The following is a 56166-nucleotide window of genomic DNA, read 5'->3' as shown; positions in this document are numbered from 1 at the left end:
ACGACGAGCCCTTTCGCTCGCCGACGCGTCCTCAGAGGGCGTCGGGGAGTCGTGGAGCCGCGCCCAGATGATTGCAGCCGGGCTCCCTCTTCCCCGTCTCCAGCACACGTTCCAGACATCACAGGGCGAGGCGCGGGCGGACTTCGACTGGGAGGGTCGGCTCGTCGGTGAGTTCGACGGGATGCAGAAATACGGTCTGCGCCCCGGAGAAACCCCGCGCGAGGCATTGATCCGCGAGAAGCGGCGCGAGGATGCCCTCCGGGCCATGGGCATCATGGTGGTCCGCTGGACGTGGGCCGAACTCGAACGCGAAGAGCTGGTCGGCCTCCTCAGACCCTGGCTCATGAAGTTGGGGCTCACTGCCGCCTGAGCGCTCGACTCCCAGACTTCATTTCGACGTTGCGACTTCGATCGAGGTCGCAACGTCGAAATGAAGTCTGGGAGTCAGGCCAACACAGCAACGAGCCCGGGACAGCAATGCTGTCCCGGGCTCGTGAGTCGCGTAAGAAGAGTCTTACTTGACGGAGACCTTGGCGCCGGCCTCTTCGAGCTTGGCCTTGGCAGCCTCGGCGGCGTCCTTGTCGACCTTCTCCAGGAGAGCCTTCGGAGCACCCTCGACGAGGTCCTTGGCTTCCTTCAGGCCCAGACCCGAGACGACCTCGCGGACGACCTTGATGACCTGGATCTTCTTGTCGCCGGCACCCTCGAGGATGACGTCGAACTCGTCCTGCTCGGCAGCAGCCTCGGCGCCACCGGCAGCCGGTGCACCGGCAGCGGCAACGGCGACCGGAGCGGCCGCGGTGACCTCGAAGACCTCTTCGAACTTCTTCACGAAATCGCTGAGCTCCAGCAGGGTCAGTTCCTTGAACTGATCGATGAGCTCGTCAGCGGTGAGCTTCGCCATGGTGGCGTCCTTCCTGTAAGTCCCCGTACGGGGTTGGTGTGCATCCCCGTACGGTTCGGGGATCGGCTTGGTGCGGCGAGTTATTCGCCGGCTTCGTTCTTCTTCTCCTGCAGGGCCGCTGCGAGACGCGCGACCTGCGATGCCGGCTGGTTGAACAGGCCGGCTGCCTTAGCCAAGTTGCCCTTCATGGCACCGGCGAGCTTGGCCAGCAAGACCTCACGGGTCTCAAGGTCGGCGATCTGCTCGATCTCGGCAATGGACAGCGCGCGGCCGTCCATGTACCCGCCCTTGATGACCAGAGCCTTGTTGTCCTTGGCGAACGTCTTGATCGCCTTCGCGGCCACAACCGGCTCACCTTCGATGAAGGCAATCGCGGTCGGACCGGTGAACAGCTCGTCGAGCCCTTCCACGCCCGCTTCAGCAGCGGCACGCTTCACCAGGGTGTTCTTGGCGACGGAGTAGGTTGCACCCTCACCGAGGGAACGTCGCAGCTGGGAGATCTGGGTGACGGTGAGTCCACGGTATTCCGTGACCACTGCCGCCGTGGAGCCCTTGAACTGCTCTGCGATCTCCGCAACAGCGGCGACCTTTTCGGACTTGGCCATACTTCGCCTCCTCTCCTCGTCACTTGAGTTGGTCGGGTTCAACTGAGCGACGGGCCGTGGAGGCGATCGACGGCGGAAATGACAAACGCCCCGGCACGCAGGCACGGGGCGTGAAGACGCACACTGATGTGTGGGACCACATTCCTCGTTCATCCTGCGTGGGCCGGCGACTCTGTCGCGCCTTCGTTCGGGAGTTCCCGACGACCAACGGTCTCTGGTTGAACCGATACGACGCACGGTTGTGCATCACACCGACGACTAGGCTACGTCCTTGTGGGGGAACAAACCAAATCGACCGACGTGCACGACCCCAACGAGCGGGCGCAGGCCGCCATGGACGCTGTCACGGCGCGGCACCTGCAGCGGGCCTTCTGGTTGCCGGCGACGCGCACGGCGGCGGTCGCGTGGCCGATCGGGTTCGTCGCGGCGCATCTCGGATCCTGGCATTACTGGTGGCATGCGCATCTCGTCGACCTGCTCGTCGACGCCGCGATCCACCGACCGGTGCCGAACAGGGCCCGCTCGCTACGCTCCCGGCGCCCGGTGGGCTCGGGGTACGGCGACCGTTCCTTCGATCCCGATGTCGCCGACGACGCGAATCGGGTGGTGCGCGGGATCAAGGTCCGCAACCTCGGACGGTGGACGAACAACTACTACGACGACATGGCCTGGTTGGGGTTGGCGATCGAACGCGCCGACCGTCACCTCGACCTCGACCACCGGCGGGGCCTGGAGGTCTTGACGCGACGGATGCTCGACGCGTGGGTCCCCGAGGACGGCGGCGGCATCCCCTGGCGCACGACCGACCAGTTCTTCAACGCCCCGGCGAACGGCCCCGCCGCGATCCTCCTCGCCCGTACCGGTCACGTCGAACGTGCTGTGGCGATGTGCGATTGGATGGACGCCAACCTCATCGACCCGAAGACGCACCTGGTCATCGACGGCCTGAAGAAGCAGCCCGACGGTTCACTGAAGGCCGAGACCGGTACCTATACCTACTGTCAGGGCGTCGTTCTCGGCGCCGAGCTGGAAGCCTTCCGCGCAACCGGTGACCAGCGACATCTGGACCGTCTGGCCCGTCTGCTCGGTGCCGTCGAGAAGCATTCGTGCACCGACGGGGTGATCCACGGCGGAGGTGGTGGCGACGGCGGTCTGTTCCACGGGGTGCTCGCCCGTTATCTCGGGCTCATCGCCACCGACCTCCCGGATGTCGACGGTTCGGATGAACTGCGTGCCCGGGCAGCCCGGATCGTGATCTCGAGCGCCGATGCGGCGTGGTCGAACCGCACCGAGGTCCGCGGCCGCGTCGTATTTCCCAGCGACTGGCGCAGCCAGGCCGTCGTACCCACCGCCGCGGGCAAGAAAGCCCAGCTCGTGGCGGGTGCGGTGATGCCCTCGGAGGTCCCCGAACGCGACCTGTCGGTGCAACTGTCGGCGTGGATGGTTCTCGAGGCGGCCGCCGCGATCGACCTGTCGCTACCGGAATGTGACCGGCCGTAGACCTCCGATGGCCAAACCGAGGCCACCTGGTTAGCCATCCGATACCGGAGCTGAGCTATTCTTCAGCGAACGCGTGAGGTGACCTGGAACACACTGATTTCCGCAGCCAGCGGAGCCGGCCCGGCGCTCACGACCGACACGAAGGGGTGTCGGTGTCCACCCGGCCATCTCGACCAGCAGCACTCCCGGTGCGACACCTCTCACCCCAGGCAGGGTGGTGCACCATGACGTATCAACTGGATCCCGCGGAACGCCGTGCGCGGCCGGTTCCTTCACCGTCGCGACGCCCCACGGAAGCACCCCATTTCGGCACCCTCCCCCTCGGCGACCCGACCGGAGGTGCCGACGGCATCCGCTGGCGCGAGCAGGTCGACGGCAAGCAGTTGTACCCGCGCGTGGCCATCGACCGCGACGTCTCGATCACCATGAGCGACGGGGTGATTCTGCGCGCCACCGTGATCCGCCCCGCCAACCGGTTCGGGCAGACGGTCCTCACCCCCTACCCCGCGATCGTCAACATCAACCCGTACAACCGGGCGGCCATCGACTTCATCGACCAGGCGCTGCACGCGCCCGTGCTCGGCAAGGCGCTGCACACCGCGTCGGCGTCGATCGATGCGACCGGCACCGCACTCGAGGGCCTCACCACCCTCACCCAGACGCTGTCGGGCGGCGTCTTCGACGTCTTCGGCATCAACCGCAATCTCGTACGCAGCGGCTACGTCCAGGTGGTCGTCGACGTCCGCGGTACCGGTGCGAGCCACGGCAAGTGGCAGATTCTCGGCCCGCGCGAGCAGGAGGATTCGGTCGAGATCATCGACTGGGTCAGTGAGCAGGAATGGTGCGACGGTACCGTCGGCCTGGCCGGCTGGTCGTACTCGGCGATCAACTCGCTGCAGGCCGCCGACAAGCGCCCGCCGCAACTGAAAGCCGTGTTCGCCGTGGAGGGTTGCGACGACATCGTGCGCGACATCTACATCACCGGCGGCATGCCGTCGGCGTTCATCCCCGTATGGCTGTCGGCGGTGAACATGCTCAAATGGGTTCCCAACCCCGCCAACATCATTCGGGACATCGCCAGGGGTCACGCACTGAAATGGGCCGTCGACCGGGTGAAGTCGCCGGCCACCGAGATCCCCTCGCTCCTCTGGGGTTTCCTCACCGCCCGCGATCCACGCATCTTCGACGACCCGTACTTCGACGAGCGCGACCCGATCGTCGACCGTATCGAGGCTCCCACGTTCACCGTCGGCGCCTGGCACGATCTGTTCGGACGCAGCGCAACCGGCGTATACGAGCGGTTGAACATGGAACCCGGCCGCAAGCAGATGATCGTCGGCGACGGTTATCACCTCGACGTCGGTTCGGGGTATGGCGGCAAGTTCGCGCCGCCGCGTCTTGACGTCCTCGAACGCGCCTGGTTCGACCGCTGGCTCAAGGGACACCGCAACGGCATCGAGTTCTACGGGCCGGTCACCATGCTGCAGCAGGGCGGTGCCTGGACCGCCGGACAGAACTTCCCGCGCCCGGGCGTCGCGCCGAAGCGGCTGTACCTGACGCCCGACACGTCGTCGACCGCAGACCACGCCGTACACGACGGAACGTTGGGTTCGACTCCCGCACAGGGTGTCTCGTCCCTCCACGTCCGACCAGACACCCGCGGACTCCGATCCCGCGACATGACCCAGGTGACCGCCGGCGCCACCATGATCCTCGGCGCCGACTACGCGAAGGACGCCCGTTTCCAGGAGCGTGGTGCGCTGTCCTTCACCACCGCCCCGGTGCTCGAGGCCACCCCGATCAGCGGCGCGATGAACCTGCGACTCAACGTGGCCACCACCGCCCACGAGGCGATCTGGGCGGTGACCGTGAACGACGTCGCGCCCGACGGCACGTCGACGGTGCTCACCAACGGCGCCCTCTCGGCGTCGAATCGCGCACTGGACCGCAGCAAGTCGACCTACGCGGCCGACGGCAGCCTGCTCTCGGCGCACCACTACCTGTCCCGCAAGCGCAAGCTGCCCGTGCCCGCCGACGAGCCGGTCCGCATCGACGTCGACCTGGTCCCGACCGATGCGGTGCTGCAGCCGGGGCACCGCCTACGCGTCGACGTCTACGCGGCAAGCCTGCCCCGCTACCTCACCGTGGTGCCCGACCTGATCAAGGCGCGAGGTCGCAGGCAGCGCCTGGTCCTCGACCCCGATCATCCGAGTTACCTCACGTTGCTCGCGGGCGAGGGATTGTGCCCCGACACGTCCGAGGCGGCAAGGGTCTAGCCGGCCACCGCCCCAACCAGCACTTTGGGACGATTCTTTTCGATCGTCCCGTTGACACCGTCGCACCGCCGACCTAGGTTCTCAAAGGACAGCCCGTCACCCAGAACCTCCGATCGGAGTGCACGTCCGATGACCACCGCACGGGTCGCCACGACGACGCCGCAGGCGCCCCCGAGCACCGCACCGACCTCCCTCGCGCCGACGATCCCCTCGCGCCACCCGGACGGTCCGTGCAAGATCCCGATCGGCCTGCGTCTCGTCGCGCCCATGCTGGGCCTGCGCAAACCCGACCGCGAACTGTTCCATCATCTCGGTGAACTCCTCACGGTCGGTGACGAACCGGCGGATCGTCTGGTCGAGTGGATGCACACGGCCGGGATGGCGCAGGCACGCCCGCTGTTCGAGCGAGCGTTGGTCAAAGGGATCGACTCGATCGACGACGCACCGGTGCCGCTGCGCGAGTTCTTCGTCGAGGTGGAGGCCGTTCCCGACTGGGTCGACCGGGACCTGATCGAGAAGGGCGCGCGCGTGATGCGCAGCGGTGGCGCCGACGGCCTGTACGTCGCACGTGACGTCGCCCTGCTGGGCGGCTACCAATTCGCCGGCTTCAACCAGACCCTGCTGCGCACCGGCGCCCTCGAAAAGGGTTCCAACACAAGGTTTGCCGAGACCACGCAGTGGGCGACCGACGTCATCACCGAGAACGGTCTGCTACCACAGGGAGTCGGTTACCAGTCGACGCTGCGCGTCCGCCTGATCCATGCGATGGTCCGACGCCACGTAGCCGCGCTCCCCGACTGGGATGCCGACGCCTGGGGACTGCCCATCAACCAGACGGACATGGCTGCGACACTCGTCGGAGCGCTTGTGTCGCCGAGTCTCGGCGTGGTCATGATGGGACTCGTCAACCGCCCCAGCGAATACGACGCCGTCGCACACCTCACGCGGTACGCCGGATGGTTGCTCGGCGTCCGGGACGAGTTCCTACCCACGAGCTTTCGCGACGCGATCCGTGTGCTGCTCCAGACCTCCTACGTTCTCTCCACGCCTGACGAGACGACCAGGCAGCTCTCGGTGCCGATGGCCGACGATCCGTTGCAGTGGAACTACTCGAGGTTTCCGAAGGTGCGTCGCAAGATCGCACGCGCACAGCACCTCTCGGTGACGAGCGGGTTCCTGGGTCCGGCCGCGATGCGCACGCTCGGACTGCCGTTCGTCCCACCGTGGTATCCGGTCATCCGGTTCCCGGTGAACATCATCCGATCGATTCAGGCGCAACGCCCGGGCGGACGCGAACGCGCGGCGATCCGCGGCGCCGCCGAACAGCGCGAGTTCATGAGGATCATGACCGGCGGCGAGGCCACGATCGGGCACTCGGCGAGGAAGATCACCGGGCACTGAAGTCGGCCGGCCCTGGAGATGTTGTCAGCCGATCCCGGAATCGGCGAGCACCACGCGGAACACGAACGCCGCCTCCGGTCCGAGGACGAGGCCCACGAGCTCGATGAACGTGAGCACGAAGCCGCGTCCGTGACCCGGCCCCTTGGAGTCGTCGAGGTGGTGGGCCAGCTCGTGGAGCACCACGAGTTCTCGGAGCGCCCACCGGCCCTCCGCCGACGACGGGATCGCGATCTCCGCGCTGAGCAACCTGTCGTCGGCGGCGGTCGTCGACCGGGCGTAGTGCGCCGAACTCTGGCCGCGTCGCTCACGCACCGACACCGGCTCGGATGCGCGCGGGAACCGCGACCGCACACTCGGCAGCTCCAGCACCCGTCCCACGTAGTCGCGCACCGCGTCGATCGAGGCGAACCGGGCCTCGGCGGGCAGCGTGAGTTCGGTCCCGGCCAGCTGCACGGTGCGCGAGGAGGACGCGGTGTCGAAGAGCCGGAAGACGAGACGCTCGGCGTCGTAGTACCGGGCACGCCCGGTGTCACGCGGACTCACGGCATCACCAATGATGATGGGGGTCCGCTGTAGCCGATGGGAGTCTTGATGCGCCGTCCCGACCTGCACGCGTTCGGCGAACGTGTGCTGCGACTGCCCGGCGCGACGCTGAGCCTGCGCATCCTCATCGACATCGCGCGCGGTGACATCACCGACCGTGCGATGACCCTCGCCGCGCAGGCCTTCACCTCGATCCTGCCCATCGTCATCCTGCTGCTCACGCTCCCGGGCAGCGACTTCGTCGACGACGCCCTGAGCGGACTCGGCATCCCGGTCAGCAAGCTCGACCACAACTCGGTGGACAACCCACAGTCGTTCGCCACCTTCGGGATCATCGGCGCACTCATGACCATCGCCGGCGCCACCTCCCTGTCACGTGCTCTCGGCCGAATGTATGTCGCGATCTGGGGCGTCACCAAACTGCCGTGGCGAGCCTTCTGGCGCTGGCTGATAGTGCTGTTCCTCATCCCGGCCGCGGTCACCGCGCAGGGGCTGTCGACCGGCCTGCACGCCGAGACGCTGTTCGGCATCTACCTCGGCGGCAGCGGACTCCTCGGGATCGTGCTGGTCTTTCTCGTGACCGTCACGATCTGGTCGGCCGCCTTCACCGCGATTCCCCGACTGCTGGTGTCCACCCAGGTCCCGCTGCGGCTCCTCGTGTTGAACGGGGTGGTCACGGGCCTGCTGATCACCGCACTGCTGGCGGGCAGCCGGATCGCGCTGCCCACGCTGGCGTCGGGAACCATCCGCTATTTCGGCACGCTCGGCATCGTGTTCGTCGCGATCAGCTGGCTGTTCGTGTTCGCCGCGATCCTGGTGGTCACGGCCATCGTCGTGCACGGTGTCGCCACCGACCCCGGACGTGTCGGCAGCCGGGTTCGGCGGTGGGCGGGGACCCCGACCCCGTTCACCCCGTCCCCGTCGGTCGCCTGGTACGACCGGCCTGACTGAGCACAGCGACTGACCGCGCCTCAGGCCTCGAGAGTGCCTCGGGCACCGCCGAATTCACGGTCGGCGCCGATCTTGGCCCGACGCCCCGCCCGGTCCCCCGCCTTGCGGGCGGCCTCCGAGTAACCGGCCGACGCACTCGACGCCCGCCACGTACCGCGAGCGGTGGACTCGGTCTTGTAGAAGTCGGTGACCTCGAGTTCCTTGTTGCGCAGCGCGAGCGCGGTCGAGCGTTCCGGTTCACCCGAGCGCCGTTCGGCGGCGAGTGCGTCCTCGCGGGCGGCGTCGCGGGCCTCGGCGAGACGTTTGCCGATGCGTTCGGCGAAGGCCGACTGGAAGTTGAGTCGGGCGGTGATCGGCGAGAGCGGCTTCTCCTCGATCACGCGTCGGGCCCGCCAGCCGCTGCCCCTGGTGACGACCCGGGCGAAGGTCTCGCCCTTGTACGCCCCCGACCGCAGGTAGGCATCGCTGGCGGCGACCATCTGGATGATCAGCGACGTGTAGAGCGCCTCGCAGGCGTCGATGTCGGCTTCGTATCCGTAGGCGAGGACGAAGGTCGAGTTGCTCGCGACGTCGACCGTCACGTCGTTGGCCATGGTGATCGCCACGAACAGCTGCACGTAGGTCCGCAGGCCGCGCTTGCCCGGCTCGCCGATCTTGATCTGCCGCGAGATCGGGGTGACCTTCTTCCGGGCGGCCGGATCGTGCGCGCGGGCGACGGCGAGATCGATCGACGACGCCGTCGCGAGGCGTTGTGCGGCCTGCATGAACGTCTCGGCCTCATGCTCGTTGTCGGTGTTCTCCGCCTGTCGCAGGAGGGCGGAGATCCGGGTGAGCAGCTTGTCGTCGCGCATGTAGTTCAGACTATCGGCGCGCCCGATCGGTTCCATCGGACTGTAAACGCGCCGGGAAGTCCAGGTCGGAGCACGTCAGCTGCCCGGCGCCCAGCGGGCGATGTCGTCGTCGTTCACGATCCGCTCCTGGGCGCCACGCTGGGTTGTCCGGAGGTTGTTTCCGAACGGATCACGGAGGGCGCAGTCGATGCCGTAGGGCTGTTCCTCGGGGTCCTGGGTGAACTCGACACCCTTCGCGACGAGGGCGGCGTGCGTGCCGCGGCAGTCGTCGGTCGAGAGGATCGTGACCGGCATTGCGCCCTGCGTAACCAGGTCGCGGATCTTGACCACGGCGTCGTCGGAAAGCGATGGCCGCCCGGGCTTCTCGAGCAGGATGAGGCGGCCCGGTTGTCCGGGCGGCGCGACCGTCAGCCACCGCATGAACCCCAGGTCGAAGTCGGTGTCCACGGCGAACCCGAGCTTGCCGACGTAGAAGTCGAGCGCGACGTCCTGGTCGAGGACGTAGATGGAGTGGATGTCGATGCCGGTGATCATGTGCCCGACGATACGACCGCCGCGTCGGCCGGCGCTTCTCCGAAATTGCTCGACACCGGGAGCGAATCAAGCGGGTCGAATCCAGGCGGGTTCACCGGTCTCGTCCAGCGCCGCACGAAGCATCCCGGCACGGGTACCGGGGAAACGCGCCGGCGGTATGCGGTCGGACTGCAGCCGATGATCGCGGTGAAGGTCCGACCGAAGGTGCCCAGGCTCTCGTAACCGACGCTACGTGCGATGTCGGTCACCGGTGTCGTCGTGGTGCGCAGCGCGGCGCAGGCACGTTCGACGCGGCGTCGTTGCAGGTAATGGCGCGGGGTCTCGCCGAAGACTGCGCGGAATCGCCGGATGAAATGCGACGAGGACATGTGGGCGACGCGGGCGAGCGACGCGGTGTCCAGCGGTTCGGCGTACGACCGGTCGATCAGATCCCGGGCGCGCAGGAGTCGGCGATTCTCGTCCTCGCGCGGGGTGAACACGTCACCCAGTGTGACTCGCCGTCAGTGCTTCTCGCAGGCGATGCCGTCCTTGTCGCGGTCGCTCTTGGTGTTGGCGTCGTAGAGGTCCTGGTCGACGGTGAAGTTCGTAACCGGCGTGCCGGAGGTCGAGTCGACGGCGCCGGGCTCGCCGACGCCGTGCGGGTAGTCAGCGTTGAGTGCCGCGCAGTTGGCGTAGTCGGTCGCCGCCGATGCAGGTGCCGCCACCATCAGCGGCGCGAACGCCATCGACGCCGCAGCGACAAAACCCACAACCGTCTTCCGCGAACCACTCATCGTCGAACCTTCTCTTCCACCGATGTGACCAGGTGAAACTACCCCGGCGAGGATGCCGCACCGGCATCGAGCACCGAGATTGGTCCACCCGATGGACAGTGCCTGCCCCTACAACCCGAAGCGCGCCTGCATCCCGCGCAACGTGTCCGCCGACGCGAGTAGCCCCGCCTCTTCGTCCGGCGACAGCGGCACCTCCAGCCGCGTCTGGGCGCCCCCGCGGTCGACGACGGTCGGCAGCGACAGGCACACGTCGTCGAGTCCGGGGAATCCGGAGGCGACCGTCGAGACCGGGAGCACCCGGTGTTCGTCGTTCAGCACTGCTTCGACGATGCGGGTGGCGGCGAGACCGATGGCGTAGTTCGTGGCTCCCTTCCCCTCGATGATCGCGTAGGCGGCGTGCACGACCTCGTGCCGGATACGTTCCCGCGCAAGGGCATCCATCTCCGGGCGCCCCGGGAGCGGTTTCCACGACGTCAGCGGCACCCCGCCGATCGTCGCCGACGACCACAGCGGGATCTCGCTGTCGCCGTGTTCACCGACGACATACGAGTGCACGCTCTGCACCGCGACCCCGCAGTGTTGTGCGACGAGGAACCGAAGCCGCGACGAGTCGAGCACGGTTCCCGACCCGAACAGCTGATTCGACGGCAGGCCGGTGATCCTCTGTGCCGCATGGGTGACGACGTCGACCGGATTGGTCACCATGAGGTAGATCGCGTACGGCGCGACCTCGAGCACTCTCGGCAGAATGGTGCGCGTCAAACCGATTGTGGCCTCGGCCAATTCGAGTCTCGACTGGCCCGGCTTCTGCTTGGCGCCGGCGGTGAACACGACGACGTCGGCGTCGGCGCACACCGAGACGTCGTCGGACCCGATGATGTCGGCGCGTGGCACGAACTCCAGCCCGTGGGAGAGGTCGAGCACCTCGGCGGTGACCTTGGCGGCCTTGATGTCCAGCAATGCCACCGTGCGGGCGACCCCGCGGATCAGCGCCGAGTACGCGATCGCGGTGCCAACCGCGCCCGCCCCGATGATGGCCAGTTTCGTGGGTCGTCCGTCCATCGGATCACCGTCCGCCTCGGTTCGATTCGCACCTGCCCGTTGCCTGTCAGCGCCCAGCCTAAGACCTCCGGGCATCCCTCGCCCGCCGATGCGCGGGCGGGATGGCGGTCCTCGATGTCCGTATTGCTAACCTCACCGATGAAAGCGGTCGCACCTGCACAGGCGGGTGCCAGGGAACCTGGTGCGAATCCAGGACTGGCGCGCAGCGGTATGGGGGACGGACCCGACATCAGGCCACTGGGGCAACCCGGGAAGGCGTCGGGTTCGAACGAACCCGAGTCCGAATACCTGCCGTTCTCGTCGAGTCCACCCGGCGTCTCGCGCACAGATGCCCAGACCAAAGGCAGTTCCACACGTGTCCCGTCCTCCCGACGGCACGACGACGCTCGCCACCGCCATGTCGGTACGGCGACTGCCGTCGTTGCCTCTTGCCCTGATCCTTCTCGCGCTCACCCTGGTGAGCATCGCGATCGCCACGGCTTTCGGTGCCGAGACCATCCCCATCGGCGACGTCTGGCGAACCGTCGCGGGCCGTCTGCGCGGCGATGAGCTCGACGCCGCTCACTCGGTGATCATCTGGGATCTCCGTTTGCCGCGTTCGGTTCTCGCGGCCTTCGTCGGCGCCGGCCTGGCCCTCGCCGGCGCCGTCATGCAGGCCCTCGTCCGCAACCCGCTCGCCGAGCCGTACCTGTTGGGGGTGTCGGCCGGGGCGGCGGTGGGTGCGACCGCTGTGATCACACTCGGTTCCTTTGCCGCACTCGGCGTCTGGGCGTTGTCCGGCGGCGCCCTGATCGGCGCCCTCGCAGCCTCGGTCACCGTGTACGCGGTCGCCCGGGCGCAGGGCGGACTGACCGCCCTGCGTCTGATCCTCTCGGGGGTGGTCCTGTCCTCGGCATTCATGGCGCTGTCCTCACTACTGGTGTTCACCGCCGCGGACCCACATGCCGCCGACAACGTGATGTTCTGGATGCTGGGCAGCGTCGCCGGCGCAACCTGGGCGAAAGTGCAGATCGCGGGGGTCGTCGTCGTGGTCACGGTGTTCGCCATGCTCGCGATCCACTCCTGGCTGGACGCCTATGCAGCCGGCACCGACACCGCGACGTCCCTCGGGGTTCCGGTGCGCGCCATGCGAAACGCGTTGTTCGCGGTCCAGGGTCTCCTGGTCGGCGTCTTGGTCGCGGTCGCGGGCGGAATCGGATTCGTGGGATTGATCGTGCCGCACGCCGCGCGCTTGCTGGTCGGCGCGACACACCGGGCGATGATCCCCGTCGCGGTCTGCGGCGGCGCGTTGTTCCTCGTCTGGGTCGATGTCATCTCACGAGTGGCCGCGTCACCCCGCGAGATGCCGCTGGGCATCGTCACCGGACTGATCGGCGCACCGATCTTCCTGTTCCTGATGGGACGCCGCCAGTACGTGTTCGGCGGTGGGTCCTGATGGGTGCCACCAGACGTTCGATGTCGTTGCGCGCGAACGCGGTCGGCTGTCGTCGAGGTGGACGGGCGATCCTGCGCGACGTCGATCTCGACGTCCCGGCCGGAACCCGGGTCGCCATCGTGGGCCCCAACGGTGCGGGTAAGACCACGTTGCTCCGAACCCTGTGCGGCCTCGAGCAACCGACAGACGGGCGTATCCGGTTGGGCGACGACGATCTCGGTCGACTTCCGGCGCGGCGTCGTGCGCTGTCGATCGCCGTGGTCGGCCAGGATGAACACCCGTCGGCCGAACTCACGGTCGCAGAAGCGGTGGGCCTGGGGCGCACGCCGTACCGATCTGCCTGGGCCACCCGCAATTCCGACGACGACGCGATCATCCGGTCGGCCCTGGAGCAGGTGGGACTGGGCGGCTGGGAACACCGCTCGTGCACGCACTTGTCCGGCGGTGAGCGCCACCGGGTCGTCCTCGCACGCGCGATCGCCCAGCGGACCCCGATTCTCGTGCTCGACGAGCCGACGAATCACCTCGATGCGGCCTGGCGACTGCGGCTGATGCAGATCCTCGACGACCTCGAGGCGACGGTCATCGCCGCGATGCACGACCTCGACCTCGTCCTCCGCCACTTCGACGCCGTCGCCGTCGTCTCCGACGGCGGAATCACCGCGCACGGCCCGCCGGTCGAGGTGCTGACCCCCGATCTGCTGGCGTCGGTCTTCGACGTGTCCGGCACCGTCGTGCCACATCCCGAGACCGGTCTCCCGCATCTACTGCTCGACTCCCCCACCTCACCTGCACCGCAGGTCTTCACCACCAAGGAAAACCGATGAGACACACCATCACCCGATACGCCACACTCGCTCTCGTCCTGGGCATCGCAGCGGGCTGCGGCACCGAATCCGACGCGGTCGCAACCGACAGCGTCACCGTCACCAACTGCGGTGCCGAGGTCACCTTCGATCAGCCTCTCGACCGGCTGTTCGTCAACGACGGCGGGATGATCGCGATCGCGCTGGCAGCCGGCGCACGCGACAAGATGGTCGCGGTCAGCTCGCTCGCCCGTGACAAGGACGTCCTCCGACTCGAATTCGGCGCGCAGGTGGACACGTTGAACGAGGTCGCCACCGAGCAGCCGACGCTCGAGAACATCGTCGGGGCCAAGCCTCAGGTTCTCTATGCCGGCTACAACTACGGCATGAGCGAGTCCCGCGGGATCACTCCCGAGATCCTGGCCTCCCACGGGATCGACGTCTACCAGCTGTCCGAGGCCTGCCGTCAGGTCGACGGAGAAGCACAGCGCGGCACGATGGATCCCTGGGTCGCGCTCGACACCGACCTCCGCAACATCGGCACCATCACCGGTGATCCCGAGCAGGGCGCGGCGGTCGCCGACGACATCTCCGATCGCCTCGGAAAGCTCCGTGCTGCACCGCAACCGGCAACAAAGCCGACCGTCTTCGTGTTCGACAGCGTCTCCGACACGATCTTCTCGTCGGGCTCGTTCGGTGGCCCACAGGGCATCATCGACGCCGCCGGTGCACGCAACGCGACCGAAGACGTCCAGGACACCTGGACCGCGGTCAGCTGGGAGCGGATCACCACCGCCGACCCGGATCTGATCGTGTTCGTCGACTACCCCGGGCAGTCGGTTGAGCAGAAGATCGACGCACTGCGCGCCAACCCGGCCAGCCGCAACCTCAAGGCCGTGCGCGAGAACCGCTTCGTGAACCTTCCGTATGCGATGTGGGTGTCGAGTCCGCTCAACATCGATGCGGCGGAGACGCTGCGGTCGGTCCTCGAGGCACACGACCTCGCGCCTGCATCAGGGATCAGGCCCACCCTCGATGTCCGACAGCTGGGCCTCGCCGGTAACGACTGGCTGAACTGAGCCACCCTCGACGCCTGGTCAGCGGACGGTGATGGCCTGCCCGGCGACCATGAACACGACCTCGTCGGCGAGTTCGGCGATCGCCGCGTTGAGACGGCCGAGTTCGTCGCGGAACATCCGTCCCGACGCGGTCGCCGGGACGACGCCGCTGCCGACCTCGTTGCTCACCGCGACGACCGGCACGGCGCAGCTCCGCCAGGCGTCGAGCAGGTCCTCGACATCCGCCCTCACTGCATCGAGTTCGCTGTTCCCCCAGGCATCGTGGTGGTCGAGCCGCGAGGCGAGCCAGGTGCCGAGACAGTCGACGAGGACCGGCCGGCGCGCCGAGCGAAGTACTCCGGCGACGTCGGTGTCCTCGACCGTCGTCCACGACGCAGGGCGACGGTCGCGATGGACTTCGACGCGCCGGTCCCAGTCGGGATCTCCGGTTCGCGGACCGCCCGCGGCTACGTAGACGACGTCGTCGATACCGGCCAGAACGCCTTCGGCGTACCGCGACTTCCCCGACCTCGCGCCGCCGGTGACGAACACCCGACGCTGCGCAGGTCTGCCCATGTCGAGGACCTCCCCGTCTCGTCCCGGTCGCGCGCCCAGCTCCTGAAGCCGCCTACGCAGTTTGCCGATCGGCGGATTGTGGTGTCCCAGATGCACAGCGACAACATCGGTGGCGCCGGTGATCGCGCCGACCCCGCGCATCCCCTCGACCATCGTCCCGAAACCACTCAACCCGAGATGACCGTCGGACAGATCTTCCCTGTCGCCGAAGGTCTCTTCGAGGAAGACCGCGTCGAACCCGGCGTCTGCCACCCCCTCGTACCAATCAGACCGCCACACACCGGTGTCCGTCGCCCACAGCAGTCTCGTGCCGTCGGGGCCGGTGACGTCGTACAGCACGGCGTCACCGTCGCGAAAGACCTTGTGCTGCGCGGGAAGAATTCGCACGTCGTAGCTGCCCACATGCAACGATTCATCCGCGACGACCGGCCTGAACCGCACCTCGGCATCGGGACCGACCCACGGCCGACAGACGTCGAGCGCGTCGGCCGGTCCGATCAGTTCCAGGTCACCGGCCCCCTCGACCCAGGACCGGAACAACAACGTTTGCGGCGCGAGATGATCGGCGTGCGCATGGGTGATGAGGACATGCCGCACATCGGCGAGCGAAACACCTCGACGCACTGCCGCACCGGGAGCGTCGGGCCCGAAATCGAGCATCAGCGCGTCGTCGACGAGCGCCGCCGTCTGGGTACGGAAGTCGCGCAGGCGCCGCGCGTCGGAACAGGAGTCGCAGCGGCAGAACGCATTCGGCCAACCGTCGGCGGCCCCGGTGCCGAGCAGCGTGACCTTCAACGTTCGCCGGGTCCCGGATCTCGCACGGGCAGCACGGCCGGGCCGTCACGGCGGTCGAGCACCTCGACCTTCGCGGCGTAGACGTCCCGCAGCCGTTCTGCGGTGAGCACTTCGGCGGGCGGACCGTCGGCGACGATACGTCCCCGGTCGAGCAGTACGAGGCGTTGCCCGTACTGTGCCGCCGACGTCAGGTCGTGCATCGCGGCGATCACGGTCAGCTCACTGGCACGCCGCATGGAGTCGACCAGGTCGAGGACCTGCTGCTGGTGTCCGATGTCGAGGGCGCTGGTCGGCTCGTCGAGGAGCAGCACACGTGGTTGCTGCGCCAGTGCCCGTGCGAGCACCACCCGCTGCAGCTCACCACCCGACAGCGCCGACGCGGAACGGTTCGCGAACTCCTCGAGGTCGAGCCGCTCGATGACGTCGTCGACCACCTCACGGTCCGATCGGGTCTCGCTGCCGAACCGGGCGATGTGCGGGGTGCGGCCGAGGCCGATGAGCTCGCGCACCGACGTACCTTCCGGGACGATCGGCCGCTGCGGCATCAGCGCCACGGCACGAGCGATCTCGCGGCGGCGCGCACGTCCCGGATCGACCCCCGCGACGTCGATCTGTCCGGTCGAGGCCACCAACCCGGCGAGAGCGTGCAACAGCGTCGTCTTACCCGAACCGTTGGGACCGACGAGGGAGACCCAGGTACCGGAACCGATCTCGAGGTCGACGTCGTGGAGGACCTCCACTCCCCCGCGGGACGCGCAGACACTGCGGCAGGTGATCGAGGCGGTCATCGGACGCTCCGTCCGCTGCGTCGGAGGACGACGAGGAAGAAGGGTGCGCCGATGGCCGCGGTGACCACGCCGATCGGCAGCTCCGAGGGCGACATCGCGGTCCGTGCCACCACGTCCGCGAGAACGAGGAAGGCCGCACCCACCAGGAGCGACAACGGCAACAGCAGCCGATGACCCGGTCCGACGAGGAGCCGCACGGCATGCGGGATGACGATGCCGACGAAGCCGATCAGCCCGCTCACCGACACCACCGCCGCGGTGCCCAGGGTCGCGATACAGACCAGGAGCAGGCGGACCCGTTCGGGTCTGATCCCCAGACTCGACGCCTCGATGTCGCCGACCGCCATGACGTCGAGAGTGCGCCCGAACAGGACGATGACGGCGACGCAGGCGAGCACGTACGGCAGCACGGTGACGACCTCGGACCAGCCGTCGGTGGCCAGGCGGCCGAGCATCCAGTTGTAGACCTGGCGCAGCGTGTCGTCGTGCTGCTGCATGAGGAAGGTCTGGATGGCATTGGCGAACGCGGCGACCGCGACACCGGCGAGGATGATGACCACCTCGGTGCGGCCGCCGCCGACGGTTCGGCCCAGGGCATACGTCGCCGCCACTGCCACGATGCCGCCGAGAAACGCTACGGGCGGCAGGCCGATCGTGCCCGCCGCGCCGCCCAGGACGATCGCCACGGTCGCCCCGAGACCTGCGCCGCTGGACACACCGAGGAGATACGGATCGGCGAGCGGATTGCGGAAGACGCCTTGGTAGGCGGCGCCGGCAACGGCGAGCATCGCACCGACCAGCGCGCCCAGGGCCACCCGCGGCATCCGCACCTCCCAGAGGATCGTCTGCTGGCGAGGGGTCAGACCCGACTCGATGTCGACGAACGGGATCCGGTCGAGGAGGTCGAGCAGCACGCCCTTCGGGGTCAGCCCGGCCGGGCCGACGAGGACTGCGAGCAGGCATGCGCCCAGCAGAACTGCGACGGCCCCGCAGATGACACCGACCTGACGGCTCACCATCTCAGTTCGTGGGCCGTCCGTCGACGCCGGATACGATCCGGGCGACGTCGCGGACCAGGTCGACGACGCGTGGACCCCAGCGGCTCGCGACGTCCTCGTCGAGGACGTGGACCTGACCGTTCACGGCCGCCCGCAGATCCCCCCAGCCGGCACGCGCGGCGACCTTCTCCGGCGTGACCCCACAGCACTGGGAGTCGGCGAGGAAGATCACCTCGGGGTCGCGCTCGAGGATGTACTCGGACGACAGCTGCGGGTAACCGTTCTGACCGGTCGCGATCGACCGCAGGCCGAGCAGCCCGTAGATCTGGCCGAGGTAGGTGTCGTCGGTGACCGTGTAGTAGGTGTCGTCGAGCTCGTGGAAGTAGGTCAGCGGCACCTCGCGCAGCGGAACAGTGCGGACGATCTTCTCGATCTCGTCCCGCATCGAGGTGACGAGTTCATCGGCCTCCCGAGCGTGGCCGGTGGCACCGCCGACCTGCTGGATCTGCGCGTAGGTCTCGTCGAGGGTCTTCGCGGCCGGGATCTGCAACACCTTCACGCCCACCCGGTCGAGGCCGGCGACGATGTCGTTGTTGTCGTCGGTGAGGACGACGAGGTCGGGGTCGTAGGCGAGGATCGCCTCGAGGTTCGGGGTGTAGCCCGACAGCGTGGTCCGCGGTGCCTCGGCCGGGTAGTCGGACTGGTCGTCGACGGCCACCACCTGGTCCCCGGCACCGACGGCGAAGAGCATCTCGGTGGTCGTGGGACTGAGCGACACGATCGCCGACGGGGTGGCCGACGCAGCGGTCTCATCGCCACGGCCACCATCGGCGTCGCAGCCGACGACAACCAGCAGCAGCATCGACACCAACGCCGCAACCAGCGCACCACGACGCCGGGTTCCGCTACGGATTCTCACCACGAGCCCACTGACCTCCGAAGAACTTGGCTGAGACAGAGCACGAGGGGCCCGGCATCGACTGCCAGGCCCCTCGTGGGTGTCTCTAGTTACGCGCGAGCGCCAGGATCAGGCCTGGGGAGCTTCGGCGAAGTTGCGGCTGACCTGCGGGTCGACCGGGATGCCCGGGCCCGACGTGGTGGAGACGGTGACCTTCTTGATGTAGCGGCCCTTGGCTGCCGACGGCTTCGCACGCATGATCTCGTCGTACGCGGCGCCGTAGTTCTCGGCCAGCTTGGCCGGGTCGAACGAAGCCTTGCCGATGACGAAATGCAGGTTGGCTGCCTTGTCGACGCGGAAGTTGATCTTGCCGCCCTTGATGTCGTTGACGGCCTTGGTGACGTCGGTGGTCACGGTGCCCGTCTTCGGGTTCGGCATCAGGCCGCGCGGTCCGAGGACACGCGCGATGCGGCCGACCTTGGCCATCTGATCCGGGGTGGCGATCGCGGCGTCGAAGTCCAGCCAACCGCCCTGGATGCGCTCGATCAGGTCCTCGGCGCCGACCTCGTCGGCACCGGCGGCGGTGGCCTCGGCGGCCTTGTCGCCGGCGGCGAACACGATCACGCGGGCGGCCTTACCCGTGCCGTGCGGCAGGTTGACGGTGCCTCGAACCATCTGGTCTGCCTTACGGGGGTCGACGCCCAGCCGGATCGCAACCTCAACGGTCGCGTCGGTGTTCTTCGACGAGGTTTCTTTCGCCAGCTCCACAGCCTCCAGCGGGCTGTACAGCTTGGACTTGTCGACCTTCTCGGCCGCGGCCGCGTAGGCCTTGCTCTTCTTGCTCATTGCTCTGTTCCTTCTCCGCACTGAATCGGCGGGGTGTGTGGTTCGGGCCGAGCCGGCCCTCCCACGAGATGACTGGTTGGGTCTAGCCCTCGACCGTGATGCCCATGGACCGAGCAGTACCGGCGATGATCTTCGCGGCCTGGTCGATGTCGTTGGCGTTCAGGTCTTCGGCCTTGGTCTTGGCGATCTCACGGACCTGGTCCATGCTGACCTTGCCGACCTTCTTGGTGTGGGGCTCGCCGGAGCCCTTCTGCAGGCCTGCGGCCTTGAGCAGGAGCTTCGCTGCCGGCGGGGTCTTCAACTTGAAGTCGAAGGAACGATCTTCGTACACGAAGATCTCCACCGGGATGACGTTGCCGCGCTGCGACTCGGTCGCCGCGTTATACGCCTTGCAGAACTCCATGATGTTCACGCCGTGCTGACCGAGCGCCGGACCCACGGGCGGGGCCGGGTTGGCCGCGCCTGCCTGGATCTGGAGCTTGATGATCCCGGCGAGCTTCTTCTTCTTGGGAGGCATCTTTTTGTCCTTGCTTGTTTCCTTGCGAATTCACGCCCGCTGGAGACGTGAAAGTCTGTGTTTTCCGGCTTTCGCCGACTGTCTTCGCTCCTCGGTTTCCGAGCGAAGCGCTCCTCTCGTTCCCTGAGGTGCGAGCGAAGCGAGCCTCGAAGGGTCAGATCTTCTCGACCTGGTTGAACCCGAGCTCGACCGGCGTCTCGCGACCGAAGATCGACACGAGCACCTTGACCTTGCGCTGCTCGGCGTTGACCTCGCTGATCGACGCGGGCAGCGTCGCGAACGGGCCGTCCATGACGGTGACCGATTCGCCGACCTCGAAGTCGACCTCGATGACGTTCGACGCGGCGGCAGCTGCGGCCTCGACGCCCTCGGCGGCCGATCCACCCTTGGCGGGCTTCTTGGCCTCGGCGCGCGGCATGAGGAACTGCAGCACCTCGTTGAGCGACAACGGCGACGGCTTGCTGGTCATTCCGACGAACCCGGTGACACCCGGGGTGTTGCGCACGGCGCCCCACGACTCGTCGTTGAGTTCCATGCGAACCAGGATGTAGCCCGGCAGCACCTTGCGGTTGACCTTCTTGGGCTGGCCGTTCTTGATCTCGGTGACCTCTTCGGTCGGAACCTCGACCTGGAAGATGTAGTCGCCGACATCGAGGTTCTGCACGCGGGTCTCGAGATTGGCCTTGACCTTGTTCTCGTAGCCGGCGTAGCTGTGGATCACGTACCAGTCGCCGGGTGCGCGACGCAGCTGCTTGCGCAGCTCCTCGACCGGATCGACCTCCTCCTCGGGGGCCTCTTCGGCGGCGGTCTCGTCGGCGCCCTCGGAGTCGACGTCGGTCGCGGGAGCCTCGTCGCCCTCGGCAGCCGCCTCGACGTCGGTGTCACCGGCCTCGTCGACTGCAGCCTCGTCGACCTCGTCGGTGACGGCCGCATCGACGTCGGTGTCAGCCACGTCGACGGCGTCGGTCGATGCGAGTTCGTTCTCCGGGGTGCTCACTGCAGCCCACGCTCCTTATGGTTCATCTCCGGTCGGCTCCCGCTCGCCCGGCCACCCACCGCGTGGGTCAGCCGAACAACCAGAGGACGCCCTTGGCAAAGGCCAGGTCGAGGCCGGAGATGAACGCGGTCATCACGATGACAAACACGAGCACGACGATCGTGTACGTGATCATCTCGCGCCGCGTCGGCCAGATGACCTTCTTCAGCTCGGCGACGACCTGCGTGAGAAACAGCCAGATCCGAACGAACGGATTCCGGCTCTCCTCAGCAGAGGCCTTTTTCTTCTTCTTGCGTTCCTTGACAGCCACTGCCGACCCCGTGGCGGAGTCGGTGTCTCCGTCGGTTCCGGTTGCACCGGTTGACGAGCGACGTCCACGAGCCGAGCGCTTGCCGGACGGACGCAGCTCCTTGGCGGTTCCGGTCGACGTCTCGTCGTCCGCACCGCCGGTGGCCTCGTCGCGACCGTCGAGCTCAGCCGCAGCCGAATCGGCCGCAGAACCCTCAGCGGCTTCTTTGGCGCGGGCAGCCCGGTCTCGCTTGCTCAACTTCGCGGTCCTCTCGTCAACGTGTGCCCTTCACCAGGGCAGGGGCGACAGGACTTGAACCTGCAACCTGCGGTTTTGGAGACCGCTGCTCTGCCAATTGAGCTACGCCCCTTTGCGGCTTCCCCACCGGAGCGGTTCCGCTGCCATCTCATCGAATCCCGGTCTCACGACCGGTGCCGCCGTTTCACCGCCGACAAAACCAACGCGCCACCCTATGGGTAGCGCGCAAGCCTGAATCAATCAGACACTTCAGTGTAGATCACTGGGGCTGTGGACCCAAAACGCGCTCCACGTGCTCCCTCGACGACCGTACACGCCGCGCGTCCGGCGACGCCCCGGGATGGGTTTCCCGGTTGCCGGAACGCCCCGCGCGAACGCACGGCGTCGTCCTCCGACCTGCGAAAACATCGCAGACATCACGGTAGAGTTCCCTTGTCGTGTCCGGATCGGCACGGCACGAGTGGCCCGCGTCCGACCCCCGAGACGGAAGCACGGTGCTGACATGCCCCTGCGCCTGACGATCGCCGACGACGACGTCCTGCTCCGGGAAGGCCTCGCAAGTCTGCTGACGTCTGCGGGCATCGAGGTAGTCGGGCAGGCGGGCGACGCCGACGGGTTGCTCGCGCTGGTGGCCGAACACCGGCCCGATATCGCAGTCGTCGACATCCGCATGCCCCCGACCCACACCGCCGAGGGCCTCGACGCCGCACTGCGCATCCGACGCGAATACCCCGACGCCGCGATCCTGCTGCTCTCCGCGCACGTCGACGTCGACCACGCCCTCGAACTGCTCGACGGCGGCCAAGGCGTCGGCTACCTGCTGAAGAGCCGCGTCACCGACGTCGCCGAGTTCGTCGAGACCGTGCAGCGGATCGCCGGCGGCGCCTCGGTGATGGACCCCGCTCTGGTGCAGGAACTCGTCGCCGCGCGGCGTCGCAACGACCCACGGCAGCGCTGAGGTCGATCAGGTCGGCGAACTCCTCCTCGTCGTGGGTGGACACCAGCACCACCGCGGGCACCGGATCGAGTCCCGAATCGTGGAGTGCCTCGACGACGGCGAAGCCGTTCTCCTCGCCCAGGTCGATGTCGACGAGCGCGACGTCGGGCCGGGTCGATCGCGATTCGCGGACCGCGTCGTCGAGCGTCGAGGCCGTCCCCACCACCGTGATCCCCCCGGCCTCGAGCGTTCCGCGCAGCGAAGCCCGGAAGTCGGCACTGTCGTCGACTATCAGGCAGCGCAGGCGGGTGGGTTCCATACTGATCAGCGTGTCAGAAGCAGCAGCGCGAGGCATTCCCGCTAGCTGGAAGAACGACCGCGGCCCACTGCGGGACCGGGTTGTCGCGGTGGTGCTCCGGCCGACGTCGCCGCGCTGGCAATGGGGCGTGGCGACTGCGCTCGTGCTGATTGCCGTCGAGGTCGTCGTGGTGTAGCTGCTTAGGGAGGTCTTCCCGGAGAACGCCTTCGGTGCCGTCTTCCTGTTTGGCGTGCTGGTGGTGTCCGCCCGCTGGGGCTTCCCCCTCGCGGTGGCCATCTCGGCGGCCAGTGCCGCGGCCTATGCGTGGTTCCACGCCAGCCAGAGCACCGACAGTGCCGCCCCCAGGGTCGTCGTCTTCCTCGTGCTCGCATTGCTCACCAACGCCCTGGTCGGCCAGGCGCGCCTGCACGCACTCGAGTCCGACCAGCGTCGCCGAGAGGCGAATCTGTCCGCGGACCTCGCCCGGACCGTGCTGCGTGCCGCGGACCTCCCGGAGGCGTTGACCGCGGCGGGTATTCGCCTGACCGAGGTGCTCGACCTGCCCGCACCGGGGGCTGTTCTCGGTGACGCCGACGCCCCACCGGGTCCGGGGCAGCAGCGCATCGCTTTGCTCGATCGCGGACGTTCGGTCGGGTCGCTATTGGTGCCGGCCGACCTCGACCCCGCCGACCGGCGCCGTGTCACGCGCATGGTGCCCAGCCTCGAAGCGCTCCTCGCCGCCGCTCTCGACCGCCAGGCACTCAACGACCGGACCGTCACGCTCGCCCGCCAGCAGGTGGCCCTGCGGCGAGTCGCGACCGCGGTCGCCTCACGCGCCGAACCCGATGAGGTCTGCGGAATCGTCGCAGCCGAACTCGCCGACGAGCTGGGCGTCGAACACGTCACGGTCATTCGATACACCGACGAAGCGCACTGCGAAGTCCTTGCCGCACGCGATGATTCGACGGAACTGACACTTTCCGTCGGCGAACGGTTGGCACTCGGCGGCACCAACGTCTCCACCCTAGTCGCCGACACCGGGGAGATGTCGGTCCTCGACTATTCGACGGCGAGCGGCCCCATCGCCGATCGACTCGAGCCCCGCGGTCTCCGTACCGGAGTGGGCGCGCCGATCACCGTCGACGAACGACCCTGGGGCGCAGTCATCGTCGGTACCACCCACCGGTCCGTGCCGTCGGAGTTGCGTTTGCGGCTCGGCGATTTCGCCGATCTGGTGGCGACGGCGATCTACAACAGTGAGGCGCGGGCGGCGCTGACCCGTTCGCGCGCCCGCGTCATCGCCGCCGCCGATCAGGCCCGACGCACGATCGAACGCGACCTGCACGACGGTGCGCAGCAGCGCATCGTGTCCCTCGGACTCGACATCCGCGCCCTACAGGCCTCAGTGCCCGACGACCCGACCGAGGTGCAGGGTCGGCTCGACGCCGTTGTCGACTCCCTCGCTCACATCCACCGGGACCTCCAGGAGTTGTCCCGGGGAATCCATCCCGCGATCCTCTCCCGCGGCGGGCTCGGCCCAGCACTGAGGACGTTGGCGAGACGGTCGTCGGTGCCGGTGACACTGCAGGCACACGACCTCGGCCGGATGCCGAAGACGGCCGAGGTGACCGCGTATTACGTTGTGGCCGAATCACTCACGAACACCGCGAAGTATGCACAGGCGTCCGAGGTCGTCATCTCGGCACACGTCGACGAGGACACTCTCACCCTGTCGGTGACCGACGACGGCATCGGCGGCGCCCTGCCCGAGAAGGGTTCCGGACTCATCGGCCTCCGCGACCGCGTGGAGGCGGTGGAAGGCGAACTCGTCATCGACAGCCCGTCGGGGAACGGCACCACCGTGCGGGCGCGAATCCCGCTCGCCGAGACCTCGACTACCGGCTAGCCGGTAGAGCGGCCACCGGCCAGCCTCCGTGACCTGTCCGAACTCGTCGAGGCGCTTGATCTCCGCGACCTCGTCGTGGTCGGCCACTCCACCGGCGGTGGTGAGGTGGTGCGGTATGCGGCGAAGTACGGCAAGGATCGCGTCGTGAAGGTGATCACCGCCGGCGCCATCCCGCCGCTGATGCTCCAGACCCCGGACAACCCGGAGGGGACCCCGATCGAGGCCTTTGACGAGATCCGCGCCAACGTGCTGGCCGACCGGTCCCAGTTCTGGAGGGACCTCGCCGAGTCGTTCTACGGCGCGAACCGCAAGGGCTCCAATGTGTCCCAGGGTGCCAAGGACGACTTCTGGCGGCAGGGCATGATGGCCAACCTCTCCGCCGTCTACGACTGCGTCAAGGCGTTCTCCGAGACCGACCAGACCGAGGACCTGAGGGCACTCGACGTGCCGATCTTCATCGCACAGGGCGACGACGACCAGATCGTGCCGATCGCCGCCGCCGCCGAAAAGGCGATCAAGCTCGTCCGCGACGGCACCCTCAAGGTGTATCCCGGTGCGCCGCACGGTATCTACGGCGACTACCAGCACGAGCTCGACAACGACATCCTCAAATTCATCGCCGACTGAGCCCGCGCGCCGACACCCCAGGAGACATCATGAATCCGCCGAAGAACGACACCACCGTCGGACACGAGACCCCCACCGTCGGCAACCCGGACCTCCCGCCGGAGGGCAGCGTCAACACCGTTCGACCACCCGCGCAGCACCGAGATGCGCGGTCCCCGCAATCCGGCGATCGACAGCCAGTTCCCCGACCAGATGGATCCGCCCGCGACGGACGTCAGCACGCAGCCGTTCTTCTGGTCGTCGTTCAACATATCGTCGCGCCGAATCCAGGCCGGCGGTTGGGCTCGCGAACTCACCCAACAGGACTTCGCGATCTCCGAGGAGATCGCCGGGGTCAACATGTTTCTCGAACCGGGCGGAATCCGCGAACTGCACTGGCACCAGACCTCCGAGTGGGCGGTGATGACCCGCGGCCGCGTCCGCGTCACGACGCTCAGCCGGTCCGGCAAGCCCAGCGTCGAAGACGTCGAGGAAGGCGACCTCTGGTTCTTCCCCGCCGGCACGCCGCATTCACTGCAGGGCCTCGGCCCCGACGGCGGCGAGTTCGTCCTGGCCTTTCACGACGGCGAGCAGTCGGAGAGCAACACGCTGCTGCTCACCGACTGGTTCGCGCACACCCCTCCGGAGGTGTTGGCGAAGAATTTCGGTGTGGCGCAGGAGGTGTTCGACGACATCCCGCTGCACAACCTGTGGATCTTCCCCGGCGACGAACCCGGCGACCTCGCGGCCGGCCAGGACACCGCCGGAGTCGAGTGGGGGGCGAGCGAACCGGTCATCTTCCGGTTGTCGCGGACCAAGCCGGTCGTCGAGAACAGCGGCGGCAGCATCCAGATCGCCGACAGCACCAACTTCCCGGTGTCGAACACGGTCGCAGCCGCGCTGGTGAGCATCGAACCAGGGTCCATGCGTGAACTGCACTGGCATCCGAACGCCGGCGAATGGCAGTACTACCTGCGGGGTCAGGGCCGGATGACGGTGTTCAACACCGGCCCGCACGCCAACACCACCGACTTCCGCGCCGGGGACGTCGGCGTCGTCCGGCGCAACTACGGCCACTATGTCGAGAACACCGGTGACGAAGTGCTGCAGTTCCTCGAGGTGTTCCGCGCCGAGAAGTACGAGGAGGTGTCACTGGCCCAGTGGCTGAGCCACGTCCCGCCGAAGCTGCTGGCGCAACACCTCAACATCGACGAAGCGACCCTGGCCACGTTCCCGAGGGGTGCGCAGGGGATCACTCCCCTGCGCTGAGGGAACCGGTGGAACGACGACGGCGACGACCGCACTGGTCGCCGCCGTCGTTGTCTGTTCGCGTTTACATCGTCAGTTGAACTGGACGACCACGGTGGCGCGGCCGAAGATCCGGCGGTCGCCCTGCTTCGCCGTGATCGCGATGGTGCCGCGCCGGGTCTCCGGGTCGAGCGACTTGACCTTGCCGGTGAAGTCGACGGCAGCGCTGTCGTCGGCCGGGACGTAGACCGGGCTGGTGAACCGGACGCTGTACTCGCAGAAAGCGGCCGGGTCGCCGATGAACTCCGACACGAAGCTGGCGCCGAGGCCCATCGTCTGCATGCCGTGGGCGACCACGTCGTCCATCCCGGCCGCGTTGATCACGTGGTCGGAGAAGTGGATCGGGTTCGGGTCGCCGGCGACGCCGGCGTAGTTCGACAGGTTGCCGCGCGTGAGGAAGTACCGCTTCGGCGTCAGTTCCTGCCCGACGGAGAGGGTGTCGAAGTTCACCGCAGCGTACGCACCGGGGCTCTGGGTCGGGTCGGGCAGATCGTAGCGACCGGCCTTGGCGTCGACGGTGTGCCCGGGATCGCCGATGGCATCGATCTTGATCATCACGTGATCGAGGGAGGCCTCGAGCTCGGGGTCGACATCCATGCCGGGGCGTGCGGCCAGCGAGGTCCAGGTGGTCATGACCGGCTCGTCGTGCTGGTTCCAGATGACGTTCTTGGTGACCATCAGGTCGATCATCTCGGGGCTGCTGACGTGGCGGAACGACTCGAGCGAGACGTCGCAGATCAGGCGGTCCCCGACCTTCATCGGCTGGTGGTAGACGAGGCGCTGGTCGGTCTGCATGATCTGCCACATGTCGTAGCCGGTGATCACGTCCTCGAACAGCTTGCGCTGGGCGATGATGCCGAGTACGGAGACGTAGGTGGGTGCGGCGATCAGGGTCTCGTGGCCGTACTCGCGTGCGCCCTTCTCACTCCAGTGGGTGGGGTGCGCGTCCTGTACGGCCATCGCGTGCTTGCGGACCTCTTCGCGACCGATCTCGTAGTAGTCGTCGACGGTGTAGTGGAAGCCGACAAGCGACTGCGTGTGCGCGGCGATCTCCTCGGGGGTGAGCTTGGCGCCGCCGTTCTTCGACTCGGCGATCCGCTCCTGGAGGTCTGTTCCACCCGCGTCTGACATCTGACCACTACTCCCTTCGCATGACCGGTCGGGAGGGGCCCGGACCGGACTACGTGGGCCGAAAGTCGACGACCCACCCGCGCCGCGCTGCGCGTGTTGTCTCGATTGAGTTTATTGAGTTGTGCGAGGCACCTGCGACGGGCGACCACCTGGCCCGGTAACAAGCAAAACGAGCCGCCTCTTCGCAGAGGCAGCCCGTGTGCTGGTTCTTATACCGGAATCGCCGACTGACGTCGCTTAGCGCGATTCCTTGTGCGCCTGGTGCTTGCCGCAGTTCGGGCAGAACTTCTTGATCTCGAGGCGATCGGGATCGTTGCGGCGGTTCTTCTTGGTGATGTAGTTACGGTGCTTGCACACCTCGCATGCCAAGGTGATCTTGGGGCGAACATCTGTTGAGGAGGCCACTTGATTGCCTTCTTTCGAGTGGTACGTGGTCGGGTTCGGCAGTTCCCTCAGGGCTTGCGACCCTTGCGCTCGGTTCCGGTCGGACCCGATGTGTAGCGGTGGAGGGACTCGATCCCTCGACCTCACGATTATGAGTCGTGCGCTCTAACCAGCTGAGCTACACCGCCCCGCGGACTTGTCGTCCAGCGAGCCCCCTGACGGAATCGAACCGTCGACCTTTTCCTTACCATGGAAACGCTCTGCCGACTGAGCTAAGGGGGCGTGCCCCGGGCATTTCTGCTCGAGAGCCTTAACGAGGTTACACACTCATGTCCGTGCTAGACAAATCGCAGGTCAGAGACCGTCTGTCAGGCAGTTTTCATGAACGCTCACCACGTTCGTGGCAGGTATAGGATTCGAACCTATGTAGCTTGCGCGACGGATTTACAATCCGCTCCCTTTGGCCGCTCGGGCAACCTGCCGTGCTGCTCCCACGGCCGCCGTGACGGTCGTTCGAACAACGCGGTGAAGAATACAACGAACCATACGTCCACACGCAAACCGGCTGGTCAGCGCCCCGCTGTCGGCACCTCCCGGCCGGCCTGACGCACCGCCGCCGACCGAGCCACGTCCCATCTCTCGGTCGGGCCACGTCGAAACCCCGGCCACACACCCGGTCCGCCCGAGGCGATGACATAACCTGTCGGACATGGCTGATTCATCGTTCGACGTGGTGAGCAAGGTCGACCGTCAAGAGGTCGACAACGCCCTCAACCAGGCTGCCAAGGAGCTGTCGCAGCGCTACGACTTCCGCGGCACTAACACCGGTATCGAGTGGTCCGGCGAGGAGACGATCGTGATCACCTCCGACGCCGAGGAGCGTGCACAGGCCGGTCTCGAGGTGTTCAAGGAGAAGCTGATCCGCCGGGACATCTCCCTGAAGGCGTTCGACGCCGGCGAGGTCGTGGGGTCGGGCAAGACCTTCAAGATCAGCGGCAAGCTGGTCCAGGGCATCGACTCCGAACACGCGAAGAAGATCTCCAAGAAGATCCGCGACGAGGGCCCGAAGGGCGTCAAGGCTCAGATTCAGGGTGACGAGCTCCGTGTCTCGAGCAAGAAGCGCGACGACCTCCAGGCCGTGATCTCCCTGCTCAAGGGCGAGGACTTCGGTATCGCCCTGCAGTTCGTCAACTACCGCTGATCACCAGGCCACATCCCCGCCCGCCATCCGTGCCGGGCGGGGATGTCGTTATCCACCCCGCCCCCACGAACGCCCGGCGGCCGGAACTGTGTGCAAGATCGCACCGGGGCCCGTCGGAAACCCAAACGGACACTGCGTCGTTTGACTGACTGAGGCGCCTTTCATTTCCCGGATTCGGCGCACGACAGACGAGGACCCCCGATGCATCTCAACGGATTGAAGACCGCGGCCCTGCTGGGTGTGATGTCGGCGATCATCGTCGGGATCGGCGCGTTGTTCCGGAGCCCCCTGATCCTGTGGGGCTCGGTGATCGTCGCCGTGGGCATGAACGCCTACGTGTACTTCAACAGCGCGAAGATGTCGCTGAAGGCGATGCACGCCCAGCCCGTCACCGAGCTGCAGGCGCCCGTCATCTACCGGATCGTGCGTGAACTGGCCACCGCCGCCCACCAGCCGATGCCTGCGCTCTACATCTCTCCAACCGAGTCCCCGAACGCCTTCGCGACGGGCCGCAACCCGAAGAACGCCGCCGTGTGCTGCACGACGGGGATCCTGCAGCTGCTCGACGAGCGCGAGCTGCGTGCGGTGCTCGGGCACGAGCTGTCGCATGTCTACAACCGCGACATCCTGATCAGCTCGATCGCCGGCGCCATGGCCGCGGTCATCAGCGGCCTGGCCAACTTCGCGATGTTCATGGGTGCGTTCGGCGGGCGCGACAACGGCCCCAATCCGCTCGCGATGATCCTGGTGGCGTTCCTGGGACCCATCTCGGCCACGCTCGTGAAGATGGCCGTCTCGCGGTCGCGCGAGTTCCAGGCCGACGAGTCGGGCGCCGAGCTGACCGGCGACCCGCTCGCGCTCGCATCGGCGCTGGCGAAGATCTCCGGCGGGGTGCAGGCCGCACCGCTGCCGCCGCAGCCCGACATCGCCGCGCAGTCGCACATGATGATCGAGAGCCCGTTCCGGGCCGGCGACCGCATGGCGAAGATGTTCTCCACCCACCCCCCGACCGCCGAACGCATCCGGCGTCTCCAGGAGATGGCCCGCAACGGGCGGTGAACGTCTACCCGACGCGGTCGATGGTGTAGTCCACCAACGACGAGAGCGCCTTGTGCGCCGGGGTCTCCGGCAGCTCGGCGAGCATCGCGTGGGCCTCGTCGGCGAAGCTCTGCAGCTTCGCGCGTGCCGCGGCCATGCCGGCCGACGATTCGAGCAATTGGAGAGCCTCGGCGACCTCGGCGTCATCGGTGAGCGGGCGTGAACCGCCGTCGGATCCGACGAGGAGTTCGCGCAGCCGCGCCGACGTGGCGTCGTCGCCGGTGAGTGCGTAGAGGACAGGCAGGGTGTGGACGCCCTCGCGCAGGTCGGTGCCCGGCGTCTTGCCCGAGTCGACCGAGACCGAACTGATGTCGATGATGTCGTCGGACACCTGGAAGGCGACGCCGACGATGTCGCCGATCTTGGAGAGTCTTTCGATGTCGTCGGTGGTCGCGCCGGAGGCCATCGCGCCGAAGCGTGCGGCGGCCGCGATCAGCGAGCCGGTCTTCTCCCACACCACCTGCAGGTAGTGGTCGATGGGGTCCGCACCGGGCTTCACCCCGACGGTCTCCCGCATCTGGCCGGTGACGAGTTCGGCGAAGGTCTCGGCGATGATGCGCACCGCCTCGGGCCCCAGCGTCGACACCAGGCGCGAGGCACGGGCGAACAGGAAGTCGCCGGAGAGGATCGCGATGGAGTTCGTCCAGCGGGCGTTGGCGCTCGGGGCGCCCCGCCGCATGGAGGCCTCGTCCATGACGTCGTCGTGGTACAGCGTCGCGAGGTGGATCATCTCCACGACGGTGGCCGAGGTGATCACGTCCTCGGAGTCGGGACGCGGCCCGAACTGCGAGGCGAGGATCGCGAACATCGGCCGGAACCGCTTGCCGCCGGCCTTGGCCAGGTGCGTCGCCGCCTCGGTCATGACCTCGTCCCCGGATGAGAGCTCACCCAGCAGCAGGTCCTCGACCTTCTGCAACGAGGAGCGCACCGTTTCGGCGAACTCATCCGATACCAGGTCCAACCCGGCGAATGTGGACTTCACAGCTACGCCGCCCCATCTCGTCTGATCCGGCTAATGTGTGTCGGCGGAGGCCCGAGTGTCCTCGTGACCCCACCTGCCTGCCGAGCCTATCCGGTCCGGGGTACGGACATACTGTTCGGGTGAGCCCTGAGAATTCGACGCCCCGGGATGTCTCCTACCCCGATCACGCCGACGTGTTGGTGGTCGGCGCGGGACCGGGCGGATCGGCGGCGGCAGCACATGCCGCGGCGGCCGGTCGCGACGTCGTCCTGGTCGACGCCGCGGTGTTCCCGCGTGACAAGACGTGCGGCGACGGACTCACCCCGCGCGCCATCGCCGAACTCGACTCGCTCGGCCTCGGCTCTCTGGTAGCCGACCGGCCCCGCATCGACGGGCTACTCCTCAACGGGTGGGGCGCGCGTCAGCAGGTCCGCTGGCCGTCGGGCCGCTTCCCCGCGTACGGCAGTGCGGTCGCACGGACCGAGTTCGACGACGCGATCCGCGCGCACGCGGTCGGCAAGGGCGTCCGAATGGTGCAGGGCGCCAAGGCGGTCGACGTCACCATGGACGGCGACCGGGTCGGCGCGGTGACGTTCTCCGCCGGCGGCACCACCCACACCGTGCGGGTGGGTGACCTGATCGTCGCCGACGGTGTGCGGTCGGGACTCGGCAAAGCCCTTGGGCGCGAATGGCATCGGGACACCGCCTACGGGGTCGCGGCGCGCGCCTATGCACCGTCGGCCCGCGCCGACTCCCATTGGATGGGTTCACATCTGGAGTTGCGCGGTCCCGACGGCGAACTCCTTCCCGGTTACGGCTGGGTGTTCCCGCTCGGCGGTGCCGACGGCGGCGCCGGTGGCGGACTGGTGAACGTCGGCGTGGGCGCGCTCGCGACCGCGAAACGACCGGCGCACATGGCACTTCGCCCGATCCTCGAGCACTACGCGGCGATGGTCAACGACGAATGGGCCCTCGGCGGACCGCCGGTCCGCATCGCATCGGCGCTGCTGCCGATGGGCGGCGCGGTGACCGGCGTCGCCGGCCGCAACTGGGTACTCATCGGCGACGCCGCCGCATGCGTCAACCCGCTCAACGGCGAGGGAATCGACTACGCGATGGAGACCGCCCGGCTCGCCGTCGAACTTCTCGGCGCCGACGACTACACCGACCGCTGGCGCGACATCCTCGTCGGCCACTACGGACTCGCGTTCTCGGCTGCCCGACGCCTCGCCGGACTCCTGACGATGCCGCAGACCGTGCCCACGCTCGGTCGCCCCGGCATCCGGTCCCCGCAGCTGATGTCTCTGGTCGTCCGCGTCATGGGCAACCTCATCACCGACGAGGACGCCGACCTCGTGGCGCGCGCCTGGCGGACCGTCGGCCGCATCTCCCACCGTCTCGATCCGCGGCCGCCGTTCGCCTGAGGGCCCGAACTCCCGCGGGTGCGTTTACCTCCCGCGGTGTCGTTTCCTTCCCGCGTGCGCTATCCGGCAGGCGGGAAGGAATTGGTCCCGCGGGAAAATCTGCGACGTCTCACCACCCCAGGTACCCAATGAGACGTTCAGGCGGTACTGTTCCAACAGTGTGGCGCCGACCACATCGTGCAAGAATCGAGACCACCGCCGACCCCTGGAGATGGAACATGTCCACTGCATCCACTCTCGCCACCCGCGCCAAGCACGCCGTCCAGAACCGGGTGGCGCAGCGCTATCACCTGCGTGGCGACATCGATCGCATGGACGCCGACAACGACCCCACGGCCGTCGCCCGGGCGCTGGCCACCCAGGAGTTCCCCTGGGGCATCACCCAGGCGCTGAGCTTCGCACTGTTCCGCACGTACGCCGTACCGTCGATCGGTGACCTGCTCTACAAGACGAGCCAGTTCACCGAGTCGACGCAGAAGCGCTACGACGACACGGTCCTCCTGCTCGACGCCCCGATCGAACACGGCGTCGACAGTCCCCTCGGCCGCGCCGGCATCCGACGCATCAACCAGATGCACGGCATGTACGACATCCCCAACGGCGACTTCCTCTACGTGCTCTCGACCTTCGTGGTGTGCCCGGTCGAGTGGGTCAACGCCTACGAGTGGCGCAAGCTCACCAACCACGAGGTCCGCGGCCTCACGAACTACTACCGCCGCGTCGGGCAGCTCATGGGCATCAAGGACATCCCGGAGACGTACGAGGGTTTCAAGCAGTTCTACGAGGACTACGAGACGGCCAACTTCGCCTTCAGCGCCGACGCCCTGGCCGTCGCGGACTCGACGCTGGACCTGCTGGGCACCTTCATGCCCTACAAGCTGCTCCCCCGCGCAGTGGTGCGCCGGATGTCGTTCGCGCTCATGGACGATCGACTGCTCACCGCATTCAAGTACCCGAAGCCGACCCTCGTCGAACGCATCCTGGTACGCGGCGGCCTGAAGGCCCGTGGCCTCGCGATCCGGTTGTTCTTCCCGCCGCGGACCGAGCCGCTGTTCGGCCGCCAGACCAAGCAGGTCCGCAGCTACCCCAACGGTTACCGCCTCGAGGAACTCGGCACCTTCGGCGCGGGCTGCCCGGCACCGAAGGGCGAGAAGGCCGGCGCCGCAGGCTGCCCGGTTCCGCATGAACTCCTCACCGAGGATGCGCAGCAGGCCGCCGGTTCCTGATCCACCTCAGGGAGCGCTGGGCGACGAGCCTCAGGCTCGCGCGGAGTGGATCGCGGCGATTCCGCCGGTCATGTTCTGCCAGCGCACCTGGTCGAAGCCCGCTTCGCGGATGAGGTCGCCGAGGGCGAACTGGTCGGGCCAGGCCCGGATCGATTCCGCGAGATAGACATACGCGGCCGGGCTGCTGGACACCTTGGTCGCGACCGCGGGCAGCGCCTTCATCAGGTACTCCATGTACACGGTGCGGAACGGCTTGAGGGTCGGCGTCGAGAATTCGCAGATCACCAGTCGCCCACCGGGTTTCAGAACCCGACGCAGCTCGGCGAGGGCCTTGGGGACGTCGTTCACGTTGCGGAGGCCGAAGGAGATGGTGGCTGCGTCGAAGGAGTTGTCGGCGAACGGGAGCGACAACGCGTCGGCCGCGACCTTGGGTACGTTGCGGTGGGCGCCGGCCTTCAGCATGCCGAGTGAGAAGTCGGCTGCGACACAGTGCGCACCCGACGAGGCGAGTTCGACGGTCGACACCGCGGTTCCCGCGGCGAGGTCGAGGACGATGTCGCCCGGGCGCAGATCGAGCGCCTTGCGGGTCTTCTTGCGCCACCCGCGATCCTGTCCGAAGGACAGCACGGTGTTGGTGATGTCGTAACGGCGGGCGACGCCGTCGAACATGGCCGCGACCTCGGCCGGGTCCTTCTCCAGACTTGCTCGCTGAGGTGGGTTCGCGCCCGTGGATGCCATGGCAGTCACGCTACCGCGCACCGACGGTGTGATGACCGCGAGGTGGGCCCGGCGACTCTGGTCGCGCTCAGGCCGGCCGGTCGAGAGCCGCGACCCCGGCACCCGTCACCGACCGGTAGTGGTCGACGAGTTCGGCACACACCGCCGGCCACGTCCGTGTTCGCACCGCCTGGACGGCCGCCCGCCCGAATGCGGCACGCACCGCGTCGTCGTGCAGCGAGTCGACGACCGCGGGAAGCATCTTCTCGTACCGCGCGACCTCGAGCAGATAGCCGGTGCGGAACGTCGTCACCAGATCGCGTGGCCCACCGGCGTCGGGTGCGATGACCGGCAGGCCGCTGGCCATCGCCTCCTGGATCGTCTGACAGAACGTCTCGTGTTCGCCGGCATGCGCGAAGACGTCGAAGGATGCGTAAGCGCGGGCCAGCGCCTCGCCGCGGAGTTCACCGGTGAACACCGCGTCCGGCAGCAGCCGTTCGAGTCGGGCACGTTCGGGACCGTCGCCGACGACCACCAGCCGCACCCGAGGATCTCCCGACAGTCCCGCCAGCCGCTCGACGTGCTTCTCCGGCGCCAGCCGACCCACGAACCCGCACACCAGCGCGTCCTCCTGGCCGCGTGACCACTCGGCGCGCAGCGCACCGCTACGCCGATCGGGCGAGAACAGGTCGAGGTCGACGCCCCGGCCCCACCTCCGCAACCGCGGTACCCCGCGCGCGGCGAGAGCGTTCATCGTCTCGGTCGACGGGACCAGGGTCAGATCGCACATCTCGTGCAGTTTCCGGGTGTAGCGCCAGGCCGCCTTCTCGACCGCGCCCAGCCGGTAGGCCGAGGCGAACCCGGCGACGTCGGTCTGGAAGACCGCGACCGTCGGCACACCCAGCGCCCGTGCCGCCGCGGCACCCGCAGCTCCCACCACGAACGGGGAGGCCAGGTGCACGACGTCGGGCGCGAAGTCGCGCAGTACCCGGTACAGCAGCGGCAGCGGCACCCCGACCGGCAGCGACGTCACCCGCGGAACCCGCACGGCCGGCACGAGATGCACCGGCGTACGCCGGCCGACCGTCCGTGGCGCCGATGCACATCCCCGCGGCGTGTCCGGGGCGATGACGACCACCTCGTGGCCGGTGGACTCCAGATGATCGACGACCCGCAGGACGGAGTTGACGACCCCGTTCATCTGCGGGAGGAAACTCTCGGCGACGATCGCTACGCGCATACCCCGACCCTGCGCCTCCGATCTGACCGGCAACGACGCAGCGCGTGACACGACGCGCAACGCCTGGTGAATTCCCGACGACCCGCGCCGCCGGTGCACAGTGGACGTGTGCCCGACATGGACCTACTGCTGCTCAGCCGATGGCTCACCCCGGTGCGTGACTTCCTCGTCCCCCGGGTCGGCGCCGGCGCCCGCATCGGCTTCATCCCGACGGCGTCGTCGATCTACCCCGACCAGGCGTGGCTCGACCTCGACCGCGGCAGCCTGCGCGACCAGGGATTCGTGGTCGTCGACGTCGATCCGGAACTGGTCTCGGCGGCTTCGTTCACCCGCGCGCTGAGCGAGATCGACGCGGTGTTCGTATCCGGCGGCAACGTCTTCCACCTTCTCGGCGCGCTCCGCCACGCGGGCGCCGACCGCCCTCTCGTCGACGCGGTCCGCCGCGGACTGCCCTACATCGGGGTCAGTGCCGGTGCGTGCGTCATCGGTCCCGACATCGCGCCGCTCGCGCTGCTCGACGACCCGACCGAAGCGGCACCGCTGACCTCGACCGCCGCCCTCGGGCTCATCGACGTCACGGTCGTCCCGCATGCGGAGGGAACCGTCGGCGGCCCCGGCCGGATCGAACGGACGCGGCAGGAGTTCGCCGGCCATCCGCTGCATTTCCTGCGCGACGACGAGGCACTCGTGATCTCCGGCGGGACCACGACGGTCATCGCGGGCTGACGGACTCCTCCTCGGTGGCCTCGCCCGTGTGATCGGCCGTCGTCGGAACGTCGGACGAGCCGGCGTCAGCAGAACTGTTCTCCGCGGTCCGGCGGTTCCGGCGTCGGCTGAACTCCGCGACCCCGACCATCAGCAGGCCGACGACCACCCAGCCGACGACGGCGACCGACAGGCCCGGGATGATCGAGAGCATCGCGGTGCGCCCGGTCGGGCGCGCGAGATCCGGGTTGTAGGCGGCATACTCGACGCTGATCCGCTGTCCCTCGCTGAGCTCGGTGGGATAGAGCAGGCCGAAACGCGGACTGTGGAACGAGCCGTCGGGCGTCTGGAAGTCGACCGCGGCGTGCAGCGCATCCACCGAGACGACCTCGGCCATCACGGTGGCCTTGCTGGCCTCGATCGCGGAGTCGTTCTTGAAGCAGCCGGCGACGAGCGAGAACGCCATCGCGGTGATGGTGATCCCGACGACGAGCAACCCGAGCTGCACGCGTCGCTGGATCACCGGATTCATGCCGTTCAGGGTAACCGGCGGCCCCGCCGGGGACACCGACCGCCGTCGCGACTAGTCCGTCGACCCTCGCAGGCGGGCCGCGATCGCCGCGTGCACCGACCGCAGCCGATTCCGATCCGTGGCCACCTCGATCACCTCGATGCCGCCGGCCGCCGGTTCCTCGGCGAGAACGGTCCGCAGTTCGTCGACGCCGACGCGCCGGTGCGGGATGTGGAAGCCCGCGCACATCGACGCGATGTCGGTGCGGTGCGGGGTTCCGAAGACGCGCTCGTAGGCGCCGGCGTACTGCCCGGCGTTGTAGCGCGGGTCACCCTGTTCGAGCAGCCCGAAGATCCCGCCGCCGTCGTCGTTGGCCACGACGATCCGCAGCGACTCGGGCCGTGGCTCCCCGGGCCCGATGACCAGGCCGGTGGCGTCGTGGATGAAGGTCAGGTCACCCATCAGGGCGATCGTGCGGGCACCGGGACGTTCGTGGTCGAGGGCCAGCGCGGCACCGATCGCCGTCGAGTTGGTCCCGTCGATGCCGGCGACGCCACGGTTGGACAGGACGCGCACACCCTCGGCGACCCGTCCGGCGAGGGCGATGTCGCGGATCGGGTTCGACGCCCCGACGACGAGCTGGTCTCCCGGAGCCATGGCGGCGCTGACCGCGCGTGCGACGTGCAGTCCGGTGGTCGGACCGGGTTCCTCGAGCTCGGCCTCGACCGCCCCGGCCACCCGTTCCTGCACCGCGGCGCACTCCTTGAGCCAGTCCTCGCGCGGTTCGCCGATCACCTCGATCCGGGTGCCGGTGGCGAAGACGTTGCCCGAGACGTCGGGCCAGCGCGGACCGGTGGTCAGCGCGTAGACCCGGACCTCGGGGTCGGCGAGCAGCCGCGACACACCTCGATGCAGTGTCGGACGGCCGCAGATGATCGCCTGCTTGGGACGCACCGAGTCGAGTGCGAGCGGGTGCAGCGGGGTCGCCGGGTGCGGCGCGGTCGGTTCGGCGACAGTCGGCACGTCGGCGAGTGCGGGATGCTCACCGGAGCCGTGCCCGGACACCACGACCGTGTCCAGCGACAGGTCGATCGGCAGCGGGACGTCGAGCTTGCCGACGGGTGCCTGCGTCCACGGCAGCCCGCCGGGACGTCCGGAGAACGAACCCAGATCGTCGTCCCCGACCTCGTCCGGGTCGGGCACGAGCGGCTCCCGTAGCGGGATGTCGAACTGGACCGGGCCGGCGTTGCCGGTGCGCGCGCCACGCGCGGCGGCGAGCACGCGACCGACGGCAGACCGCCACTGGCTGTTGGTGTCGAGGTCCCGCTCGGCGAGACCGAGACTGATGGCGGCGCGCACCTGGGTGCCGAAGAGACCGAACTGTTCGACGGTCTGGTTGGCACCCGAGCCGAGCAGCTCATACGGCCGGTTGGCGCTCACGACGACCAGGGGCACGCGGGCGTAGTTGGCCTCGAAGACCGCCGGTCCCATGTTCGCCACGGCCGTGCCGCTGGTCATGACGATCGGCACCGGCTCCTTCGACGACACCGCGAGACCCAGCGCCAGGTAACCCGCGGACCGCTCGTCGATGCGGACGTGCAGGCGCAGACGGCCCGCCGCGTCGGCGGCGTGCAGGGCGAAGGCCAGCGGCGCGTTCCGGGACCCCGGGCACAGTACGGCTTCCCGCACACCGCCCCGGATCATCTCGTCGACGATGACCCGCGCCTGCAGCGTCGAGGGATTCGGAACCGGTCGATTCATTCCTCAAGCCTAGGGACTCGAACTCTCGCAGTGCGCCGGGGAGCGGCGTTACGCTGGTCACGTGGGCTTTTATGACGACCGCGTCGTCCCGCATCTGGTCCATGTCGCGTGCGGGATGTCGGCCCTGACACCACTGCGAGAGCGCACCTGCGCCCCGCTGAGCGGACGGTTGCTCGAGGTCGGATTCGGCTCCGGTCTCAACGTCGGGCTCTATCCCGACACGATCACCGAGGTCGCGGCGGTCGAGCCCTCCGACGTCGGCTGGCGGATGGCTGCCGATCGGGTCGCCGGGTCGTCGGTCCCGATCGAGCGCTCCGGGCTCGACGGCCAGAAACTGCCGTTCGACGACGAGTCCTTCGACGCCGCGCTGTCGACGTTCACCCTGTGCACCATCCCCGACCTCGGCGCGGCCCTCGCCGAGATCCGGCGCGTCCTCCGGCCGGGCGCCACCCTGGCCTTCCTCGAACACGGACTCGCCCCCGACGAGAAGGTCCGTCGCTGGCAGCACCGCCTGGAGCCGATCCAGAAGCGCCTCGTCGGCGGCTGCCACCTGACCCGCGACGTACGAGCCGAACTGACGGCGGCGGGCTTCGACCTCGGCAGCGTCGACTCCTTCTACCAACCGGGCGTCCCGAAACCCCATGGGGCACTGAGCCTGGGCACCGCTCAGCCCGCCTGACCTCGCCCGGCGTTCCCCGGCCTCGCACCGCACCTGCCGAGGTGCTGCCCTACTGTGGGCACAATGCGTCGCTGGACACTGCTGGCACTTCTGACCGCGGCCGCGACGCTGATCCTGGAACTGTTCGACGTCGACGCGGCGGCCCTGTTCGCCGGCCTCGTCGTCGCCGGACTGCTCGCGATCGCCGGTCGTGCACCCCGGCAACGGAATTCCGCCGACGACCCCGACGCCCCGATCGTGCCGCGCTGGGCGTTCGTCTCGTCCCAGGGCGTGCTCGGCGTCTTCATCGGCACGATGGCCGAGCCCGAGACGATCAGCGGACTGGGATCGTCGTGGTTCCCGGTGCTGGTGATCGGTGTCGCGACCCTCGCGATCTCGGTCGTCTGCGGCGCGCTCCTCGGTCTACACCGGGACGTCGACCCGCTCACCGGTTCGCTGGCACTCGTGGCGGGCGGCGCCTCCGGGCTGGTCGCCCTCACCCGTGAGTTCGGCGGCGACGAACGGATGGTCGCGGTCATCCAGTACCTGCGCGTCGCGCTCGTCACCGTCACGATCCCGCTCGTCGCCTCCCTCGTCTTCGGGGCCGGCGAGGGCGCGGTCGAGGTCGTCCCGGCGTCGTGGACAGACCAGGCGTGGGGGTTGTTGCTGCTCGTCGTGTGCCTGGGAATCGGCCTTCCCGCGGGACGACTCCTGCGCCTCCCGGCCGCCGGGTTGCTCGGCCCCCTCGCGCTCTCGACGGCGGCCGAACTCACCGGGATCGCCGGCGATGCCGCGGTGTCGCCGATGCTCCTCACGGTCGCCTATGCGCTGATCGGGTGGCAGGCCGGGCTCGGCTTCACCATGGAGCGCCTCCGGGCGATCGGCCGCGTCCTGCCGTATGCGCTGGCCCTGATCCTGGCCATCGGTGTGGGGTGCGCGCTGCTCGGTGTCGCGTTGTCCGCCTGGACCGGGGAGTCGATGTTCGACTGCTACCTCGCGACCACCCCGGGCGGCATCTATGCCGTCCTCGCGGCGGCCACCGGCGCGGGCGGGAACGTGGCCTTCGTCGTCGCGGCGCAGATCCTGCGGGTACTCCTCATGCTGTTCGTGGCGCCGTTCGCCGCACGTGCCGCCTCCCGGCGCAGTGGCCGCGACGAGTAACTGACTCGCCGGTCACATGTGACCCGCATCCCACGTAAAGTCGGAGAGATGAGCGGGGAATCGAACACCGAGACAAACAGCAACGACAACCAGGCCGCGGCCGGGTCGCACGCCCGCGAGTTCGACGTCGTCGTCTACGGCGCCACCGGCTTCGTCGGCGAGATCACCGCACGGTATCTCGCCGACCACGCACCGATCGGCACCAAGGTGGCGCTCGCCGGCCGCAACGAGTCCAAGCTGACCCAGGTCCGCGAACGTCTGCCGCTCCGCGCCCGGGACTGGCCGCTGATCGTGGCCGACTCCAATTCACCCGCAGCGCTCGACGCGATGGTCGCGCGCACGCAGGTCGTCTGCACGACGGTCGGCCCCTACCTCAAGTACGGCGAGGCACTCGTCGTCGCAGCGGCCACCGCCGGGACCGACTATGTCGACCTCACCGGGGAAGTCCCCTTCGTCCGCTACTCCATCGACAAGGCACATGACACCGCGGTCGCCTCGGGTGCACGCATCGTCCACTCCTGCGGCTTCGACTCCGTCCCGTCCGACATCACCACCTACGCGCTGTACAGGAAGGTCGCCGAGGACGGTGCCGGCGAGATGACCGACACCACGCTCGTCGTGAAGTCGATGCGCGGCGGCCTGTCCGGCGGAACGATCGACTCGATGCGGGTCATCGCCGACGAGGCCAAGAACTCTCAGGCCCGGCGCCTGATGCTCAACCCGCAGGCCCTCTCCGGCGGCCCCGGCGAGGTCCCCCGGGTCAGCCTGTCCGACGAACCGAGCGACCTGTCGATCATCAACGCCAAGAAGGTCGATCCGTCGCTGCGCGGCACGCTCGCCCCGTTCTTCATGGCGGCACACAACACCCGGATCGTCCGGCGGTCGAATGCGCTGCTGGACAACGCCTACGGCTCGAACTTCCACTATGCGGAGACGATGAACGTGGGCGGGGTCCCGGCCGTGTCGACCCTCGCCGCCGGCGCGGTGGCCGTGGGCACCGGCGCCTTCATGGGTGCCATGAGCTTCGGCCCCACCCGCCGGCTGCTCGACCGTGTCCTCCCGAAGCCGGGTGACGGGCCGAGCGAGAAGACCCGCAACAGTGGGCATTTCGTGGTGGAGACGTTCACCCGGACGACCACCGGCCGACGCTATCGCGCGCAGATGCGTGCGCAGGGCGACCCCGGATACAAGGCGACCGCGGTGATGCTCGCCGAGAGCGCCCTGACCCTCGCGCTCGACCGCGACCGTCTGCCGGCCCGGACGGGCGTCCTGACGACCGCGGTGGCGATGGGCGACGCCCTCATCGATCGCCTCCGCGACGCCGGATTCACCATCGACACAACCGAACTCGGCTGATCCGGGCCGGCGACCACCGCCCGGGAATGTTTTAGCACTCACTACCCGAGAGTGCTAGACGAGCGCGGAATCCGGTGCTATCTTCGGTGTCAGTACAGCGTTGAGCTGCTCGCCGGACGAGTGGCGGGCAGCCTTGTAAGACAGGAGGTGAACTGCTGTGCTGCGTTTCGATCCGTTTTCCGACATGGATGCCTGGGCCCGGGGCATGCTGACCGGTTCGGCTGCCGGAACCGCGCGTACTCCCAAGTTCATGCCCTTGGACCTCTACAAGGTCGACGACCACTACATGCTCGTCGCCGACCTGCCGGGCGCCGACCCGGGCTCGATCGACGTGAGCGTCGACAACGGCGTACTCACGTTGTCCGCTCAGCGATCTGCCCCATCCGACGAGGGCGTCCAGTGGCTGGCCAGCGAACGGTTCTCCGGAACCTACCGACGCCAGGTCACCCTCGGTGACTCCATCGACAGTGCCGGCATCTCCGCCCGCTACGACAACGGCGTGCTCACCGTGACCATCCCGGTGGCCGAGAAGGCCAAGCCACGCCGCATCGAGGTGGAGAGCATCAACAGGCAGCAGGAGATCGAGACCGGGACTGTCACGTAATCCGAAAACCCTGCTCCTCGAACGTCATCGGGGAACACCACGGGCGGCCGGTGCGCCGGGGTCGGCGCACCGGCCGTTCGGCGCATCGTCGTCGGCCGCTCGGACGCGGGACTACCGGCCCACCCAGGTGGCCAGCGGTTCGGGCCGGCCGAAGAAGAATCCCTGCGCGTAGTCGAAGCCGAACTCCGCCAGCACTTCCAGCACATCGTCACTCTCGATGCCCTCGGCCACCATCCGCAGCCCGGTAGCCGCCGCCATCTCCGAGATCGCACGCACCACAGCACGATCGGAATGACTGTGCGCAAGTTGGGCGATCAGTGTGCGATCGACCTTCAGGACGTCGACGGGCAGATCGCGGACGTAGCGGAGGGCCGAGAAACCGGCCCCGAGGTCGTCGACGCAGATCGTGCACCCGAGGTCGTGCAGGCCGTTGACGGTCCGGGCCGCCGAGGTCTCCAACCGGACCACCTGATCCTCGCGGACCTCGATCCACACCCGCGCCGGGTCGACGCGGTGGTCGCGGATCAGGCCGTCGATGTAGCAGACGAGACCCTCGTCGGAGAGCTGCTGCCCCGAGAGGTTGAGCGAGACGAAGGCCTCGTCCCCAGCCGTCTCGGAGATGTCGGTGGCCAGATCGCGGATGGCCTCCCCGATGGCGTGCCGTCCGATCGGCGCGAGCAGCGAGATGCCCTCGGCCACTGCGAGAAACGCATCGGGGGCGAGAACCCCGAATTCGGTGTGCCACCGCAGCAGCGACTCGTAACCCGCCACCCGCCGGTCCGCCATCGCGACGATCGGTTGATAGAAGACCGAGAAGTCGCGCTCCACCGACCGGGTGAGCCAGGCCGCGAGATCGACCTCCGCGCTGATCTGCCGCACCATGCTCGGGTGCGCGAACTCGACGTGCACACGCCGAGTGAGCGCGACGCACAGGGCGGCGTCGGCGTGCCGCACCAGGTCGGTCTCGTCGGCGATGGCACGGAGGTCCGCACCCACGGCGACACCCATGCAGACGTCGAGGAAGGTGCTGCGATCGCCGTCGCTGACGGTGTGCGCGCCGAGTTTGCGCCGGGTCGCGTCGATGAGCGCGTCGTGGCCGCCGTCGTGGGCGGAGAGGGAGATCAGCCACTGCAGGTCCGAGCGGCGGTCGAACCGGGCGCGCGGACTGATCGGCATCAAGACCTGCTCGACGAACAGTTCGGCGTTCGACACGGTGGCCTGGTACCCGTAGGCGACGACAGCGCGGTGATAGGGGTCGACCGAGACCGCGATCACCGTTGCGTCGCGCTTCAACACTCCATCATCTGTCTCGTCCGATCCCCCCGGCCGCGGCCTGATCGCCACGTCCCACCGTGGGCGAGACTTTACTCGCCGACCCACGGTTCCGTAGCGCACCAGCCGCGCGGGTCGCGGCCGAAGAACTGCGGATTCGGCCGGAGGAATTCGACCGGTTCGATGGTGTCGGCAATCACGCCGGCGAGCACGAGCGACCGCCCGGCCGTAATATTCCGGGGTCCGGGTAACAGACGACGCTGTTCGCCGACACTTTCCCTTTCCTCAGATCTCGGCGAACAATTAGAAAGGCTAGAAAACGGCTGGTAAGGTAGCCGCAACTCCTGGGTGCGATGCCACTGAAGGATTCGTTCGTTCCGGTTACGATTTTGTTTTCGCAAATCCCGATGTTCGGAGTGTCCGTGACCGCATGCGCGGTCAAAGCGACGGAAAGCGGTCCCGGCGTATGGCCTTGATCAGGAATGTGATGCGGCGCTACGACGCGCGCTCCATGGCAACGCTGATCAGTACCGGTGGCGTATTGCCCCTGCCGCTCATCGCCCTACTCGCACCCCACACCATCAAGCCCGGCAAGATGGTTCTCCTGATGGCCATCTGGACGTTCATCGCCCTGATCTTCGCCGTCACCGCTTTGCGTCGCCGGCTGACCGACCCGGAGTTCGCTGTCCTCGGCGGTCTCGGAATCGCCGGCATCGGCGGCACGTCGCTGATCCTCGCCGATCCCCTGACCGCGGCCCTGGTGCTGGCCATCGTGGCCGTCATCCCGGCGATCGGCGCCATCACCGCCTCGCCCCGGCTCATCCTGTCTCATCTGGCGTTGGCCAGTGCGTGCACCGCGGTCGTCCTCGCGGTCCTCGCGCGCTCCGTTCCCACCTTCATGATCAGCTTCGGCGCGATGTTCGGGGTCATCGTCGTCCCGGTGTTCCTCGTGGTGGCGCTCCGGAAATCGATGGAGGCCGTTCTCGATCAGCAGACCCGACTCTGCGGGATCGACCCGTTGACCGGCCTGCTCAACCGTCGCGGATTCCTCATCCGGGCATCGCAGTTGCTGTCGGCCGCCCGGTCCTCGACAGGATGGATCGGGATCCTGTTGCTCGACGTCGACCACTTCAAGCGGATCAACGACGAATACGGGCACCTCGCCGGCGACGGCGTCCTGCTCACCGCCGCCGCGGCCATCCGCGAGCACGCACCGGTCGGTTCCGAGGTGTGCCGCTACGGGGGCGAGGAGTTCCTCCTCTTCCACGTCGTCCGTGACCAGGAAGAGCTCTGGCGCTGCGCCGAGCGCCTCCGCGCCGCCGTCGCCGCGACCGCACCGGTGACGGTCAGCGTCGGTGGTGTCTGCGCACCGCTGATGTCCTCGCGGAACGGAAGTGCCCACTCGACCGACGACGTCGTCGGCAGCCTGCTGGGTCGCGCCGACGAATGCGTCTACCGGGCGAAGGAGAGCGGCCGCGACACGACGGTCATCGACACGATCGATCCGATCGTGTGGAACGACGGCACGTTGAGCTCCCACGCCGCCGAGGATCCGCCGGCCTCGCCTCCGTCGGCGACCCTGTACGAGGTCTTCTACCAGCGTCCGGCGGACTTCGTCGAGATGGAGACACGTCCGGGCAGGAGCTGAGGCGCCCCCGGAGTCTGCAGGATGTCGGCTTCCATTCGCATCCGACGCCACGTCTCGGGAGAGGTGTGCTCGCGGATGCGTGCACGGTCCCACCACATGAGGCGCGTACGATACCGCTCGTCGGGGAACGGGGTCGGCGGCACGGATTCGTCGACGCGCCCACCGCCCGACTGCCAGCGCCGCAGCACATGGTCGGCCGCGGTCGCCATCATGTGGTCGGTGCCCGACATCTCCATGATCACCAGGCCCAGCCGCGAGAGCTGGCCCGCCACCGACCGCGCGATCGGCGACCTCTCGTCCACCCAGGCCGTCTTGACCTCGACGATTCCGCCGGCAAGGCGCGACTCGATCGCGTTCACCAGCTGCACCTGACCGGGCTGTCCGGCCCACTCGACCAGCGCATGCGACTGGGCCGCCGCGCTGAACCGCGGCTGGACACGCAGACCGCCCCGGACCTGGTCGGCGTCGTCGAGGACAGCGAAGAACAGTGCCGTTCCCGCTCCCGTCGAGACCTCGTCGTAGTCGAGCGCGGCGGCACAGCCGTGCCGTTCGTACGATGCGGCGGCCCCGTTCAGGTACCGATCCCACAACGCCCTCTCACGGCCGGGCGCGGCCGCGATGACCGTGTAGTCCGACCCCACCTCTCGGGCGGTGGCATGCAGAACGCCCGTTCGACTCGCCTCACCGGCGGTTTTCATCGTTTTCATCGCAGCATTGCACCTTCCGAAAAGGAGGAATTTGTCGCGTGATCTCCCCTGACCCCGCGTGTTATGTTGCCATAAGCGCGTTTTTGTGCAGGCTCACGAGCGCGTTTTCCTCCGGATTCGGCGCCTATCGGTCCGGTTGGCGACACGTAGTCGAGTAGGCCACGATGAGGTATGCGCTCTGTGCCGGCCACCGCCGCCGTCCTCTACTCCGAGTCCGAAGTCCCGGTTTCCTTGGTCCACGACGACTCGATCGACGTGACCGACATGACCGTGCAGACCGCCCGAGCGCTCGACGAGATCCTCCCTGCGGGCGACCCCGCGCTCCGGGCCGAGAATCCTCGTTTCGCGTACTTTCCCTGGCGGAAGTCACTGGTGAAGATCCCCGGTCCGCTGTCTTTCCGTCGCCTTCGACTGGACCGCAACCGGCATAAGCTGACCGCCGCGGATCTCGATGCCGCGGCGAAACTCCGCATCGGTGTCATCGGATTGAGCGTGGGTCACGCCATCGCCCTCACCCTGACGCTCGAAGGACTGGCCGGCGAATTACGCCTGGCCGATTTCGACGATCTCGAACTGACCAATATGAATCGAATTCCGGCAACATTGCTGGATATCGACGTGAACAAAGCCGTGGTGGCTTCTCGTCGGATTTCCGAGATCGATCCGTATCTGACGACCTCGGTGTTTTCGGACGGCATAACATCCGAGAACATCGACGCTTTCCTCGCCGGCCTCGACCTCGTCGTCGAGGAATGCGATTCCTTCGACGTGAAGGTGCTGGTCCGGCACCGGTGCCGCGAGCTGGGCATCCCGGTGCTGATGGAGACGAGCGACGGCGGGACCCTGGACGTGGAGCGCTTCGACCTCGAGCCGGAGCGCCCACTGTTCCACGGCCTCGCGGGCGACCTCGACATGGAGGACCTCGTGGGCCTGGACCGCGCGCACCTGACGCCGCTGGCCGTCAAGGTGCTCGAACCGGCGAGGGTCACCGCGCCGATGGCCGCGTCGGCGATCGAGCTCGGTCACACGGTCACCGCCTGGCCGCAGCTCGCCGGCGACGTCCTCCTCGGGGGCGCGACGGTCGCCGCCGCGGTCCGCCGCCTCGTCCAGGGCAGGCCGCTGCCATCGGGACGCGTGCGCTTCGACCGCGACACCTGGCTCGACGGCCTCACCGATCCCCTCGACCGTGCTCTCGACAACGTCGGCGCGGCCGCCGGGTCGGCAGACCGTGAGCTCCCGGTCGAGGAGATGTCCGACCTCGAGCTCATCACGCACGCAGCGAGCCGCGCGCCGTCGGCGGGCAACCAGCAGCCGTGGCAGATCACCGCCGACGAGGACTCCGTGACCATCACCCTGGACCGGTCCCGCACCTCGACGCTCGACGTCGAGCACCGCGCCTCGGCAGTCGCGGTGGGTGCCGCCCTGCACAATGCCCGCGTGGCCGCGGCGAGTCGCGGCGTACTCGACGACATCGACGTCGTCGCGGACGATCGGACGATCCTCGGACGGGTGCGGCTCAAGGGCCTCGGTGCGGGCGTGCACGCCCCCGAGTACGAGCGCGAACTCCGCACACTGCTGGCGCGGGGCACCCGGCGTGGGCCCGGGAACGGTTCACCGCTCGGTGACGACGATCTGACCCGTCTCGCCGACGTGGCCGACACCGAGATCACCCGCCTCGTGCCGCTCGCCGACCGCGCGCGGATCACGACCTTCGCCTCGATCGCCGATCGCTCCGATCGGGTACGCTTCCTGACTCCGGAGCTGCACCGCGAGATGTTCGCCGAACTCACCGCCGACCCCGCGGAGGGCGCCGGGATCGACATCGCCTCCCTCGACCTGCCGCCGGCGATGGCCGGGATGCTCGACGTGCTCCGTCGCGCCGATGTGATGTCTCTGCTGGACGAATGGGGCGGTGGTGCCGCACTGGGCGCCGACGCGGCGGCACGGGTCGTCTCGGCGTCGGGAATCCTGCTGCTGGTCCAGCGCGGACGGACGCCGGCGGACTACCTGCGAGCCGGACTCGTCGTCGAACAGCTCTGGGCCGTCGCAGAGCAGCTCGGGTACGCCGTCCACCCCATGACGCCCGCGTTCCTGTACGCCCTGGACGAGACGACGGCGCGCACACTGTCGGGCAACCACGGCGACGTTCTCGCCGGCCTTCGGCGTGAGATGGACGAGCTGTGCCCGGTCGACGACAACGAGGCCGTCACCATCGCACTCCGGGTCTCGCGGTCGGCATCGCCGACCGTTCGCAGCCGCCGGCTCCCGGGCTGACCGGCTACCCGGACGGACAGGCCGGGTTCGACAGCCGGACTAGGCCTGGCCGGGTTTGAGCTTGATGAACAGGGCGTCCATCTCGGCGCACAACCGGTCCCCGTCATGCATGGTGCCCTTGATGAACACCTTGCGGCCCTCGATCTTCTCCGCCCAGGCGCGCACGCGCAGCGTCGTGTTCAGCGGGGTGATCGAGCGGTACTGGACGTTCAGGTAGGCGGTGCGGCTGACATGCTGGATCGCCACGGCCGAGGCGTAGCCGCCGATGTCGTCGAAGGCGACGGCGACATGTCCACCGTGTGCGGCGGCGTTGCCGCCGAGGTGGAAGTCGCGGAAGACCAGTTCGGCGACGACGCCGTCCTCGGAGGCCTCGACGACCTCGTAGGGCGGGAGGGTGATGTTGCCGCGGGACGGCAGGTCGATGCGGGTGCCGGCAGGCGAATGCCACTCGTCGATGCGAACCGTGGCGAGGCGCTCGTTGACGGCGGTGAGGTGCTCGATGAGTTCGTCGACGAGCTCGTCGTCGGGGCACGCGTAGCGTGCGTTGTCCATGAGCAGCCGGACCTGTTCGCTGAACTCCCCGTACCGCGGGCCACCGCGCTCGGTGGTGATGGCCGCATGAGGCCGGAAACCACCCTCGTGCGGGTCTTCCTCGACGGTTTCCACAGCACGATCGTTCGCTTCACTCACCGGTCAACCGTATAAGAACACCGATTCAGCGGCCGGACTGGTGCTCCCCGTCGCCGCTCGGATCGTCCCGGTCGGAGCGACGGTGTGAGTCCAGGTCGATGCACACGCCGTGCTGGACGAACCCGTGCGGGGGGCCGGGGACGAAATCCGGGACACCACGCGGCCCGCGCTCCTTCTCGTCCCGAAGCCGTACCGCCCGCCCCACGATCACGGCTACGACCGCGGCCAGTACGCACCAGCCGGCCACACCGACGACAATCCACCCCCAGGTGTTCATGGGTCCATGTAAGCATTGCGAACTGGGAATTTGCTGAAAACCCGCATCATATACGGTTCGCGCCGGAAGCGAACTCATCAGGACCTTTGACCCATTCCGACGCCCGTGCACCCGACGGACCGCCGTGAGCTCGGCCGTCTGCGATCACTACTCTGGGCGCATGAGCGCGACCGACGACACCACGACCGCCGACCAGCCGTTCGATCCGGCCCAGTGGACCCAGGTGCCCGGGTTCACCGATCTCACCGACATCACCTATCACCGGCACGCGGGTGAGGGTCGCGAGAACGGCATCGTGCGGGTGGCCTTCGACCGCCCGGAGGTCCGCAACGCCTTCCGCCCACACACCGTCGACGAGCTCTACCGGGTACTCGACCACGCCCGCCGCTCCCCCGACGTCGGCACGATCCTCCTGACCGGCAACGGCCCGAGCCCCAAGGACGGCGGGTGGGCCTTCTGCAGCGGAGGCGACCAGCGCATCCGCGGCCGTTCCGGGTACCAGTACGCGACCAGCCACGACACCGACGTCGTGGCGGCGGGTGCCGACTCCGTCGACGAGGCCCGGGTCAAGGCCGAGGGCGGACGACTCCACATCCTCGAAGTCCAGCGACTCATCCGCACCATGCCCAAGGTGGTCATCGCGGTGGTCAACGGATGGGCGGCCGGCGGCGGCCACTCACTGCATGTCGTGTGTGACCTGACGCTGGCCTCCGCCGAGCACGCCCGGTTCAAGCAGACCGACGCCGACGTGGGCTCCTTCGACGCCGGTTACGGCAGCGCCTACCTCGCCAAGCAGGTCGGCCAGAAGTTCGCCCGCGAGATCTTCTTCCTCGGCGAGGCCTACGACGCGGAGACCATGCACCGCATGGGCGCGGTCAACCGCGTCGCCCCGCATGCCGAACTGGAGAACACCGCCGTCGAGTGGGCCCGCAAGATCAACGGCAAATCGCCCACCGCGCAGCGCATGCTGAAGTTCGCCTTCAACCTCACCGACGACGGCCTCATGGGTCAGCAGGTGTTCGCCGGTGAGGCGACCCGCTTGGCCTACATGACCGACGAAGCCGTCGAGGGCCGGGATGCGTTCCTGGAGAAGCGCGATCCGCGTTGGGACGACTTCCCGTACTACTACTGACGGGTCCCGCACGCGGGCACGGTCACTCTCGCGGCCCGCACGCGGGCACGGTCACTCTCGCGGCCCGCACGCGGGCACGGTCACTCTCGCGGCCCGCACGCGGGCACGTCGACGGTGACGGTCGGGTCGTCGACCAGCGGCTGCACCGGGACCTCGGCCTCGCCCGCCGCGGCGGTCGGCTCGTCGATCTTCAGCGTGATCGTCGCGCTCCGTCCCGGTGCGATGCCGACCCGGGTCGAGTAGTACGGCCGCCCGTGCAGGGTCTGTTCGACGTAGAAGGCGCCGGCGTCGTCGAGGGTCATCTCCTTGAGAACCGCACCCTTGGTGGCGAGGAACTCCACGTTGGCGAGGTTCGTGCCCTTGTCCACGGCCAGTTCGGTGCCGAGGCCACCGGCGACGTAGTCGGTGAGCCCGGTCGTCTCGTCGAGGGTGTTGGTCAGCGTGACGGTGATCGTGCTCGCCCGGGTGTCACCGCTGCAATCGCCTGAGGTGTAGTCGATCTCGCGACGGAGGTAGTAGTCGAGCTTGCTGCCCGACGCGTTGCCGATCGCCACCTGCAGATACGGCGAATCGGTGTCGGAGATCTGATGCCCGAGCTTGGTGGTCTCGAGGACCTCCTGCTCGGCAGGCGTGGTGCTGTAGACCATGATCCGGCGCTCGTGGACACCGCGTCCGAGCGCTTCGAGCAGGTCGCGGGTGCTCCCACCCGAGGTGATCAGTTTCTTGACCACAGCCTCAGAGATGGACTGCAAGTACACCTTTCGGGCCTCGTTGTCGTCGGCGAACCGCTGGTACGAGGTCGACAGCGTGATCGGTACGACGTTGTCGGCGGTGATCTTCTCCCCGCCGGGCAACGTCACCGGTCCGACGACCTCGAGGATGTACTTCAGCGCGATCGGGTCGAGGGCGATCGCACCGTCGAGCTTCTGGCCGGTCTGGGCGCGCCAGTTGGCCAGCCAGATCTTCGCCGCGTCCGGGAAGTGGGCACTGAGGTTTCCGTTGCGGAAGTCGGTGTAGGGCTTGTAGTAGGAATAGATCGCGTCGTACTCGGGCCCGAGGTTGATCTTCGGTGTCGCCGGGTCGCGGAACTCCGAGTTGGCACCGAGCCCGGGAACCGTCACCCGTCCGCCGGTCGCGTTGAGCAGCCCGAAACCGCCGACGAGGCCGCCGGTTCCGCGGGACTCCGACGGCGTCTGGAAAGCCATGAAGTAGTTGCGCGGCCCCTCCGAACCCAGCATCGGCGGGATGAGCCGGGCGGCGATGTCGGTGGCGACCAGGGTGGACTCGGCGGCATCGACCTGTTCGGCGAGTTGGGTTCTCGCATCGGCGACGACGCCGAGCCAGCTCGGGTCGATCGACGCGACCTCGTCGGCCACCTCGGTCGAGCGTCCGGCGACCTCGGCGAGGCCTGGCTGCGCCTCACGTAACAGCTTTAGGTTCACCGTGTTCCCGGTCCGGAGCTGATCCGGGTTCAGTACGCCGGCAAGCTCCGCGGCCGGGCGGAGCACGTCGGCGGACAGCGCCTCGACGGCGTCGCTCATCTGCTGCACCGACTTCAACGGCGATCCGAGCCCCGGGATCGCGGCCACCGCCGACCACACGATGCCGTGGGACCGGCCGGCGGCGGCCTGAGCGCTGTCGGCGGCCGCGGCGGCGGCCTGCGAGGCGCCGGCCTGATCACCGTCGAGCATCAGGGCCCGGGCCCGCGAGGCGTCGGAGCGGACCGACTCGAGGTCGCCCTTCACCTTCAGCGCCGAGTAGGCGAGCCAGGCGACGACCGCGGCAACGAGCACCACGATCAGAACGAGAATCTGGACCGCCCGGTTTCCGGCGATGCGGCGGGTCATCGGGTCTCCCCTGTCGTCTCGGTGATGCGTTGCGCCGCCAGCCACCTGGCGACCGTCTCGACCTTCGGCTCGATCTCGCCGAACACCAGGTCGAAGTCCTCACGCGGACGGCCCATCGGGTCGACGATGTCGAGGAGCGCCGAGTTGGGATCGATGCGTCCCCGCCCGGCCATGATCGCGGGGAGGGTGCAGTCCTCCTCCGGGGTACCGGTCTCCACGAGGAAGGCGAACTCGGTGAGGGTGAACACGCGCTTCCAGCGGGCGGGCGCCATCTGCTGGGCGGCCGCACGGTGCTCTCGGCTCATGCACAACACGAGGTCGGACTGCATCAGCATGGGCGGACGCAGGTAGCGGGACTCGAAGCCCGAAGCATCGTAGCCGTGTTCGGCGAGAACCGCGGCGGAGTGCGGGTGGATGGGCTGACCGTTGAGCGCGCCGGTGCCGGCACTGCTCGAGGTCACCGCGAGATCCGTCCCGTCGGCCCGCATGCGGTCGGCCAGCCCGGTCAGCACCCGTTCGCCGATCGGCGAGCGGCAGATGTTGCCCGTGCAGACGAACAGGATCGACAATCCCGCCGACGCCGCGTCCCGGTCGGATCCGGTCACCATTCCTCCTCGATTCTCCTGGCCAGCCGACGCATCACGTCGGGGTTGCCCAAGTGCGCGTGTGCCACTCCGGCGGGGATCACCTCTACCACCGGAGCCTGCGCCCCGACACCGGGCCGAACGGCCCGTGCCCAGCTCTCGACGTCCGGATTGTCCTCGGCGGCAACGTAGATGACCTTACCCACGGGCACCGGACCCAATTCGTAGGACCGCACCGCGGCGGCGAGGGTCCGGGAACGATCCTCGAACCGCCGTAATGTCTGTGGGTCATGGCGTTCGGCCGCGGCCCGGAGCGGATGATCCTCGCCGAGCAGCTCCTCGTCGGCCCCCTCGTGCAGGTCCCCGGGAGGCCGGGAGTCGAGCACCATCAGTACGTCGACCTCCTCGCCGGCCTCGACGAGTTGCCGGCTCATCTCGTGCGCGATGACACCACCCAGCGACCAGCCGACGAGGTGGTAGCGCCCGGACGGCTGGCGCCTGCGAACCGCCGAGACGTGCAGGGCCGCGATCTCGGTGAGGCTCGTGGGCAGGTCACGGTCGGCGACGACGAGCTCGGGCAGCTGGAGACCGTATGCGACAGCCGAATCCAGCGACGCGCCGAAGGCCCGGAACGGTTCGACGATCCCGGTGGCGGTGTGCACGCACCAGACCGTCGGGGTGCCGGACTCCGGAACGCCGGGTTCGGTGCCATCCGTGCGCGAGAGCGGCACGACGCGGTGGTCGACGCCGGTGCCCTCCCCCTCGGACGTGGCGTCGACGACGCGGGCCACCTCGGCCGGCGTGCGGTGGGTGAAGAGGTCTGCGACGTCCACGGTGACGGAAGTGTGCCGGGTGAGTTCGTCGCGCAACTGCACCAGGGCCAGGGAGTTGCCGCCCAGGGCGAAGAAGTCGTCGTCCATGCCGACGCCGTGTTCGCCCAGCACCGTCCGAAAGGCGTCGCGGACCGTTGTCTCCGTGCGGGTCTCGGGTTCGCGGGTCGATTCCGACCAGGTCGGCTCGGGCAGTCGTCGCTGATCGATCTTGCCCGCGCCACTCAGCGGCAGTTCGGCCAGTTCGACGATCCGGGCGGGCACCATGTGCCGCGGCAGCAACGATCGGCAGACGTCCGCGAGGCGGTCGGCGGGCACCGGCGAGACGACATAGGAGACGAGGGCCGGCCCGGCCGGCCCGGGCCGCAGCACGGTCACCGATCGGTCCGCTCCGGCGCGCAGGAGCACGGCGTCGATCTCGGCGGGCTCGACGCGCTGGCCGCGGATCTTCACCTGACGGTCGGCGCGACCCACGTAGATCAGTTCGCCGGTCTCGCGATCCCATCGCACGAGGTCGCCGGTCCGGTAGCGACGGCGCCCGTCGCTTCCGGCGACGAAGGTCGCGGCGGTCAGTGTCGGGTCGCCCAGATAGCCACGGGCGACGCCGGTTCCGCTGACATAGAGTTCGCCCACCACACCGGGCGGGACGTGCCGCAGTCGGGTGTCGAGGACCTCGGCCCCGATCCCGGGCCGCGGATGTCCCAGCCGCACCGGCTCGCCCGGGCGGTAGGTGCTGGCGGACACCGTCACCGTCGTCTCGGTGGGGCCGTAGATGTTGCGGACCTGCGCCCGTCCCGACCATGCCGCCGCGAGGTCGGCCGGGAGTGCCTCGCCGCCGATGTAGACCAGTCGCAACGAGCTGATCGACTGCGGTTGCATCGTTCGCATCACCGACGGGGTCGCGGTGAACACGCTGACCCGGGTGCGGTCGAGGAAATCGGCGAGTTCGCGTCCCCCGACCACCTCGGGCGGGACTACGACGAGCGTCGCACCCGAGGCCAGCGGCAGCAGCAGGTCGTGGAACGTCGCGTCGAAGCCGGGGCTGATCGCCATTCCCACCCGGTCACCGGATTCCACGTCGCCGAGCCCGGCGACACGATGCACGCCACGATGGGTGACGCCGACGACGTTGGGCACGCCGGTGGTGCCCGATGTCGTGATGACGTATGCCAGGGAGTCCGGCGAGACACGTGTGACCGGTTCCGGGACAACGGGTTCTACCGGCTGTGCGGGGATGTCGTCCGGGCCGATCGCCGTCGCCCGTGCTCCGACGACCACGTGCTCGATGCGCGCCGCCGGGTAGGTGACGTCGACGGGGACGCACACCCCGCCGATGCGGCTCACCGCCCAGATGGCGACCACCGATTCGATGGAGCGCGGGACGACCACAGCGACCGCGTCGCCCCCGCCGAGGCCGCGGGCACGGAGGGTGCGCGCCGTCTCCGACACCCAGGCATCGAGTTCGCGATAGGTGAGCGATCGCGTGCCGTCGGCGATCGCCGGACGGTCGCCGTGCGTCGCCACCGTCCCGGTGAACAGGTCGGCGAGCAGTGGTTCGGTCCCGGTCGGCGTGGCGGCATGTGCTCGGCCGGTGAGGAATTCGCGTTCGGCCGCGGTGAGAGGTTCGACGGTCGCGATCCGACGTGCGGGGTCGTCGGTGACCGCCGCGACGGCCGCCACCAGACGCTCACCCAGGCCGCGGATCACGCTCTCGTCGAACAGATCCCGCGCGTGGTGGAGTTGCAGCCGCCAGTTGCCGCCGGCCCGGACGGCGACGATGTGCACGTCGAACTCGCTGTGCGAATCCATGGCGGTACGCGGCGCGTCCGGGGTGACAGGACCCGGAGCGACGCCGGTGGAGTCGACCACCGAGAACGCGACCTGAACGAGCGGGTGGCGTCCGGGGATGCGCGGCGGATCGACGAGTGCGACGACGTCGTCGAAGGCGATGGCCGCGTGGTCGAGATCGGCGAGATCCGTGTCGCGAACGGCCTCGATGAGGCCGCCGACCGTCATGCCGGCGGTCAGCCGAGTACGCAGGACCACCGTCG

Annotated in this window: 54 protein-coding genes, 4 tRNA genes, 2 pseudogenes and 1 riboswitch (2 of these 61 running past the window's edge); of the genes and pseudogenes, 25 read left to right on the top strand and 35 right to left on the bottom strand. The window is 68.3% G+C overall.

All coding sequences use genetic code 11. The annotated features are described in order from the left end of the window. On the top strand, positions 1 to 370 hold the 3' end of the coding sequence (locus RVF83_RS10720; RefSeq protein ID WP_005199658.1) for a type IV toxin-antitoxin system AbiEi family antitoxin domain-containing protein. 572 nt of this gene lie to the left of the window's left edge; only the last 370 of its 942 coding nucleotides appear in the window; its start codon lies beyond the left edge, outside the window; the stop codon is at positions 368 to 370. A 144-nt stretch (positions 371 to 514) separates the two neighbouring features. On the opposite strand, the gene rplL is transcribed toward RVF83_RS10720, so the two are convergent. Further along, positions 515 to 904 carry a 50S ribosomal protein L7/L12 gene (rplL, locus tag RVF83_RS10715; protein WP_005199657.1) on the bottom strand — a complete coding sequence of 130 codons (390 nt, stop codon included), beginning with the start codon at positions 902 to 904 and terminating at the stop codon, positions 515 to 517. 80 nt (positions 905 to 984) lie between these two features. Next, positions 985 to 1509, bottom strand: coding sequence for a 50S ribosomal protein L10 (gene rplJ / locus RVF83_RS10710; RefSeq protein WP_005199656.1), 525 nt, complete (start codon positions 1507 to 1509; stop codon positions 985 to 987). 273 nt (positions 1510 to 1782) lie between these two features. Between rplJ and RVF83_RS10705 the strand changes: the two genes are divergently transcribed. The 3 genes from RVF83_RS10705 (at position 1783) to RVF83_RS10695 (ending at position 6686) form a co-directional block, all read left to right on the top strand. After that, the gene (locus RVF83_RS10705) at positions 1783 to 3009 is read left to right on the top strand and encodes a glycoside hydrolase family 76 protein (protein ID WP_005199655.1); all 1227 of its coding nucleotides are present in this window, start codon (positions 1783 to 1785) and stop codon (positions 3007 to 3009) included. 224 nt (positions 3010 to 3233) lie between these two features. Beyond that, a complete protein-coding gene (locus RVF83_RS10700) occupies positions 3234 to 5285 on the top strand; it encodes a CocE/NonD family hydrolase (protein WP_005199654.1) in 2052 nt (683 codons plus the stop codon). A gap of 129 nt (positions 5286 to 5414) precedes the next feature. Continuing rightward, the gene (locus tag RVF83_RS10695; protein WP_005199653.1) at positions 5415 to 6686 is read left to right on the top strand and encodes an oxygenase MpaB family protein; all 1272 of its coding nucleotides are present in this window, start codon (positions 5415 to 5417) and stop codon (positions 6684 to 6686) included. Between the two features lie 24 nt (positions 6687 to 6710). Here RVF83_RS10695 and RVF83_RS10690 read toward each other — a convergent pair whose 3' ends face one another. Then, positions 6711 to 7229 carry a TIGR04338 family metallohydrolase gene (locus tag RVF83_RS10690; RefSeq protein WP_005199652.1) on the bottom strand — a complete coding sequence of 173 codons (519 nt, stop codon included), beginning with the start codon at positions 7227 to 7229 and terminating at the stop codon, positions 6711 to 6713. Positions 7230 to 7277: 48 nt separating this feature from the next. Here RVF83_RS10690 and RVF83_RS10685 point away from each other — a divergent pair, with 48 nt between their 5' ends. Then, complete coding sequence (locus RVF83_RS10685; RefSeq protein ID WP_005199651.1) at positions 7278 to 8180, top strand: YhjD/YihY/BrkB family envelope integrity protein; 903 nt, start codon at positions 7278 to 7280, stop codon at positions 8178 to 8180. 20 nt (positions 8181 to 8200) lie between these two features. Here the strand turns inward: RVF83_RS10685 and RVF83_RS10680 are convergent, their stop codons facing one another. The 5 genes from RVF83_RS10680 to RVF83_RS10660 all read right to left on the bottom strand — a co-directional run bounded on the left by RVF83_RS10680 (position 8201) and on the right by RVF83_RS10660 (position 11400). Continuing rightward, positions 8201 to 9031, bottom strand: a complete 831-nt coding sequence (locus RVF83_RS10680; protein ID WP_039880838.1) for a DUF2786 domain-containing protein — start codon at positions 9029 to 9031, stop codon at positions 8201 to 8203. A 75-nt stretch (positions 9032 to 9106) separates the two neighbouring features. Continuing rightward, positions 9107 to 9565, bottom strand: a complete 459-nt coding sequence (locus tag RVF83_RS10675; RefSeq protein ID WP_005199649.1) for a VOC family protein — start codon at positions 9563 to 9565, stop codon at positions 9107 to 9109. Further along, positions 9562 to 10044 carry a helix-turn-helix domain-containing protein gene (locus RVF83_RS10670; protein ID WP_005199648.1) on the bottom strand — a complete coding sequence of 161 codons (483 nt, stop codon included), beginning with the start codon at positions 10042 to 10044 and terminating at the stop codon, positions 9562 to 9564. The genes RVF83_RS10675 and RVF83_RS10670 overlap by 4 nt, the downstream gene beginning before the upstream one ends. A gap of 21 nt (positions 10045 to 10065) precedes the next feature. Then, the gene (locus RVF83_RS10665; RefSeq protein WP_005199647.1) at positions 10066 to 10338 is read right to left on the bottom strand and encodes an excalibur calcium-binding domain-containing protein; all 273 of its coding nucleotides are present in this window, start codon (positions 10336 to 10338) and stop codon (positions 10066 to 10068) included. Between the two features lie 108 nt (positions 10339 to 10446). Then, positions 10447 to 11400: an L-lactate dehydrogenase gene (locus RVF83_RS10660; RefSeq protein ID WP_005199646.1), complete on the bottom strand. Its 954-nt coding sequence runs from the start codon at positions 11398 to 11400 to the stop codon at positions 10447 to 10449. A 128-nt stretch (positions 11401 to 11528) separates the two neighbouring features. Next, positions 11529 to 11710: riboswitch (cobalamin riboswitch) on the top strand. 87 nt (positions 11711 to 11797) lie between these two features. Here RVF83_RS10660 and RVF83_RS10655 point away from each other — a divergent pair. Genes RVF83_RS10655 through RVF83_RS10645 form a run of 3 tightly spaced genes read left to right on the top strand, consistent with a single transcriptional unit; the run spans position 11798 to position 14720 of the window. Beyond that, positions 11798 to 12835, top strand: coding sequence for a FecCD family ABC transporter permease (locus RVF83_RS10655; RefSeq protein WP_051989327.1), 1038 nt, complete (start codon positions 11798 to 11800; stop codon positions 12833 to 12835). After that, on the top strand, positions 12835 to 13662 hold the full coding sequence (locus tag RVF83_RS10650; RefSeq protein ID WP_005199644.1) for an ABC transporter ATP-binding protein: 828 nt from the start codon (positions 12835 to 12837) through the stop codon (positions 13660 to 13662). Before RVF83_RS10655 ends, RVF83_RS10650 begins: the two co-directional genes overlap by 1 nt. After that, entirely contained in the window at positions 13659 to 14720 is a 1062-nt protein-coding gene (locus RVF83_RS10645) for an ABC transporter substrate-binding protein (RefSeq protein ID WP_005199643.1), read from the top strand. Before RVF83_RS10650 ends, RVF83_RS10645 begins: the two co-directional genes overlap by 4 nt. A gap of 18 nt (positions 14721 to 14738) precedes the next feature. On the opposite strand, the gene RVF83_RS10640 is transcribed toward RVF83_RS10645, so the two are convergent. The 9 genes from RVF83_RS10640 to RVF83_RS10600 form a co-directional block, all read right to left on the bottom strand. Next, positions 14739 to 16070 carry a bifunctional adenosylcobinamide kinase/adenosylcobinamide-phosphate guanylyltransferase gene (locus RVF83_RS10640; protein ID WP_005199642.1) on the bottom strand — a complete coding sequence of 444 codons (1332 nt, stop codon included), beginning with the start codon at positions 16068 to 16070 and terminating at the stop codon, positions 14739 to 14741. Beyond that, positions 16067 to 16858, bottom strand: a complete 792-nt coding sequence (locus RVF83_RS10635) for an ABC transporter ATP-binding protein (protein WP_005199641.1) — start codon at positions 16856 to 16858, stop codon at positions 16067 to 16069. The genes RVF83_RS10640 and RVF83_RS10635 overlap by 4 nt, the downstream gene beginning before the upstream one ends. Continuing rightward, positions 16855 to 17877: a FecCD family ABC transporter permease gene (locus RVF83_RS10630; protein WP_005199640.1), complete on the bottom strand. Its 1023-nt coding sequence runs from the start codon at positions 17875 to 17877 to the stop codon at positions 16855 to 16857. Before RVF83_RS10630 ends, RVF83_RS10635 begins: the two co-directional genes overlap by 4 nt. 1 nt (position 17878) lies before the next feature. Beyond that, complete coding sequence (locus RVF83_RS10625; RefSeq protein WP_039880816.1) at positions 17879 to 18778, bottom strand: ABC transporter substrate-binding protein; 900 nt, start codon at positions 18776 to 18778, stop codon at positions 17879 to 17881. Positions 18779 to 18883: 105 nt separating this feature from the next. Then, the gene (gene rplA / locus RVF83_RS10620) at positions 18884 to 19600 is read right to left on the bottom strand and encodes a 50S ribosomal protein L1 (RefSeq protein ID WP_005199638.1); all 717 of its coding nucleotides are present in this window, start codon (positions 19598 to 19600) and stop codon (positions 18884 to 18886) included. Positions 19601 to 19682: 82 nt separating this feature from the next. Then, positions 19683 to 20117, bottom strand: coding sequence for a 50S ribosomal protein L11 (gene rplK / locus RVF83_RS10615; RefSeq protein WP_005199637.1), 435 nt, complete (start codon positions 20115 to 20117; stop codon positions 19683 to 19685). Between the two features lie 154 nt (positions 20118 to 20271). Further along, a complete protein-coding gene (nusG, locus tag RVF83_RS10610; protein ID WP_005199636.1) occupies positions 20272 to 21114 on the bottom strand; it encodes a transcription termination/antitermination protein NusG in 843 nt (280 codons plus the stop codon). A gap of 67 nt (positions 21115 to 21181) precedes the next feature. Continuing rightward, positions 21182 to 21661: a preprotein translocase subunit SecE gene (gene secE / locus RVF83_RS10605; RefSeq protein WP_005199635.1), complete on the bottom strand. Its 480-nt coding sequence runs from the start codon at positions 21659 to 21661 to the stop codon at positions 21182 to 21184. A 39-nt stretch (positions 21662 to 21700) separates the two neighbouring features. Further along, positions 21701 to 21773 (bottom strand) — tRNA-Trp (locus tag RVF83_RS10600). Positions 21774 to 22163: 390 nt separating this feature from the next. On the opposite strand from RVF83_RS10600, the gene RVF83_RS10595 reads away from it, so the two are divergent. Then, the gene (locus RVF83_RS10595; RefSeq protein WP_005199634.1) at positions 22164 to 22619 is read left to right on the top strand and encodes a response regulator; all 456 of its coding nucleotides are present in this window, start codon (positions 22164 to 22166) and stop codon (positions 22617 to 22619) included. A gap of 73 nt (positions 22620 to 22692) precedes the next feature. Here the strand turns inward: RVF83_RS10595 and RVF83_RS10590 are convergent. Continuing rightward, positions 22693 to 22917, bottom strand: a pseudogene (locus RVF83_RS10590) (response regulator transcription factor); the annotation flags it as partial. Positions 22918 to 22927: 10 nt separating this feature from the next. Between RVF83_RS10590 and RVF83_RS10585 the strand changes: the two are divergent. The 4 genes and pseudogenes from RVF83_RS10585 (at position 22928) to RVF83_RS10570 (ending at position 26677) form a co-directional block, all read left to right on the top strand. Next, positions 22928 to 23092: a hypothetical protein gene (locus RVF83_RS10585; RefSeq protein WP_168432573.1), complete on the top strand. Its 165-nt coding sequence runs from the start codon at positions 22928 to 22930 to the stop codon at positions 23090 to 23092. A gap of 54 nt (positions 23093 to 23146) precedes the next feature. Next, positions 23147 to 24802 (top strand): sensor histidine kinase, encoded by a 1656-nt coding sequence (locus RVF83_RS10580; RefSeq protein WP_005199633.1) that lies wholly within the window; start codon positions 23147 to 23149, stop codon positions 24800 to 24802. Positions 24803 to 24829: 27 nt separating this feature from the next. Then, positions 24830 to 25429: pseudogene (locus tag RVF83_RS10575) on the top strand (alpha/beta fold hydrolase); the annotation flags it as partial. A gap of 144 nt (positions 25430 to 25573) precedes the next feature. Next, positions 25574 to 26677 (top strand): cupin domain-containing protein, encoded by a 1104-nt coding sequence (locus RVF83_RS10570; RefSeq protein ID WP_005199631.1) that lies wholly within the window; start codon positions 25574 to 25576, stop codon positions 26675 to 26677. Between the two features lie 72 nt (positions 26678 to 26749). Here RVF83_RS10570 and RVF83_RS10565 read toward each other — a convergent pair whose 3' ends face one another. From RVF83_RS10565 to RVF83_RS10545, 5 genes are all read right to left on the bottom strand, one after another. Then, on the bottom strand, positions 26750 to 27847 hold the full coding sequence (locus tag RVF83_RS10565) for a fused (3R)-hydroxyacyl-ACP dehydratase subunits HadA/HadB (RefSeq protein ID WP_005199630.1): 1098 nt from the start codon (positions 27845 to 27847) through the stop codon (positions 26750 to 26752). Positions 27848 to 28084: 237 nt separating this feature from the next. Beyond that, positions 28085 to 28252, bottom strand: coding sequence for a 50S ribosomal protein L33 (gene rpmG / locus RVF83_RS10560; protein ID WP_003929651.1), 168 nt, complete (start codon positions 28250 to 28252; stop codon positions 28085 to 28087). A 93-nt stretch (positions 28253 to 28345) separates the two neighbouring features. Beyond that, positions 28346 to 28419 (bottom strand) — tRNA-Met (locus RVF83_RS10555). A gap of 21 nt (positions 28420 to 28440) precedes the next feature. Further along, positions 28441 to 28513: transfer RNA gene (locus tag RVF83_RS10550), tRNA-Thr, on the bottom strand. 119 nt (positions 28514 to 28632) lie between these two features. After that, positions 28633 to 28713 (bottom strand) — tRNA-Tyr (locus RVF83_RS10545). 227 nt (positions 28714 to 28940) lie between these two features. On the opposite strand from RVF83_RS10545, the gene RVF83_RS10540 reads away from it, so the two are divergent. Next, complete coding sequence (locus RVF83_RS10540; protein ID WP_005199629.1) at positions 28941 to 29432, top strand: YajQ family cyclic di-GMP-binding protein; 492 nt, start codon at positions 28941 to 28943, stop codon at positions 29430 to 29432. 201 nt (positions 29433 to 29633) lie between these two features. Next, positions 29634 to 30491, top strand: a complete 858-nt coding sequence (htpX, locus tag RVF83_RS10535) for a zinc metalloprotease HtpX (protein ID WP_005199628.1) — start codon at positions 29634 to 29636, stop codon at positions 30489 to 30491. Positions 30492 to 30495: 4 nt separating this feature from the next. Here htpX and RVF83_RS10530 read toward each other — a convergent pair whose 3' ends face one another. After that, positions 30496 to 31512, bottom strand: coding sequence for a polyprenyl synthetase family protein (locus RVF83_RS10530; RefSeq protein ID WP_005199627.1), 1017 nt, complete (start codon positions 31510 to 31512; stop codon positions 30496 to 30498). A 119-nt stretch (positions 31513 to 31631) separates the two neighbouring features. Here RVF83_RS10530 and RVF83_RS10525 point away from each other — a divergent pair, with 119 nt between their 5' ends. Together RVF83_RS10525 and RVF83_RS10520 are read left to right on the top strand one after the other, a co-directional pair. After that, a complete protein-coding gene (locus RVF83_RS10525) occupies positions 31632 to 32915 on the top strand; it encodes a geranylgeranyl reductase family protein (protein ID WP_005199626.1) in 1284 nt (427 codons plus the stop codon). Positions 32916 to 33133: 218 nt separating this feature from the next. Beyond that, the gene (locus RVF83_RS10520) at positions 33134 to 34141 is read left to right on the top strand and encodes an oxygenase MpaB family protein (RefSeq protein ID WP_005199625.1); all 1008 of its coding nucleotides are present in this window, start codon (positions 33134 to 33136) and stop codon (positions 34139 to 34141) included. Between the two features lie 30 nt (positions 34142 to 34171). Here RVF83_RS10520 and RVF83_RS10515 read toward each other — a convergent pair whose 3' ends face one another. Beyond that, positions 34172 to 34879, bottom strand: coding sequence for a demethylmenaquinone methyltransferase (locus RVF83_RS10515; RefSeq protein ID WP_005199624.1), 708 nt, complete (start codon positions 34877 to 34879; stop codon positions 34172 to 34174). A gap of 67 nt (positions 34880 to 34946) precedes the next feature. Further along, positions 34947 to 36098, bottom strand: coding sequence for a glycosyltransferase family 4 protein (locus RVF83_RS10510; protein WP_005199623.1), 1152 nt, complete (start codon positions 36096 to 36098; stop codon positions 34947 to 34949). 108 nt (positions 36099 to 36206) lie between these two features. Between RVF83_RS10510 and RVF83_RS10505 the strand changes: the two genes are divergently transcribed. Beyond that, positions 36207 to 36824, top strand: a complete 618-nt coding sequence (locus RVF83_RS10505) for a Type 1 glutamine amidotransferase-like domain-containing protein (RefSeq protein WP_005199622.1) — start codon at positions 36207 to 36209, stop codon at positions 36822 to 36824. On the opposite strand, the gene RVF83_RS10500 is transcribed toward RVF83_RS10505, so the two are convergent. Both RVF83_RS10500 and menD read right to left on the bottom strand, forming a co-directional pair. Further along, positions 36811 to 37335: a hypothetical protein gene (locus tag RVF83_RS10500; RefSeq protein ID WP_039880810.1), complete on the bottom strand. Its 525-nt coding sequence runs from the start codon at positions 37333 to 37335 to the stop codon at positions 36811 to 36813. The genes RVF83_RS10505 and RVF83_RS10500 overlap by 14 nt on opposite strands. 51 nt (positions 37336 to 37386) lie before the next feature. Next, positions 37387 to 39075 carry a 2-succinyl-5-enolpyruvyl-6-hydroxy-3-cyclohexene-1-carboxylic-acid synthase gene (menD, locus tag RVF83_RS10495; RefSeq protein WP_005199620.1) on the bottom strand — a complete coding sequence of 563 codons (1689 nt, stop codon included), beginning with the start codon at positions 39073 to 39075 and terminating at the stop codon, positions 37387 to 37389. A gap of 61 nt (positions 39076 to 39136) precedes the next feature. Between menD and RVF83_RS10490 the strand changes: the two genes are divergently transcribed. The 4 genes from RVF83_RS10490 (at position 39137) to RVF83_RS10475 (ending at position 42854) form a co-directional block, all read left to right on the top strand. Beyond that, a complete protein-coding gene (locus RVF83_RS10490) occupies positions 39137 to 39754 on the top strand; it encodes a class I SAM-dependent methyltransferase (protein WP_005199619.1) in 618 nt (205 codons plus the stop codon). Positions 39755 to 39817: 63 nt separating this feature from the next. Then, positions 39818 to 40894: an AbrB family transcriptional regulator gene (locus tag RVF83_RS10485; RefSeq protein ID WP_039880809.1), complete on the top strand. Its 1077-nt coding sequence runs from the start codon at positions 39818 to 39820 to the stop codon at positions 40892 to 40894. A gap of 48 nt (positions 40895 to 40942) precedes the next feature. Further along, positions 40943 to 42250 (top strand): saccharopine dehydrogenase family protein, encoded by a 1308-nt coding sequence (locus RVF83_RS10480; RefSeq protein WP_005199617.1) that lies wholly within the window; start codon positions 40943 to 40945, stop codon positions 42248 to 42250. A gap of 157 nt (positions 42251 to 42407) precedes the next feature. Continuing rightward, positions 42408 to 42854: an Hsp20/alpha crystallin family protein gene (locus tag RVF83_RS10475; RefSeq protein WP_005199616.1), complete on the top strand. Its 447-nt coding sequence runs from the start codon at positions 42408 to 42410 to the stop codon at positions 42852 to 42854. A gap of 111 nt (positions 42855 to 42965) precedes the next feature. Here the strand turns inward: RVF83_RS10475 and RVF83_RS10470 are convergent, their stop codons facing one another. Then, positions 42966 to 44147, bottom strand: a complete 1182-nt coding sequence (locus RVF83_RS10470; RefSeq protein WP_005199615.1) for an EAL domain-containing protein — start codon at positions 44145 to 44147, stop codon at positions 42966 to 42968. Positions 44148 to 44613: 466 nt separating this feature from the next. Between RVF83_RS10470 and RVF83_RS10465 the strand changes: the two genes are divergently transcribed. Next, entirely contained in the window at positions 44614 to 45774 is a 1161-nt protein-coding gene (locus tag RVF83_RS10465; protein ID WP_005199614.1) for a GGDEF domain-containing protein, read from the top strand. Here RVF83_RS10465 and RVF83_RS10460 read toward each other — a convergent pair. Continuing rightward, positions 45720 to 46481, bottom strand: coding sequence for a hypothetical protein (locus tag RVF83_RS10460; protein ID WP_005199613.1), 762 nt, complete (start codon positions 46479 to 46481; stop codon positions 45720 to 45722). The genes RVF83_RS10465 and RVF83_RS10460 overlap by 55 nt on opposite strands. 171 nt (positions 46482 to 46652) lie before the next feature. Here RVF83_RS10460 and RVF83_RS10455 point away from each other — a divergent pair, with 171 nt between their 5' ends. After that, a complete protein-coding gene (locus RVF83_RS10455) occupies positions 46653 to 48755 on the top strand; it encodes an Rv1355c family protein (protein WP_005199612.1) in 2103 nt (700 codons plus the stop codon). 39 nt (positions 48756 to 48794) lie between these two features. Here RVF83_RS10455 and RVF83_RS10450 read toward each other — a convergent pair whose 3' ends face one another. Both RVF83_RS10450 and RVF83_RS10445 read right to left on the bottom strand, forming a co-directional pair. Then, entirely contained in the window at positions 48795 to 49445 is a 651-nt protein-coding gene (locus RVF83_RS10450) for a PaaI family thioesterase (RefSeq protein ID WP_039880807.1), read from the bottom strand. A 25-nt stretch (positions 49446 to 49470) separates the two neighbouring features. Beyond that, positions 49471 to 49722 (bottom strand): hypothetical protein, encoded by a 252-nt coding sequence (locus RVF83_RS10445; protein ID WP_005199610.1) that lies wholly within the window; start codon positions 49720 to 49722, stop codon positions 49471 to 49473. A 160-nt stretch (positions 49723 to 49882) separates the two neighbouring features. On the opposite strand from RVF83_RS10445, the gene RVF83_RS10440 reads away from it, so the two are divergent. After that, the gene (locus tag RVF83_RS10440) at positions 49883 to 50854 is read left to right on the top strand and encodes a 1,4-dihydroxy-2-naphthoyl-CoA synthase (RefSeq protein WP_005199609.1); all 972 of its coding nucleotides are present in this window, start codon (positions 49883 to 49885) and stop codon (positions 50852 to 50854) included. An 80-nt stretch (positions 50855 to 50934) separates the two neighbouring features. On the opposite strand, the gene RVF83_RS10435 is transcribed toward RVF83_RS10440, so the two are convergent. The 3 genes in view from RVF83_RS10435 to RVF83_RS10425 are tightly spaced (each overlapping or abutting the next) and all read right to left on the bottom strand, a layout consistent with a single transcriptional unit that may run on beyond the window. Beyond that, on the bottom strand, positions 50935 to 52701 hold the full coding sequence (locus tag RVF83_RS10435; RefSeq protein WP_005199608.1) for a DUF4012 domain-containing protein: 1767 nt from the start codon (positions 52699 to 52701) through the stop codon (positions 50935 to 50937). After that, positions 52698 to 53309 (bottom strand): low molecular weight protein-tyrosine-phosphatase, encoded by a 612-nt coding sequence (locus RVF83_RS10430; RefSeq protein ID WP_005199607.1) that lies wholly within the window; start codon positions 53307 to 53309, stop codon positions 52698 to 52700. Before RVF83_RS10430 ends, RVF83_RS10435 begins: the two co-directional genes overlap by 4 nt. Then, positions 53303 to 56166 carry the final stretch of an amino acid adenylation domain-containing protein gene (locus tag RVF83_RS10425; RefSeq protein WP_341262018.1) on the bottom strand. It continues 6967 nt past the right edge of the window, so the window shows 2864 of its 9831 coding nt (coding positions 6968–9831); its start codon lies off the right edge, out of view; it ends in the stop codon at positions 53303 to 53305. The genes RVF83_RS10430 and RVF83_RS10425 overlap by 7 nt, the downstream gene beginning before the upstream one ends.

Origin of the sequence: Gordonia rubripertincta (assembly GCF_038024875.1) — a bacterium.
Taxonomy (GTDB): Bacteria; Actinomycetota; Actinomycetes; order Mycobacteriales; family Mycobacteriaceae; genus Gordonia; species Gordonia rubripertincta.
The sequence above is the reverse complement of the archived record's forward strand: the minus strand, read 5'-3'. Positions and strand labels throughout refer to the sequence as shown.

Bases quoted from the DNA above. Each gene is read 5' to 3' on its own strand.
- RVF83_RS10595 (WP_005199634.1), top strand. From the start codon at position 22,164: ATGCCCCTGCGCCTGACGATCGCCGACGACGACGTCCTGCTCCGGGAA.
- RVF83_RS10460 (WP_005199613.1), bottom strand. From the start codon at position 46,481: ATGAAAACGATGAAAACCGCCGGTGAGGCGAGTCGAACGGGCGTTCTG.
- RVF83_RS10635 (WP_005199641.1), bottom strand. From the start codon at position 16,858: ATGACCGCCTCGATCACCTGCCGCAGTGTCTGCGCGTCCCGCGGGGGA.
- rplA (WP_005199638.1), bottom strand. From the start codon at position 19,600: ATGAGCAAGAAGAGCAAGGCCTACGCGGCCGCGGCCGAGAAGGTCGAC.
- menD (WP_005199620.1), bottom strand. From the start codon at position 39,075: ATGAATCGACCGGTTCCGAATCCCTCGACGCTGCAGGCGCGGGTCATC.
- RVF83_RS10440 (WP_005199609.1), top strand. From the start codon at position 49,883: ATGAGCGCGACCGACGACACCACGACCGCCGACCAGCCGTTCGATCCG.
- RVF83_RS10570 (WP_005199631.1), top strand. From the start codon at position 25,574: ATGCGCGGTCCCCGCAATCCGGCGATCGACAGCCAGTTCCCCGACCAG.
- RVF83_RS10455 (WP_005199612.1), top strand. From the start codon at position 46,653: ATGCGCTCTGTGCCGGCCACCGCCGCCGTCCTCTACTCCGAGTCCGAA.
- RVF83_RS10465 (WP_005199614.1), top strand. From the start codon at position 44,614: ATGCGGCGCTACGACGCGCGCTCCATGGCAACGCTGATCAGTACCGGT.
- RVF83_RS10565 (WP_005199630.1), bottom strand. From the start codon at position 27,847: ATGTCAGACGCGGGTGGAACAGACCTCCAGGAGCGGATCGCCGAGTCG.
- RVF83_RS10695 (WP_005199653.1), top strand. From the start codon at position 5,415: ATGACCACCGCACGGGTCGCCACGACGACGCCGCAGGCGCCCCCGAGC.
- RVF83_RS10540 (WP_005199629.1), top strand. From the start codon at position 28,941: ATGGCTGATTCATCGTTCGACGTGGTGAGCAAGGTCGACCGTCAAGAG.
- rplJ (WP_005199656.1), bottom strand. From the start codon at position 1,509: ATGGCCAAGTCCGAAAAGGTCGCCGCTGTTGCGGAGATCGCAGAGCAG.
- RVF83_RS10445 (WP_005199610.1), bottom strand. From the start codon at position 49,722: ATGAACACCTGGGGGTGGATTGTCGTCGGTGTGGCCGGCTGGTGCGTA.
- rplL (WP_005199657.1), bottom strand. From the start codon at position 904: ATGGCGAAGCTCACCGCTGACGAGCTCATCGATCAGTTCAAGGAACTG.
- RVF83_RS10645 (WP_005199643.1), top strand. From the start codon at position 13,659: ATGAGACACACCATCACCCGATACGCCACACTCGCTCTCGTCCTGGGC.
- RVF83_RS10650 (WP_005199644.1), top strand. From the start codon at position 12,835: ATGGGTGCCACCAGACGTTCGATGTCGTTGCGCGCGAACGCGGTCGGC.
- RVF83_RS10515 (WP_005199624.1), bottom strand. From the start codon at position 34,879: ATGGCATCCACGGGCGCGAACCCACCTCAGCGAGCAAGTCTGGAGAAG.
- RVF83_RS10680 (WP_039880838.1), bottom strand. From the start codon at position 9,031: ATGCGCGACGACAAGCTGCTCACCCGGATCTCCGCCCTCCTGCGACAG.
- RVF83_RS10700 (WP_005199654.1), top strand. From the start codon at position 3,234: ATGACGTATCAACTGGATCCCGCGGAACGCCGTGCGCGGCCGGTTCCT.
- RVF83_RS10520 (WP_005199625.1), top strand. From the start codon at position 33,134: ATGTCCACTGCATCCACTCTCGCCACCCGCGCCAAGCACGCCGTCCAG.
- RVF83_RS10430 (WP_005199607.1), bottom strand. From the start codon at position 53,309: ATGGTGACCGGATCCGACCGGGACGCGGCGTCGGCGGGATTGTCGATC.
- RVF83_RS10630 (WP_005199640.1), bottom strand. From the start codon at position 17,877: ATGGTGAGCCGTCAGGTCGGTGTCATCTGCGGGGCCGTCGCAGTTCTG.
- RVF83_RS10485 (WP_039880809.1), top strand. From the start codon at position 39,818: ATGCGTCGCTGGACACTGCTGGCACTTCTGACCGCGGCCGCGACGCTG.
- rplK (WP_005199637.1), bottom strand. From the start codon at position 20,117: ATGCCTCCCAAGAAGAAGAAGCTCGCCGGGATCATCAAGCTCCAGATC.
- RVF83_RS10685 (WP_005199651.1), top strand. From the start codon at position 7,278: ATGCGCCGTCCCGACCTGCACGCGTTCGGCGAACGTGTGCTGCGACTG.
- RVF83_RS10435 (WP_005199608.1), bottom strand. From the start codon at position 52,701: ATGACCCGCCGCATCGCCGGAAACCGGGCGGTCCAGATTCTCGTTCTG.
- RVF83_RS10655 (WP_051989327.1), top strand. From the start codon at position 11,798: ATGTCGGTACGGCGACTGCCGTCGTTGCCTCTTGCCCTGATCCTTCTC.
- RVF83_RS10500 (WP_039880810.1), bottom strand. From the start codon at position 37,335: ATGAATCCGGTGATCCAGCGACGCGTGCAGCTCGGGTTGCTCGTCGTC.
- htpX (WP_005199628.1), top strand. From the start codon at position 29,634: ATGCATCTCAACGGATTGAAGACCGCGGCCCTGCTGGGTGTGATGTCG.
- RVF83_RS10660 (WP_005199646.1), bottom strand. From the start codon at position 11,400: ATGGACGGACGACCCACGAAACTGGCCATCATCGGGGCGGGCGCGGTT.
- RVF83_RS10480 (WP_005199617.1), top strand. From the start codon at position 40,943: ATGAGCGGGGAATCGAACACCGAGACAAACAGCAACGACAACCAGGCC.
- RVF83_RS10675 (WP_005199649.1), bottom strand. From the start codon at position 9,565: ATGATCACCGGCATCGACATCCACTCCATCTACGTCCTCGACCAGGAC.
- RVF83_RS10665 (WP_005199647.1), bottom strand. From the start codon at position 10,338: ATGAGTGGTTCGCGGAAGACGGTTGTGGGTTTTGTCGCTGCGGCGTCG.
- RVF83_RS10510 (WP_005199623.1), bottom strand. From the start codon at position 36,098: ATGCGCGTAGCGATCGTCGCCGAGAGTTTCCTCCCGCAGATGAACGGG.